General features: G+C 73.0%; 52 protein-coding genes and 3 pseudogenes (1 of these 55 only partly in view). 34 read left to right on the top strand and 21 right to left on the bottom strand.

Annotated features, from left to right (window positions below):
- Both ACH4FX_RS31290 and ACH4FX_RS31285 read left to right on the top strand, forming a co-directional pair.
- A protein-coding gene (locus tag ACH4FX_RS31290) for a DUF5994 family protein (RefSeq protein ID WP_398484627.1) crosses the window boundary here: on the top strand, positions 1-165 show its end. The gene continues 294 nt to the left of window position 1, outside the view; only the last 165 of its 459 coding nucleotides appear in the window; its start codon lies off the left edge, out of view; the stop codon is at positions 163-165.
- A 116-nt stretch (positions 166-281) separates the two neighbouring features.
- Entirely contained in the window at positions 282-1,280 is a 999-nt protein-coding gene (locus ACH4FX_RS31285; protein ID WP_398484625.1) for an acyl-CoA desaturase, read from the top strand.
- Between the two features lie 37 nt (positions 1,281-1,317).
- Here ACH4FX_RS31285 and ACH4FX_RS31280 read toward each other — a convergent pair whose 3' ends face one another.
- Complete coding sequence (locus ACH4FX_RS31280) at positions 1,318-1,575, bottom strand: hypothetical protein (protein ID WP_398484623.1); 258 nt, start codon at positions 1,573-1,575, stop codon at positions 1,318-1,320.
- Here ACH4FX_RS31280 and ACH4FX_RS31275 point away from each other — a divergent pair.
- The 3 genes from ACH4FX_RS31275 (at position 1,574) to ACH4FX_RS31265 (ending at position 4,909) form a co-directional block, all read left to right on the top strand.
- Complete coding sequence (locus ACH4FX_RS31275) at positions 1,574-1,783, top strand: hypothetical protein (protein WP_398484621.1); 210 nt, start codon at positions 1,574-1,576, stop codon at positions 1,781-1,783. The two genes, ACH4FX_RS31280 and ACH4FX_RS31275, sit on opposite strands and share 2 nt — an antisense overlap.
- A gap of 332 nt (positions 1,784-2,115) precedes the next feature.
- The gene (locus ACH4FX_RS31270; protein WP_398484619.1) at positions 2,116-2,904 is read left to right on the top strand and encodes a TetR/AcrR family transcriptional regulator; all 789 of its coding nucleotides are present in this window, start codon (positions 2,116-2,118) and stop codon (positions 2,902-2,904) included.
- Positions 2,905-3,433: 529 nt separating this feature from the next.
- Entirely contained in the window at positions 3,434-4,909 is a 1,476-nt protein-coding gene (locus ACH4FX_RS31265; RefSeq protein ID WP_398484618.1) for an FAD-dependent oxidoreductase, read from the top strand.
- 267 nt (positions 4,910-5,176) lie between these two features.
- Here ACH4FX_RS31265 and ACH4FX_RS31260 read toward each other — a convergent pair whose 3' ends face one another.
- Positions 5,177-5,545: an ArsR/SmtB family transcription factor gene (locus ACH4FX_RS31260; protein WP_398484616.1), complete on the bottom strand. Its 369-nt coding sequence runs from the start codon at positions 5,543-5,545 to the stop codon at positions 5,177-5,179.
- A 482-nt stretch (positions 5,546-6,027) separates the two neighbouring features.
- On the opposite strand from ACH4FX_RS31260, the gene ACH4FX_RS31255 reads away from it, so the two are divergent.
- Together ACH4FX_RS31255 and ACH4FX_RS31250 are read left to right on the top strand one after the other, a co-directional pair.
- Positions 6,028-6,759, top strand: a complete 732-nt coding sequence (locus tag ACH4FX_RS31255; protein WP_398484614.1) for a hypothetical protein — start codon at positions 6,028-6,030, stop codon at positions 6,757-6,759.
- Between the two features lie 58 nt (positions 6,760-6,817).
- Positions 6,818-7,147: a DUF6233 domain-containing protein gene (locus ACH4FX_RS31250; RefSeq protein ID WP_398484612.1), complete on the top strand. Its 330-nt coding sequence runs from the start codon at positions 6,818-6,820 to the stop codon at positions 7,145-7,147.
- A 33-nt stretch (positions 7,148-7,180) separates the two neighbouring features.
- On the opposite strand, the gene ACH4FX_RS31245 is transcribed toward ACH4FX_RS31250, so the two are convergent.
- Positions 7,181-8,566 carry a cytochrome P450 gene (locus ACH4FX_RS31245; RefSeq protein ID WP_398484781.1) on the bottom strand — a complete coding sequence of 462 codons (1,386 nt, stop codon included), beginning with the start codon at positions 8,564-8,566 and terminating at the stop codon, positions 7,181-7,183.
- A gap of 334 nt (positions 8,567-8,900) precedes the next feature.
- On the opposite strand from ACH4FX_RS31245, the gene ACH4FX_RS31240 reads away from it, so the two are divergent.
- The 4 genes from ACH4FX_RS31240 (at position 8,901) to ACH4FX_RS31225 (ending at position 12,080) form a co-directional block, all read left to right on the top strand.
- Entirely contained in the window at positions 8,901-9,263 is a 363-nt protein-coding gene (locus tag ACH4FX_RS31240) for a hypothetical protein (protein WP_398484610.1), read from the top strand.
- Positions 9,264-9,397: 134 nt separating this feature from the next.
- Complete coding sequence (locus ACH4FX_RS31235; RefSeq protein ID WP_398484608.1) at positions 9,398-9,721, top strand: hypothetical protein; 324 nt, start codon at positions 9,398-9,400, stop codon at positions 9,719-9,721.
- Positions 9,722-10,044: 323 nt separating this feature from the next.
- The gene (gene ctaD / locus ACH4FX_RS31230; RefSeq protein WP_398484779.1) at positions 10,045-11,697 is read left to right on the top strand and encodes a cytochrome c oxidase subunit I; all 1,653 of its coding nucleotides are present in this window, start codon (positions 10,045-10,047) and stop codon (positions 11,695-11,697) included.
- On the top strand, positions 11,694-12,080 hold the full coding sequence (locus tag ACH4FX_RS31225; RefSeq protein ID WP_398484606.1) for a cytochrome c oxidase subunit 4: 387 nt from the start codon (positions 11,694-11,696) through the stop codon (positions 12,078-12,080). The genes ctaD and ACH4FX_RS31225 overlap by 4 nt, the downstream gene beginning before the upstream one ends.
- Before the next feature lie 146 nt (positions 12,081-12,226).
- Here ACH4FX_RS31225 and ACH4FX_RS31220 read toward each other — a convergent pair whose 3' ends face one another.
- The 4 genes from ACH4FX_RS31220 to ACH4FX_RS31205 all read right to left on the bottom strand — a co-directional run bounded on the left by ACH4FX_RS31220 (position 12,227) and on the right by ACH4FX_RS31205 (position 15,543).
- Positions 12,227-13,876, bottom strand: a complete 1,650-nt coding sequence (locus tag ACH4FX_RS31220) for a cytochrome bc complex cytochrome b subunit (RefSeq protein WP_398484604.1) — start codon at positions 13,874-13,876, stop codon at positions 12,227-12,229.
- Between the two features lie 9 nt (positions 13,877-13,885).
- Positions 13,886-14,245 (bottom strand): DUF6479 family protein, encoded by a 360-nt coding sequence (locus ACH4FX_RS31215; RefSeq protein ID WP_398484602.1) that lies wholly within the window; start codon positions 14,243-14,245, stop codon positions 13,886-13,888.
- A gap of 205 nt (positions 14,246-14,450) precedes the next feature.
- A complete protein-coding gene (locus tag ACH4FX_RS31210; RefSeq protein ID WP_398484600.1) occupies positions 14,451-14,933 on the bottom strand; it encodes a VOC family protein in 483 nt (160 codons plus the stop codon).
- Positions 14,934-15,126: 193 nt separating this feature from the next.
- On the bottom strand, positions 15,127-15,543 hold the full coding sequence (locus ACH4FX_RS31205) for a CBS domain-containing protein (protein ID WP_398484598.1): 417 nt from the start codon (positions 15,541-15,543) through the stop codon (positions 15,127-15,129).
- Positions 15,544-15,823: 280 nt separating this feature from the next.
- On the opposite strand from ACH4FX_RS31205, the gene ACH4FX_RS31200 reads away from it, so the two are divergent.
- Positions 15,824-18,118: a GMC oxidoreductase gene (locus ACH4FX_RS31200; RefSeq protein ID WP_398484596.1), complete on the top strand. Its 2,295-nt coding sequence runs from the start codon at positions 15,824-15,826 to the stop codon at positions 18,116-18,118.
- A gap of 135 nt (positions 18,119-18,253) precedes the next feature.
- Complete coding sequence (locus ACH4FX_RS31195) at positions 18,254-18,757, top strand: MarR family winged helix-turn-helix transcriptional regulator (protein WP_398484594.1); 504 nt, start codon at positions 18,254-18,256, stop codon at positions 18,755-18,757.
- A gap of 37 nt (positions 18,758-18,794) precedes the next feature.
- On the opposite strand, the pseudogene ACH4FX_RS31190 reads toward ACH4FX_RS31195, so the two are convergent.
- From ACH4FX_RS31190 to ACH4FX_RS31180, 3 genes and pseudogenes are all read right to left on the bottom strand, one after another.
- Positions 18,795-19,160 (bottom strand): annotated as a pseudogene (locus tag ACH4FX_RS31190) (ArsR/SmtB family transcription factor); the annotation flags it as partial.
- A gap of 52 nt (positions 19,161-19,212) precedes the next feature.
- Positions 19,213-20,574 (bottom strand): MFS transporter, encoded by a 1,362-nt coding sequence (locus tag ACH4FX_RS31185; RefSeq protein WP_398484592.1) that lies wholly within the window; start codon positions 20,572-20,574, stop codon positions 19,213-19,215.
- A gap of 173 nt (positions 20,575-20,747) precedes the next feature.
- Positions 20,748-21,881 (bottom strand): alpha/beta fold hydrolase, encoded by a 1,134-nt coding sequence (locus ACH4FX_RS31180; RefSeq protein ID WP_398484590.1) that lies wholly within the window; start codon positions 21,879-21,881, stop codon positions 20,748-20,750.
- On the opposite strand from ACH4FX_RS31180, the gene ACH4FX_RS31175 reads away from it, so the two are divergent.
- Positions 21,819-24,992 (top strand): AAA family ATPase, encoded by a 3,174-nt coding sequence (locus tag ACH4FX_RS31175; protein WP_398484588.1) that lies wholly within the window; start codon positions 21,819-21,821, stop codon positions 24,990-24,992. The two genes, ACH4FX_RS31180 and ACH4FX_RS31175, sit on opposite strands and share 63 nt — an antisense overlap.
- 210 nt (positions 24,993-25,202) lie before the next feature.
- Here the strand turns inward: ACH4FX_RS31175 and ACH4FX_RS31170 are convergent, their stop codons facing one another.
- The 3 genes from ACH4FX_RS31170 to ACH4FX_RS31160 form a co-directional block, all read right to left on the bottom strand.
- Entirely contained in the window at positions 25,203-25,343 is a 141-nt protein-coding gene (locus ACH4FX_RS31170; RefSeq protein ID WP_398484586.1) for a hypothetical protein, read from the bottom strand.
- A gap of 3 nt (positions 25,344-25,346) precedes the next feature.
- Positions 25,347-25,493 (bottom strand): hypothetical protein, encoded by a 147-nt coding sequence (locus tag ACH4FX_RS31165; RefSeq protein ID WP_398484584.1) that lies wholly within the window; start codon positions 25,491-25,493, stop codon positions 25,347-25,349.
- A gap of 173 nt (positions 25,494-25,666) precedes the next feature.
- On the bottom strand, positions 25,667-26,404 hold the full coding sequence (locus ACH4FX_RS31160) for a FadR/GntR family transcriptional regulator (RefSeq protein ID WP_398484582.1): 738 nt from the start codon (positions 26,402-26,404) through the stop codon (positions 25,667-25,669).
- Positions 26,405-26,633: 229 nt separating this feature from the next.
- Between ACH4FX_RS31160 and ACH4FX_RS31155 the strand changes: the two genes are divergently transcribed.
- The 9 genes from ACH4FX_RS31155 (at position 26,634) to ACH4FX_RS31115 (ending at position 38,485) form a co-directional block, all read left to right on the top strand.
- Positions 26,634-28,634: a multicopper oxidase family protein gene (locus ACH4FX_RS31155; RefSeq protein ID WP_398484580.1), complete on the top strand. Its 2,001-nt coding sequence runs from the start codon at positions 26,634-26,636 to the stop codon at positions 28,632-28,634.
- Positions 28,635-28,687: 53 nt separating this feature from the next.
- Positions 28,688-29,872, top strand: a complete 1,185-nt coding sequence (locus ACH4FX_RS31150; protein ID WP_398484578.1) for a 3-deoxy-7-phosphoheptulonate synthase — start codon at positions 28,688-28,690, stop codon at positions 29,870-29,872.
- Positions 29,873-29,874: 2 nt separating this feature from the next.
- Positions 29,875-31,356, top strand: a complete 1,482-nt coding sequence (locus tag ACH4FX_RS31145; protein ID WP_398484577.1) for a 3-deoxy-7-phosphoheptulonate synthase — start codon at positions 29,875-29,877, stop codon at positions 31,354-31,356.
- A 102-nt stretch (positions 31,357-31,458) separates the two neighbouring features.
- A complete protein-coding gene (locus tag ACH4FX_RS31140; RefSeq protein WP_398484575.1) occupies positions 31,459-32,790 on the top strand; it encodes a class I adenylate-forming enzyme family protein in 1,332 nt (443 codons plus the stop codon).
- Positions 32,791-32,799: 9 nt separating this feature from the next.
- Entirely contained in the window at positions 32,800-33,969 is a 1,170-nt protein-coding gene (locus ACH4FX_RS31135; protein WP_398484573.1) for an FAD-dependent monooxygenase, read from the top strand.
- Positions 33,970-34,065: 96 nt separating this feature from the next.
- A complete protein-coding gene (locus ACH4FX_RS31130) occupies positions 34,066-34,563 on the top strand; it encodes a DUF2975 domain-containing protein (RefSeq protein WP_398484571.1) in 498 nt (165 codons plus the stop codon).
- Positions 34,563-34,799 (top strand): helix-turn-helix domain-containing protein, encoded by a 237-nt coding sequence (locus ACH4FX_RS31125; protein ID WP_398484570.1) that lies wholly within the window; start codon positions 34,563-34,565, stop codon positions 34,797-34,799. The genes ACH4FX_RS31130 and ACH4FX_RS31125 overlap by 1 nt, the downstream gene beginning before the upstream one ends.
- Positions 34,800-34,935: 136 nt before the next feature.
- Positions 34,936-36,969, top strand: coding sequence for an ATP-binding protein (locus tag ACH4FX_RS31120; RefSeq protein WP_398484568.1), 2,034 nt, complete (start codon positions 34,936-34,938; stop codon positions 36,967-36,969).
- A gap of 7 nt (positions 36,970-36,976) precedes the next feature.
- Positions 36,977-38,485, top strand: coding sequence for an ABC transporter substrate-binding protein (locus tag ACH4FX_RS31115; RefSeq protein WP_398484566.1), 1,509 nt, complete (start codon positions 36,977-36,979; stop codon positions 38,483-38,485).
- Positions 38,486-38,840: 355 nt separating this feature from the next.
- On the opposite strand, the gene ACH4FX_RS31110 is transcribed toward ACH4FX_RS31115, so the two are convergent.
- Positions 38,841-39,599, bottom strand: a complete 759-nt coding sequence (locus ACH4FX_RS31110; RefSeq protein ID WP_398484564.1) for a dienelactone hydrolase family protein — start codon at positions 39,597-39,599, stop codon at positions 38,841-38,843.
- Between the two features lie 219 nt (positions 39,600-39,818).
- Between ACH4FX_RS31110 and ACH4FX_RS31105 the strand changes: the two are divergent.
- Both ACH4FX_RS31105 and ACH4FX_RS31100 read left to right on the top strand, forming a co-directional pair.
- Positions 39,819-39,935 (top strand): annotated as a pseudogene (locus ACH4FX_RS31105) (transposase); the annotation flags it as partial.
- Positions 39,936-39,984: 49 nt separating this feature from the next.
- Complete coding sequence (locus tag ACH4FX_RS31100) at positions 39,985-40,254, top strand: DUF6193 family natural product biosynthesis protein (protein ID WP_398484562.1); 270 nt, start codon at positions 39,985-39,987, stop codon at positions 40,252-40,254.
- Between the two features lie 117 nt (positions 40,255-40,371).
- Here ACH4FX_RS31100 and ACH4FX_RS31095 read toward each other — a convergent pair whose 3' ends face one another.
- Positions 40,372-41,097: an SDR family oxidoreductase gene (locus tag ACH4FX_RS31095; RefSeq protein WP_398484558.1), complete on the bottom strand. Its 726-nt coding sequence runs from the start codon at positions 41,095-41,097 to the stop codon at positions 40,372-40,374.
- Positions 41,098-41,159: 62 nt separating this feature from the next.
- Between ACH4FX_RS31095 and ACH4FX_RS31090 the strand changes: the two genes are divergently transcribed.
- On the top strand, positions 41,160-41,555 hold the full coding sequence (locus ACH4FX_RS31090) for a MerR family transcriptional regulator (protein ID WP_398484556.1): 396 nt from the start codon (positions 41,160-41,162) through the stop codon (positions 41,553-41,555).
- A gap of 197 nt (positions 41,556-41,752) precedes the next feature.
- Here ACH4FX_RS31090 and ACH4FX_RS31085 read toward each other — a convergent pair whose 3' ends face one another.
- Positions 41,753-42,274, bottom strand: a complete 522-nt coding sequence (locus tag ACH4FX_RS31085; RefSeq protein WP_398484794.1) for a hypothetical protein — start codon at positions 42,272-42,274, stop codon at positions 41,753-41,755.
- Between ACH4FX_RS31085 and ACH4FX_RS31080 the strand changes: the two are divergent.
- From ACH4FX_RS31080 to ACH4FX_RS31070, 3 genes and pseudogenes are all read left to right on the top strand, one after another.
- A pseudogene (locus ACH4FX_RS31080) lies at positions 42,179-42,628 on the top strand (hypothetical protein); the annotation flags it as partial. The gene ACH4FX_RS31085 and the pseudogene ACH4FX_RS31080 overlap by 96 nt on opposite strands.
- A 39-nt stretch (positions 42,629-42,667) precedes the next feature.
- Positions 42,668-43,036 (top strand): hypothetical protein, encoded by a 369-nt coding sequence (locus ACH4FX_RS31075; RefSeq protein ID WP_398484793.1) that lies wholly within the window; start codon positions 42,668-42,670, stop codon positions 43,034-43,036.
- A gap of 5 nt (positions 43,037-43,041) precedes the next feature.
- Positions 43,042-43,488, top strand: a complete 447-nt coding sequence (locus ACH4FX_RS31070; protein WP_398484777.1) for a cyclic nucleotide-binding domain-containing protein — start codon at positions 43,042-43,044, stop codon at positions 43,486-43,488.
- Between the two features lie 94 nt (positions 43,489-43,582).
- Here the strand turns inward: ACH4FX_RS31070 and ACH4FX_RS31065 are convergent, their stop codons facing one another.
- Both ACH4FX_RS31065 and ACH4FX_RS31060 read right to left on the bottom strand, forming a co-directional pair.
- Positions 43,583-44,077, bottom strand: a complete 495-nt coding sequence (locus ACH4FX_RS31065) for an RICIN domain-containing protein (RefSeq protein ID WP_398484554.1) — start codon at positions 44,075-44,077, stop codon at positions 43,583-43,585.
- A 104-nt stretch (positions 44,078-44,181) separates the two neighbouring features.
- A complete protein-coding gene (locus ACH4FX_RS31060; RefSeq protein ID WP_398484552.1) occupies positions 44,182-44,691 on the bottom strand; it encodes an RICIN domain-containing protein in 510 nt (169 codons plus the stop codon).
- Between the two features lie 419 nt (positions 44,692-45,110).
- Between ACH4FX_RS31060 and ACH4FX_RS31055 the strand changes: the two genes are divergently transcribed.
- Together ACH4FX_RS31055 and ACH4FX_RS31050 are read left to right on the top strand one after the other, a co-directional pair.
- Complete coding sequence (locus tag ACH4FX_RS31055; RefSeq protein ID WP_398484550.1) at positions 45,111-45,788, top strand: CBS domain-containing protein; 678 nt, start codon at positions 45,111-45,113, stop codon at positions 45,786-45,788.
- A gap of 201 nt (positions 45,789-45,989) precedes the next feature.
- Entirely contained in the window at positions 45,990-47,546 is a 1,557-nt protein-coding gene (locus ACH4FX_RS31050) for an AMP-binding protein (protein WP_398484548.1), read from the top strand.
- A 16-nt stretch (positions 47,547-47,562) separates the two neighbouring features.
- Here ACH4FX_RS31050 and ACH4FX_RS31045 read toward each other — a convergent pair whose 3' ends face one another.
- Both ACH4FX_RS31045 and ACH4FX_RS31040 read right to left on the bottom strand, forming a co-directional pair.
- A complete protein-coding gene (locus tag ACH4FX_RS31045) occupies positions 47,563-48,393 on the bottom strand; it encodes an alpha/beta fold hydrolase (protein ID WP_398484546.1) in 831 nt (276 codons plus the stop codon).
- A gap of 121 nt (positions 48,394-48,514) precedes the next feature.
- Positions 48,515-49,138 (bottom strand): TetR/AcrR family transcriptional regulator, encoded by a 624-nt coding sequence (locus tag ACH4FX_RS31040; protein WP_398484545.1) that lies wholly within the window; start codon positions 49,136-49,138, stop codon positions 48,515-48,517.
- Between the two features lie 60 nt (positions 49,139-49,198).
- Here ACH4FX_RS31040 and ACH4FX_RS31035 point away from each other — a divergent pair, with 60 nt between their 5' ends.
- Both ACH4FX_RS31035 and ACH4FX_RS31030 read left to right on the top strand, forming a co-directional pair.
- Complete coding sequence (locus ACH4FX_RS31035; protein ID WP_398484543.1) at positions 49,199-50,278, top strand: hypothetical protein; 1,080 nt, start codon at positions 49,199-49,201, stop codon at positions 50,276-50,278.
- 161 nt (positions 50,279-50,439) lie between these two features.
- Positions 50,440-51,516 carry a glutamate--cysteine ligase gene (locus ACH4FX_RS31030; protein ID WP_398484541.1) on the top strand — a complete coding sequence of 359 codons (1,077 nt, stop codon included), beginning with the start codon at positions 50,440-50,442 and terminating at the stop codon, positions 51,514-51,516.
- 117 nt (positions 51,517-51,633) lie between these two features.
- Here the strand turns inward: ACH4FX_RS31030 and ACH4FX_RS31025 are convergent, their stop codons facing one another.
- Entirely contained in the window at positions 51,634-52,587 is a 954-nt protein-coding gene (locus ACH4FX_RS31025; RefSeq protein WP_398484539.1) for a helix-turn-helix transcriptional regulator, read from the bottom strand.
- Positions 52,588-52,743: 156 nt separating this feature from the next.
- Here ACH4FX_RS31025 and ACH4FX_RS31020 point away from each other — a divergent pair, with 156 nt between their 5' ends.
- Positions 52,744-54,324, top strand: a complete 1,581-nt coding sequence (locus ACH4FX_RS31020; RefSeq protein WP_398484537.1) for an MFS transporter — start codon at positions 52,744-52,746, stop codon at positions 54,322-54,324.
- Positions 54,325-54,543: the final 219 nt, after the last annotated feature.

Raw genomic sequence — 54,543 nt, 5'->3', positions numbered from 1 at the left:
TGCCTGCTCGCCCTGGGCACCGGCCGGTGCGACCTGCTCGTCGTGGCGCCCGACACCCCGGCGGACCAGGCCGGCCGCATCATGGCCAACGCCTCCCGCACAGGCAGCAGTACCGGAACGCAGACCAGCCCAGCAGGCTACGGCCCGCACCGTCTCCCCGCCTGACGGCCACTCGCGGCAGCCCACAGCGTGCCGCCTCCCGCCGTTTTGGGAACCCCCTACCTTGCAGGCCCAGGACCCCGGCCGGACCGAACCCCTCCAAACAGGCCGAGGAGCCACGCATGACCACGACCACCGCGCCCCAGGCACCACCTGAACGGCCCGGGAGCCGACGCGCTTATGACGGAACCTCCCCTTTCCTGGAGGGACGGCGCGGCCCCCGTACCGGCGCCCAGCGCCTCCAGATGGTCCTGACGGGGGTCATCGTGGCGTTTCCCCTGCTGGCCGTGGTCCTGGCCGGCTGGGTGCTGTGGGGACGCCTGTTCGGTCCGGCCGACCTCCTCATCGCCCTCGTCTTCTACGTCGTCACCGGCCTGGGCGTCACCGCAGGGTTCCACCGGGGCCTGACGCACCGCAGTTTCACCGCCATCCGGCCACTGCGCCTCGTCCTGGCGGTGGCCGGCTCGATGAGCTTCCAGGGCGATGTGATCGGCTGGGTCGCCACCCACCGGCGCCACCACGCCTTCACCGACCGCCCCGGCGACCCCCACTCGCCGTTCCGCTACGGCACCACCCTGCGCGGTCAGCTCCGCGGCCTGGCACACGCCCACGTCGGATGGCTGTTCCACCGCGAAACCAGCGCCACCGTCCCCGCCGGACGCTACGCCCCCGACCTGCTCGCCGACCGCGGGCTGCGCGCCGTCTCCCGTGCCTTCCCCGCATGGTGCGCCCTCAGCCTCGCGCTGCCGTTCGCCATCGGCTGGGGCGTCGGCGGCACGCTGCACGGCGCTCTCACGGCACTGCTGTGGGCCGGCCTCGTACGCGTTGCCCTGCTCCAGCACGTGACGTGGAGCGTGAACTCGCTGTGCCACATGGTCGGCACCCGCCCGTTCCGTACCCGCCGCCACGACCGCGCCACCAACCTGTGGCCGCTGGCCCTGCTCTCCTTCGGCGAAAGCTGGCACAACCTCCACCACGCCGACCCCACCTGCGCCCGCCACGGCGTCGACCGCGGCCAGCTCGACCCGACCGCCGCCGCCATCCGCCTCTTCGAACGCCTCGGCTGGGCCACCGACGTCCGCTGGCCCACCCCCGCCCGCCTGGACCACTGCCGCCGATGAACCGGCCGGGACCGCGCAGAGCGGGGCAGGGCTGCCGTCAGGACCTCGGGGTGGCATGCAGACCCCTGCTGATGACGTGGTGCATGCCTCCGGCCAGGAGCGCGTAGAGCATCTGTTTCTGGGACAGGTCAGGGAAACTGTCCAGGAAGCTCCTGACCACTTCGAGTGCCTCGAATTCGATGGTCCGCTCATGTGCGGGGCGGTACCGGGCGAAGGGTTGCGCGATCTCACGCACGGCGGTGTCGGGCAGCGGGTGCGCGCAGTCGATGTGGTCCTGCTCGAACCACGTGGTCATGCTCGATCCACTGCGTCAGGACCGCTGCGGGCTTGGCGAGTTCCCTGGCCAGCGCCTCCGTCTCCTGCCGTCGCAGGACGTCGGCAACCGTTTGTTTGCGCCGAGCCGTGCGCAGCGCCGCTACGGCGGCCTGGTCACCGGGCAGGAGTTCCAGCGTGAGGGCGGCTTCGAATGGGCCACTCCGAGGCAGAGCATCCAAGTCACCTAGCGTGCGCACCGGGGCCCGCCGGAAAGACTGTTCAGTCGCGCTCCACCATCGGCGCGAAAGAGGAAGTCCCTGGGGAGCGGTTGGGGAGGATCGACTGCATGACGCGGCACGGCCCTGGAAGACGCCACCCACCCCAACCCGCCGCACCGTCTGTGACCTGCAAAGACGCAGGCCACAGACGGTGCGATCGGCGTCACGCGGGCCTGAGTCGGGCGATCCCCCGCGTCGCCCGACTCAGGCAGCTCGACCGGAGTCCTGGCCGCGTCGGGGCGGACATCCGGAGACCTGCTGAGTATATTGGCTCCCAGCCAGTCAACGCAGGAGTTAACAGCATGTCCCCCCGCAGCCCCTCGGTCAATGAAGAGTTGCGGCGGCGTTCCCGGGAGCGCTTGTTGCAGGCGACCGTCGAGCTGGTGGACGAGCGCGGGTACGAGGCGACGACGCTCGGGGACATCGCCTCCCGTGCCGGTTCTGCGCGTGGGCTGATCTCGTACTACTTCCCGGGCAAGCGGCAGCTGCTGCAGTCCGCCGTGCACCGGCTGATGCACCGCTCGCTGCAAGCGGCTCTGGAGCGCGAACCCGCCCCGGTGGGCGCGGACGCGGGCCGGGAGCTGTTGGCGCGGGCGATCGACGCGATTCTCGGGCTGGCGCAGGAACGTCCGTTGCTGATGCGTACGCACATGGCCGGGATTCTGACGGCGGAAGGTTTCATCCAGTGCCCCGAGCAGCAGCGGCTGGCGTTCTTGCTGCGTGACACCGTCGAGCGGTACGGCTCGAAGGACGCGGACACGGATTACCGGCTGCTGCGGGCGTTGCTGATGGGGGCGGTGGTGGCGGTGCTGCTTCCAGGGGCGCCGATGCCGGCCGCACGACTGCGGGCCGAGCTGTTCCAGCGGTACGGGCTCGACTGGGAGCTGGGAGTGCCACCTAGCGAAGGGCCGGAACCGCCGCTCGAAGGTCCGCCCCCGCTCCTGGGGCCACCGCCGGATGTCACCACACCGCTGCACGAACAGCTGTCGAAGGACTCGCTTCCGCCGAGCGAGCACCAGGCGAAGAGCCCGCCCCCGCTGAGCGAACAGCCGCCCGTGTTGGGGCGGGAAGGTGCGGCGGCGGAAGGGTGAACGGGCGGAGAGGGTGGGGGGAGCGGGGAGGTTCGGGAGGAGCGGGGCGCGGGGAATCGGTGCTGGGTGGGGTGGGCGGGGGAGGCGGGGCGGTTCTGGCGCGCCGCCCTTGGGTAACCCCCGGCTGGGGGGGGATGATTCCGTTCGATTCGCCCTGGTGGATGCGCGGTGGGCGGCCCGGACGTACGGAGGCACGCCCCGGACGTACGGAGGCACGACGCGCGGGCCACGGCGCACGGCGGCGCCCCATGGCGGACGCACTCCGTGGCGGGCGCGGCCCATGGCAGACGCACCCCATGGCAGACGCACTCCACGGCTGACGCACCCCATGACGTACGGCTCGCCGGCCTGGCTCGGGCGGGTGGTGGGATTCGCTCCGGCGGGTGAAGGGTGTTGCCCGTACGGGATTCACTCCTCGTGACGCCACCGCGACGCCCCCTGTGCCCCTGCCGAGCAACCCCGGCCGCACACCTCCCGCGTACCCCACACCAGTGCGATTCTGGAAGTACTCCGCGGGAAGGGGCCTTCCGTGCTTCGTGTCGCAGTGATCGGGTCGGGACCCAGTGGCGTCTACACCGCTCAGGCGCTGGTCGGGCAGGAGGCCGTGCCGGACGTCGAGGTGTATGTGCTCGACCGGCTGCCGTGCCCGTACGGACTGGTCCGCTACGGGGTCGCGCCCGACCACGAGAAGATCAAATCGCTCCAGCACAACCTCCGTACAGTGCTGGAGCACCCGCGTGTGCACTTCCTGGGCAACGTCGACGTGGGAGCCGACGGCCTGGGGCCGCGGGAGCTGCGGCGCGTGTTCCACGCGGTGGTGTACTGCGTGGGGGCCGCCACCGACCGGCACCTGGGCATCCCGGGCGAGGACCTGCCCGGCAGCCACTCCGCCACCGGCTTCGTCTCCTGGTACAGCGCGCACCCGGACGCGGCGGACGGCCGCTTCCCGCTGGCCGCGCGGTCCGCGGTGGTGATCGGCGTGGGCAACGTCGCGGTGGACGTGGCGCGGATTCTCGCCCGCGGGGCGGACGAGCTGGCGAGCACGGACGTGCCGCAGGCCGCGCTCGGCGCGCTCGCGGAGAGCCGGATCGAGGACGTGTGGATGGTGGGGCGGCGGGGGCCGTCGCAGGCCAAGTTCACCACCAAGGAGCTGCGTGAACTGGGCACGCTGCCGGGTGCGGATGTGGTCGTACGGCCCGGTGAGCTGGCACTGGACCCGGCGTACGGCGATTCCACGGGGCTGCCCGCGGTGAACCGGCGCAATCTGGAGGTGCTGCGCAACTGGGCCGGGAAGACGAGGGAGGCAGGGGAGGCAGGAGGGAAAGAAGGGGCGGAGGTGGCAGAAGGGATGGGAGGGGGTGGAGGGGCAGAAGATGCGCCGGGGGTGGCTCGTGAGGCGCGGCGCCGGATTCATCTGCGGTTCTTCCTCCGGCCCGTCGAAGTCCTCGGTGATCCGGAGTCGGGCGTGCGCGCGGTGCGGTTCGAGCGGACGGTGCCGGACGGGCTGGGCGGCGTCACGGGCACCGGGCGGTACGAGGAGATCCCCGCGCAGCTGGTGCTGCGCTCGGTCGGCTACAAGGGGACGCCGCAACCGGGCCTGCCGTTCGACGCGACGACCGGGACGGTGCCGCACGCGGAGGGCCGGGTACTGCGGGACGGCGTGCCCTCCCCCGGCGAGTACGTGGCGGGTTGGATCAAACGCGGGCCGACCGGCGTGATCGGTACCAACCGGCCGTGTGCCAAGCAGACCGCTGCCGCGTTGCTGGCGGACGCGGAGGTACTGGCGCGCGAGCCCCTGCCGGACGACCCGCTGGCCGTGCTGCGACAGGCGGGGCAGCACCCCGTCCCCTGGCCGGGCTGGCTGCGTATCGAGGCCGCGGAGGCCGCACTCGGCCGCGAACTGGGACGGACGACCGTGAAGATCGCCGACTGGCCGGGGCTGCTGGTGGCCGCCGCGGACGGGAACGGGGATATGGAGAGGGACGGGAACGGGGACCGGGACTGAGGCGGAGACGGGAGCGCTGAGCGGGTGCCGGGCGAGTATGAGCGCGGGTACGTATTCGACTGCGGGTATGGCCTCGGGTACAGGTACTGCTCCGGGTCCGGGGACAGGTACTGCTTCGGGTACCGGCCCCGGTACAGGCACAGGCCCGCGTACGGCAACGGGCGCAGGTACAGATCCAGGTACACGTACGAGTTCCCGTCAGGTCTGGACGGACGCCTCGTCCCCCTCCTTCCCCGCCTCTTCGAGACCTCGCGCCCCCGCGCCCCTTCAGGCGCCCAGCCGCCTGTCCTGGAGTTCCGCCGCCTCCAGCACCCGTTCGAGCAGGCCGGGGAAGAGGGTGTCCAGGTCCGCCCGGCGCAGCACGTTCATCTTGGCCGTACCGCGGTAGATCTGGCTGATGACGCCGTGCTCGCGCAGCACCCGGAAGTGGTGCGTACAGGTGGACTTGCTGACCGGCAGGTCGATGACGGCGCAGGACAGTTCGCCCTCGGCCGCGGCGAGACGGCGGACGATGCGCAGCCGCATCGGGTCGGCCAGCGCGTGCAGGACGTCTTCGAGGCGGATCGCCGCGACGTCCGGGTGGTCCAGGGCACGGGCGCCCGGCCGGTCGGCGGATGTCGTCGTGGTGGTCGGCATGGCGGCTCCTGGAAGTCGGCTCCGGGCGGTCGGTTTTCAGCCGGGGAGCTTTATTGTACGAGGAACGTCGTATTTTGACATCTTCGCAGGACGGAGGCGTGGGACGGGTCGCGGCCGGGCGCATACCCGGAACCGGCGGGCTGACGCCTGTTCAGCTGCCGCCGGGTGGCCGACATGCACGCGGCACGGCGGGGCACCCGTGGCGAAGGGGTGAAGTGCCGGAGGCCGACGGGCCTCGGGAGCCGTACGGGGGAATGAGTGGGCAACCAGTGAGACACGACTGATCACGATCGCCGAACCGCGACGCAGTCGCCGGTTCCCGTCGGAGGCTCGATGACGAACAGGACCCGCCCGTGACCGGCGCGTGGTGGCCCCTTCCGCGCCGGGAACGGGCCCTGCCGGAACCGAAACGGCATCCCTCGCGCGCGCCGGGACGCCCGCCGCACCACCCGGCGGGCCCCGATCGGGCGGCCGGCGCACCGGTGGACCACAGGGCGCGCAAGCTCGCACCGGCCCTGACGGCGCGTACCGGGCGGGCCCTCCTCGCGCAGTGGCACCGTGTCGCCGGTCCGACCTGGGCCGCACTGTGCCGTCGACGTCTGGCCGCGGTACCGCTGACCACGGCGTCCGCGATCCTCGTGATCACCTGCCACGCCCTCGCCCTGACGGACGCCGGCTCCCGGCTGGTCTGGGCGCTCGGCGGGGTGCGGGCCGACGTCCCGCTCTGGCTGGTGCCGCTGCGGCTGCCGCTCTCGCTCTTCGCACCCGCGCCGGGACTGCCGTGGTGGGGCGCCCTCGCCCAGGTGATCGTGATCTTCGGGGTGGCCGAGTGTGTCCTCGGCACCCTGCGTACGGCGGCCGTCTCACTGGCGGTCACGGCCGCGGCGACGCTGTTCGCCCGCTTCCTGCTCACCCTCGGCCCCGGCCACCCGCTGGCGGTCCCCCCGGACGAGGCGATGCTGGCCGACACCGGGCCGTCCGCGGCCGTGGTGGGGCTGCTGATCTGCGTCGGATGGGCCTGCCGGGCCCCCGTCCTGATCTTCGGTACGGTGCTGACCTTCTCCCTGGAATGCGTACTGACCTCCACCCTCTCCAGCCGCGCCCACCTGGGCGGCATCGCCGCCGCCCTGGTGTGCGCCGCGGTGGTCTGCCGGACTCCGGCCCGCGCGGCCCCGTCGTCGGCCGAGCCCGCCCCCACCGGCAGCGACGCCTGACGGCCCGGCCGCCGTACGGACCGGTCCGCCCGGCAGGCCAGACGCTAGACTCGAACACGTGAGCGAACTGCCCCCTGACCTGCCGCGCCTCCGTACCTTGGAGACGTGGCTGCGCCTACAGCTCTCCGCGGTCCGGGCCCGCATCCAGTTCCTCGAACAGCAGGAGCGGAACCGGCCCGTACCGGTCCGGCCGCCGCGGCCCGACTGGCTGCTGGAGACCGAACGGCTCGGCGGGCGCAACGGGCGTCCCGTCCGCGTCCACGCCGGCGGGTGCAGCCAGGCCCGCGGCCGGGCCATCAGCCGCGAGCAGGCGGTCGACGCCCTCGGCCGGGGCGTGGAGGCGTGTTACGGCTGCCGCCCGGACACCGAGCTGGGGATTCTGGGCTGACGGCCGGACACCGGTGTCCTCCCGGTGGCTCGGTCACGGATACGGGCGTGCGCGCAAGGTGGCGATCAGCGGCACGGCGGGCTGGATGAGCAGGCCCGCCCGGTGGGGCACTTTCTCCGGGGTGACGTCCAGGTGGAAGCGCTGCGCCAGAGTGGCCAACAGCAGGGCCGCCTCCACCTGGGCGAACCGGGCGCCGATGCAACCACGAGGACCGCCGCCGAACGGGAACCAGGCGTGATCGGGGATGGCGTCCGGGGCGTGCGGGTCCCAGCGTTCGGGGCGGAACGCCGTGGGGTCGGGGAACCAGCGCGGGTCCCGGTGGGCCGTCCACTGGCTGCACCACACCGCCGTACCGGCGGGGATGAGGCGGCCGCCCAGGACGGCACCCTCCCTGGCCACGGCGGGGACGAGCCAGGCGGGCGGGTAGACCCGCAGGGCCTCCTTGACGATCTGCCGGGTCCAGGGCAGCCGTTCGTGATCCTCGACGGTGGGCGGCCGGCCGCCCAGGACGCGGTCGAGTTCGTCGTCCAGGCGGGCGCGCGCTTCGGGCGACCGGGACAGCAGGTGCCAGATCCACGTCAACGCGGTGGAGGTCGTCTCGTGGCCGGCCGCCCACAGCGTCACCGCCTCGTCGCGGACCTCCTTGGCGGACAGCGGGCGCCCCTCCTCGTCCCTCGCTTCGAGCAGCCGGGACAGCAGGTCGCCGCCCCGGTCGACCCGGCCGTTCGTACCGTCGCCGTCGCCCGCGCGCGCCCCGGTCGCCCGTGCGGCGATCAGCCGGTGCACCTCGGCGTCGATGGTGGCGATGGCGTCGAGCAGGCGCCGGCGGTAGGGAGTGCGCACCCGGTCGGGGAGGAAGAGGCCGAGGCTGCGGATCTCGGTGGCGATCGCCTGTTCGGCCACGGCCATCGCCGCGCCGAGGGCACGGGTCCGGTCTCCGAGGTCGTTGCCGAACAGGGTACGGAGCACGACGCGCTGGGTGATGAGCGTCATCTCCCGCTGTACGTCGACACGTTCGCCGTCGCGCCAGCGGCCGGCCGCCCCGAGGGCGCTGTCGACCATGGTCCGAGCGTAGCGGCGGACCTGGCGCGGACGGACGGCCGGCTGGACCAGGCCGCGCTTGCGGCGCCAGTCGGCGCCCGTACTGCGGATGACACTGTCACCGACGATCTGCCGGAAGGCCCAGCCGGCTTCCAGGAGGTCGTAGGAGTGGTCCCGGGAGCCGAGGAATTCGGCGATGTGCTGCGGGTGGGAGAGGAACAGGCTGCGCCGGGGGCCGAAGGACCACGTCACGGCGTCGCCGAACTCGTCCCGCAGGCGGGCCAGGAAGGCCAGCGGGTCCTTGCCGAAGGCGGGCAGGTTCCCGAGCCAGGGCAGACCGCGCGGGCCGGGGACGGGACGGAGCGGGACGGTTTGCACGGGCACGGCTACTCCAGGCGCGGTGAGGTGCGGTGACCCGGTGGCTCCCCGACGGCGGAGCCGGGCGGGAGCCTGCCTGCCGGCGACCACTGCCCGGGACGTGGTGCCGCGCGGCGGACGGGCCATTACCCGACCCTTTCCCCTGGGCGCGCCGCCGACACGCACGAGCCCGCACCTCACCCCTACCGGATGACGGCGCCCGCTCGGCCGACGGGGCCCCACCGGGGACGACGGCTTCCGAGCATGACTGCTTCCGTTACGACAGCCCCCACCGCGGGAAACTCACCCATTCGACGACATGCGCGAACAGTAATCGAATGACTACTCTTTGTGTATGAACCTTGGGGGACGTCGGAGGCGCCGGTCCGTGGCGCGGGCCGGTCTCCTGATGCTGATCGCGGTGCTGTTCGCCCTGTGCGGTGCGGCGCCCGCCGCCGTGGAAGCGGCCTCGGGGCAGTCCGAGGTCGCCGCTGCCGCTCCGGCCAAGACCGCCGCCGACGACAGCGTTGCCCAGGCCGGGCCCCGGTCGCCCCGCGCGGGCCGCCCGGACCGCTCCCCCACGGCGCAGCCCCTGGCCCCCTCGCTCCCGTGCCGCCCCGGCCGTACCGCCCGCCTGCTCACCCGCTGGGCCGATCTGCGGCCGGGCGTACGGAACGACGCCAACGCCCGCGCGCACCACACCGTCCTGCGCTGCTGACCGGGCCGCGTTCCCGCCGCGCTCCGGAGGTACCGGCCCGGACGGACCGGCCGGGCAGCCGTCCCCCGACGGCGCACCGGAGAGGCGCGAACGCTCCCGCACACCGCAGTTGCGACCAGCAGGAGAGGTGCGTCATGCCCATCGATCCCCAACGCGCGCTGGAAGGCTACCTGCGCGCCCTGAGTTACGCGCCGGACGACCCCGGGCCGGGCCCGGAGCGCGTCCGCCCCGCGGCCACCGCCGCGACCGGTCCTGGACACGGCCCCGCCGCGACCCCGGACCACGGCTCTTCGTCCGGTCCCGGGCGGCAAGCATCTGAAGCCGCCCAGGACAAGACCCCCGTGCCCGCCCCTGCCCGGGAGCGGGTGTCTGCCGCCGCGAGCGGAGCGGGACTGCTGCTCCGGCTGTTCTCCCTGCGCCGCGGCCCGGCGACCGCCGAGCGGACGCGCCGGGCCTGAGCCGCGCACGAACGGCCCGGCGCCCGGCCCACCGGCCTCCCACCGCCGTACGCTCCCGCACCGGTGCCCTCCCCGTGGGGGCACCGGTGCACCCTTCCGGGTGGCGGCGGCCCGCCCCGCCCCGTGGGCACCGGGAATCCGGCCGTGCCGGTGCCAGGCTGTCAGTGCCGGGCGGCGGTCGTGCGCCGGCCCGGCGCGCGCGTGCGGCGCGGTACGTGTCGGCGTCCCCGTGCCGGGTTGCGGCGCGGGCCGGGCGGAGGTTGCTGGTGGTCCAGGTCGAGCAGGGCACGCGTACGGAGGCGGCCGCGGCGCCCCGCAACACGGTGGGCCGTGCGGTGCGCCGCTGGCTGACCACCACCGACCACAAGGTGATCGGCAATCTCTACCTCGTCACCGCGTTCGGCTTCTTCCTGTTCGCGGGCGCACTGGCGATGCTGATGCGCGCCGAACTGGCCCGGCCCGGTCTGCAGATCGTCAGCAACGAGCAGTACAACCAGCTGTTCACCATCCACGGCACGATCATGATGCTGCTGTTCGCGACGCCCATGTTCGCCGGGTTCTCGAACGCGGTCATGCCGGTGCAGATCGGCGCCCCCGACGTGGCGTTCCCCCGGCTCAACGCCCTGACGTACTGGCTGTTCCTGTTCGGAGGCCTGATGGTGGTCTCGGGCTTCCTCACGCCGCAGGGTGCCGCGTCGTTCGGCTGGTTCGCCTACGCGCCGCTCAACAGCGCCCTGCGCACGCCGGGCGCCGGCGGCGACCTGTGGACCATGGGGCTCGTCGTGGCGGGCCTGAGCACCACGCTGGGCGCGGTCAACTTCATCGCCACCATCATGTGCCTGCGGGCCCCGGGCATGACCATGTTCCGGATGCCGATCTTCACCTGGAACGTGCTGTTCACCTCGATCCTGGCGCTGCTGGCGTTCCCGGTGCTGACCGCCGCGCTCCTCGCCCTGGAGGCGGACCGGAAGTTCGGCGCGCACGTCTACGACCCGGCCAACGGCGGGGCGGTCCTGTGGCAGCACCTGTTCTGGTTCTTCGGGCACCCGGAGGTCTACATCGTCGCCCTGCCGTTCTTCGGGGTGATCACGGAGATCGTCCCGGTGTTCAGCCGCAAGCCGGTGTTCGGGTACATCGGCATGGTGGGCGCGACCATCGCCATCACCATGCTCTCGGCGACCGTGTGGGCGCACCACATGTTCGCCACGGGCGCGGTACTGCTGCCGTTCTTCTCCCTGCTCTCCTTCCTGATCGCGGCGCCGACGGGGGTGAAGTTCTTCAACTGGATCGGCACCATGTGGCGGGGCAGCCTGTCGTTCGAGACGCCGATGCTGTGGGCCGGCGGATTCCTGGTCACCTTTCTGCTCGGCGGGCTGAGCGGGGTGCTGATCGCCTCGCCGCCGCTGGACTTCCACGTCACCGACTCGTACTTCATCGTCGCGCACCTGCATTACGTGCTCTTCGGCACGGTGGTCTTCGCCATGTTCGGCGGTTTCTACTTCTGGTGGCCGAAGCTGACGGGCCGTCTGCTCGACGAACGGCTGGGGAAAATCCATTTCTGGACGCTCTTCACCGGTTTCCAGCTGACCTTCCTGGTGCAGCACTGGCTGGGCTCCGAGGGAATGCCCCGGCGCTACGCGGACTATCTGGCGGCCGACGGATTCACCGTACTGAACTCGCTCTCCTCCATCGGTGCGTTCCTGCTCGGGCTCTCCACGCTGCCTTTCCTGTACAACGTGTGGCGTACGGCGCGCCATGCGCCGAAGGTGACGGTGGATGATCCATGGGGTTACGGCAGGTCGCTGGAGTGGGCCACGTCCTGCCCGCCGCCCCGGCACAATTTCCACGCGGTGCCCCGCGTACGGTCCGACTCTCCCGCTTTCGACCTGCACCACCCCGAGGTGCTGCGGCTGCCCGCCCCGCAGCGCGGTGCGGCCGAACCGACCCCCGACCCGCACAGAGAGCGGCACATGTGAAGACCGAGGCATTCCTGTTCGCCGGAGTGGCGGCATTCTTCTTCGTGGCGGGCCTCGGCTACGCCTTCTGGTCCGCGGAACCGGCCGGTACGGCGGCGCTGGCCGTGTCCTTCCTGATGTCCTCGCTCGTGAGCGGTTTCTGCACGCTCAACCATCACAAACGGGGAGAGCGGCCGGAGGACCACAAGGACGCGGAAATCCGCGAACGGTCCGGCGGCCTCGGGTTCTTCCCGCCCCGCAGCGGTTATCCCCCGCTGACCGGCCTGGCGGTGGCGCTGACCGCGCTGGGCGTCGTCTTCGGCCTGTGGCTGTTCGTCATCGGGGCCGGGCTGCTGGTGGCGGGTGTCATCGGCATAGTGCTGGAATTCTCCGGGCATCCGTGACGGATTCCGTACGGCGTCCGCAAGCGTTCCCGCGTGCGTTTCCGTACAGCACTCGTATGCATTCCCGTGCGGCATCACGTGGGTACTCCCGTACGGAATCACGTGGGTACTCCCGTACGGAATCACGTGGGTACTCCCGTACAGCATCACGTACGGTCGCCGTCCCGGTCCTGCGGTCCGCGGTCCGGCCCCGCCGTACGCTCGGCGATACGCTCCCGCTGCTCCGGGGTGACCGGCAGCTCGACCCGGTCGCGGTGGTACCAGTTGCTCAGCGCCAGTCGCGCCCGCTGCCGCCGGGCGAGGCGCGCCGGGTCCGCGGGCGGCGGCAGCGGCTCGGGGACGTCGCGGACGAGCAGCCGGTACCGGTGGTCGGCGGAGAGACCGCGCCGTCCCTCGTCGAGGCCGCCGCTCACGTCCTGCGCCACCGCGCCCGTCTCCTCCCCCGCCAGCAGCGCGTCGCGGTCCTCGCTCTGCAGGGCGAGGCAGATCCGCTTGGTGAGCAGGAACGCGAGCACCGGGCCCACCACCAGGGTGATGCGGAAGAACCAGGTCAGGGCGTTCACCGAGACGCCGAAGACGAAGGCGGTCACATCGTTGCCGCCGGCCGCGAGGAGCACCGCGTAGAAGACGATTCCGGCGACGCCCAGTCCGGTCCGCGTGGGCCGGTTCCGCGGCCGGTCGCACAGGTGGTGTTCCGTGCCGTCCCGGGTCACCCACTTCTCGCAGAACGGATAGAGATAGAGGACGAGGAAGAACAGCCCGGGCAGAATCACCGCCGGAATCAGCACGCTCCACAGGACGGTGTGGCCCCAGATGTCGGTTTCCCACGGCGGCATGAGGCGCAGCGCGCCTTCCAGGAATCCGACGTACCAGTCGGGCTGGGCGTCGGTGGCGACCTGGTCGGCCCGGTACGGTCCGTAGTCCCACACGGGGTTGATCTGGGCCAGTGCGCCGAGGAACGTCAGCACGCCGGCGGTCATGAAGAACAGTCCGGCGGATTTCGCGGTGAAGTGCGGATACATCGGCCGGCCGACGACGTTGCGGTTCGTTCGGCCGCGCTGGTTCCACTGCGTGTGCTTGAGGTGGACGACCAGGATCAGGTGTGCCGTGATCAGCGCGACCATGATTCCCGGGACGAGCAGGATGTGCAGCCCGTACAGGCGGTTGATGAGGTCCGTGCCCGGGAATTCGCCGCCCCACAGGAAGAAGCTCAGGTACGTCCCGACGAGCGGGATCGACAGCACGATGGTGTTCGCGGTGCGCAGGCCGGTCCCGGACAGCGAATCGTCGGGCAGCGAATAGCCGGCGAATCCCTCCAGGGTCGCCAGCACGAAGAGCGTCACGCCGATGACCCAGTTGAATTCCCGGGGCTTGCGGAACGCGCCGGTGAAGAAGATGCGGAGCAGGTGCACGCAGATCGCGGCGATGAAGACCAGGGCCGCCCAGTGGTGGATCTGCCGGATCAGCAGCCCGCCGCGGACGTCGAAGCTGATGTGCAGGGTGGAGGCGTACGCGTGGGACATGGGCAGGCCGGACAGCGGGGTGTGCCGTCCGTGGTAGACGGTCTGCGCGGTCACCGGATCGAAGAAGAGGGTCAGATACGTCCCGGTGAGGACCAGTACGAGGAAGGAGTAGAGCGCGAGTTCGCCGAGCAGGAACGACCAGTGGTCGGGGAACGCCTTGCGCAGCAGGGCCCTGGCCCCTTCGGCCACCGGCAGCCGCCGGTCCAGCGCCTCGAAACCGGTGCGGGCGAGGTACCCGGCGCGGGCCCGCGCCCTCCGCCGGCGGAACACCATCGGCGGTCCTCAGCCGTTGCCGAACGAGCCGCTCTTCCCCTCGTTCCACGGCGGCGGGTCGTCCGGGTTCCCCGGGCGGGTTCCGTACTCGCCCAGGTCCTCGACCCCGGTCGGTGTCTCCTGATGACGGTCCCGGGACACGCCGTCGGTCTCGCGCGCCGACGTTCCGTTCCGGGCCGCGGTGCCCCGGGGCCGCGCGTGGGCGCGCGGCGGGCGGTCCTTGTTGCGCGCGCGGCGCCGGTACCCGTACACCACGGCACCGATCAGCAGGAGCACGATGACGATGCCCGCGATGAGCGGGCCGATCCCGATGATCAGATGCGAGGCGGCGGTCGGCGGTTCGACCGGCAGGGGCGCAGCGAGGAACATGGAGGCTGACTACCCGATGCGCCCGGTTTGTCATCACCGGGGCGGCCAATCGGGTGGGCCGCCGAAAGCCGGCGCCGCACTGCCGTCCCCGCCCGTCGTCCGTCGGGGCGCGGTCGGCGGGCGCGGGCGGCAGCGGATACGAGCGGCGGCGGGCACGGGCGGCGGCCGGACCGCCCCGTCCGCCCGTGCCCGCCGCCCTGCGGACTTACTGCTCCCCGGCGTGCGCCTTGCGGATGGCGGCGAGGTCGATCTTCTTCATGCGGAGCATCGCCTCGGTGGCGCGCTTCGCCTTCTGCGGGTCGGAGTCGCCGACCAGGTCGAGGAGTTCGGCGGGGAAGACCTGCCAGGACACGCCGTACCTGTCCTTCAGCCAGCCGCAGGGGCCCTCTTCACCGCCGTCACTGAGCTTTCCCCAGTAGTAGTCGACTTCCTCCTGATCCGCGCAGCGGACCTGGAACGACACGGCCTCGTTGAACGTGAACTCCGGGCCGCCGTTGAGCCCCATGAACTTCTGGCCGTTGAGGACGAACTCGACGGCCATCACCTCACCGGGCGTCCCCGGACCGGCCTCGGTGTAGCGGGCGATCTTGCCCAGCTGGGAGTTCTTGAAGATGGAGAGGTAGTGGTGTGCCGCCTCCTCGGCCTGCCCGTCGAACCACAGGCAGGTCGTGAAACCGTCGATGGTCATGTGCGCCTCCCGTCGTGTGGGCCCGTGTATACCCGTACGGCGGGAGCCGCGCCATAACCGGACCGGTGTTCGAACCGGGGTTCACGGTGTTTTACGGAGGTACGCCCGCGCCGCGTACACCATCGTGCCTACGGTCCGGTATGGCCGCACCCCCGCACCGCCTGCGCGGCGCCCTCGGCCGGTGGCGGGTGCTTCAGTCGGTGGAGAGGGCTTCGAGGAGGTCTCCGGCCTTGGCGTCGGGCAGCGAGCGGGCGACGTCCGCCAGCGCGACCATGCCGACCAGGCGGTGCCCGTCGATCACCGGCAGGCGCCGGACCTTGTGCTGCGTCATGGTCGCGAGGATCTCCTCGGTGCCGTCGTCGGCGCCGATGGTGACCGCCTCGCCCTGCGCCAGCTCGCCGGCCTTGGTCTGCGCGGGGTCCTTGCCCCGGCCCAGCACCTTCACCACGATGTCGCGGTCCGTCAGGACGCCCTTGAGCTTGTCGTCCGTACCGCAGATGGGCACCGCCCCGACACCGAGGTCGGTGAGCTTGCGGGCCGCGTCGAGGACGCTGTCCTCGGCGCCGACGCACTCGGCTCCGGGGGACATGATGTCGCGTGCAGTGGGCATGGTTCCGCCTTTCTCCGTGTGACGTACTGGTCGGGCGACCGCGGCCGGAAGCCGTCGGCGGACGCCGAGGGACACCACGAGGGCCCCGGCACCGGCCGCCGGCACACGGGTTCCCGACTGTCCTGATCACTAACGTCGGATGTGCGGGATTGCGCCGGATGCCCGGGCGCCCGCCGCGCGCTCCGGATGTGGGCGCGGCGGACCGTTGCTCTACTGGGAGGTCCGGCCGCTGCGGTCCGCGCGGCCGTCGCCGAACCGGGCGGAACCGGGAGGACCAGTCGTGGCCGAGACGCCGGTGGGACACGGGACGGGGCGGCCCGAGCGGGTCGATGCCCTGGTAATCGGTTCCGGTTTCGGTGGCTCGGTGACGGCCTTCCGGCTGGCGGAAGCGGGCCTGTCCGTCGTCGTCCTGGAGCGCGGCCGGGCGTACGCGCCGGGGAGCTTCCCCCGGACCCCGGCAGAGCTGGGACGGGCCCTCTGGGACCCGAGCGAGGGGCTGTACGGGCTGTTCGACGTCTGGCGGTTCCGGGGCTGCGACTCCCTCGTCTCCAGCGGGCTGGGCGGCGGCTCGCTGATCTACGCCAATGTGCTGCTCCGCAAGGACCCGCGTTGGTTCGTGCAGCGGGAGGAACTGCCGGGCGGCGGACACGAGTCCTGGCCGCTGACCCGCGCGGACCTCGATCCGCACTACGCCGCGGTGGAGGCGGTGCTGCGCCCGGTCCCGTACCCGGCCGAGACCGGGCCCTACGCCCGCACGCCGAAGACGCGGGCACTGCGGAAGGCGGCCGAACAGGCGGGGCTGCCCTGGTCCCCGGCGCCGCTCGCGGTCAGCTTCGCCCCGCACCCCGGGGCGCCGCCCGGCCCCGGACAGCCGCTCGCGGACGCGCCGTACGGCAACCTGCACGGCGTGCCGCGCAGCACCTGCCGGCTCACCGGCGAATGCGACCTCGGCTGCAACAGCGGCGCGAAGAACACCCTCGACCACACCTATCTGTCCGCCGCGCGCCGGCACGGCGCCGATCTGCGGACCGGGCACCAGGCGGTGACGGTGGAGCCGCTGGGCAGTGGTTACCGCGTCGGTTACGTCGTGCACGACACGGACGGCGGGAGCCCGGCGCGCACCGCCGACCTGCCGCGGCACCACATCGACTGCGACCGCCTGGTGCTGGCGGCCGGGACCTACGGAACCGTCCACCTGCTGCTGACCAACCGCGCGCGACTGCCCGGTCTGGGACCGGCGCTGGGCACCCGGTTCTGCGGCAACGGCGATCTGCTGACGTTCCTGTACGGCCGCGGGGGCACCCCGGTGCCGCGCCCCGACGAGGGGCCGGTGATCACCGGAGTGGTCGGGGTGCCGGAGGGGGACACCGGGCGCGGGCACATCGTGCAGGACGGCGGCTACCCGGGCTTCCTGAACTGGCTCGCGGAGGGCGTACGGCTCGCCGGGGGCGCCGGACGGCTGGCCGCCCTCGCCGCCGGCCTCGCCGTGGAGCGGGTCCTCGGATCACCGGACAGCAACTTCTCCGGTGAGATCGCCGCCCTGCTCGGGCCCGGCAAGGGCTTCCCCGGCGTGCTGCCGCTGCTGGGCGTGGGCCGGGACGTGCCCGACGGGGTGATGGGACTGCGCGACGGCCGGCTGGACGTCCGGTGGACCACCGCCACCAGCCGGGCGTACTACGAGGGCGTCCGCGCCACGATGCGGCGGCTCGCCGACGGGATGGGGACGGGCTACCTGGACAACCCGATCTGGTGGTGGCGGCGGGTCGTCACCGTCCACCCGGTGGGCGGCGCGCCCATCGGCGACCGCCCGGAGGACGCCGTCTGCGACCCGTACGGCGAGGTGTTCGGACACCCGCGCCTGTACGTGGCGGACGCGGCGGCGCTGCCCGGGCCGGTCGGCGTCAATCCGTCGCTGACGATCGCGGCACTGGCGGACCGGATGTGCACCCGGCTGCTGGAGGACCGGCCGTCCCGGCGGGCGCACCGGCCGTCCCGGCGGGCGCACCGGCCGGCTCCGGTGCCCGCCACGGCCCTGACGTTCGCCGAGGTCATGCGCGGTGCGCTGACCGACGGGCCGGCGCTGACCCTGCGACTGACCATCACCGTCGACGACGTGGACGCGTTCATCGACTCGCCGGACCACCGGGCCGCCGCGCGCGGCGCGGTGGACTGCGAACCGCTGGGCGGCCGACTGCCCGTACGGCAGGGCTGGTTCAACCTCTTCGTGCCGAGCGGGCTGCCGGGGCGCCGGCGGATGCTCTACCACCTCCACCTGGACGGCCCCCGGGGCCACCTGCTGACCCTCACCGGCCGCAAGGAGGTGGGGGACGACCCGGGCTTCGACCTGTGGGCGGACACCACCACCCTGGCGGTCGAGATCCACCGGGGCCGGCACGAACCGGGCGACGAGCCCCGGTCGGCACCCCTCTGCTCCGGTGTGGTGCGGGTGGGACGCCTGGACTTCGTCCGGCAGCTGGCCACCATGCGCACGACGGGGGCCGCGCCGCTCGCCGGGCTGGTCCGCTTCGGGCGGTTCTTCGCCGGGGAGTTGTGGGATGCGTACGGGCCGGGGTGACAGGGGCCGCCCCGGGACCGGCCGGCCGGGGGCCGCGGCGGTCGGCGGTCGGCGGGCAGGACGGAAGCCCGAGCATTGACTGAGCGTTGAGGTAGGGCTTATCTCACCGCTAAAGCAACCGCTAGGGTGAGCCGCATGACCGACCACGTAGACCGCGTCCTGGCGGAGTGGGCCGAGCAGGCCCCCGGCCTCGACGCGTCGCCCATGGCCGTCGTCGGCCGGATCAAGCGGCTCGCGCAGATCATCGAGACGGAGCTGCGCGCCGTCCACAAGAGCCACGACCTCGACGCCGCGGCCTTCGACGTCCTCGCCACCCTGCGCCGCAGCCCTCCGCCGCACCGGCTGACCCCCGCCGCGCTCATGCACGCCTCGATGGTCACCTCGGGCGCCATCTCCCAGCGCCTGGACCGCCTCGAAGAACGCGGTCTGATCACCCGCACCCGCCGCGCCCACGACGCCCGCAGCTTCGACGTCACGCTCACCGCAGCGGGTCTGGAGCTCGTCGACAAGGCCCTGCTCGACAACGTCGCCGCCCAGGACCGCCTGCTCGCCGGTCTCACCCGTGCCCAGCGCGACCGCATGGCGAAGGATCTGCGCGGCCTGCTGGAGTCGTTGGGGGATGTCGACCGGTTGCGGTGAGGGGCGAAGGACCGGGGCCCGGCGCGGCGCGGGGCTCATCGTGCGGCGGCAGGTGGCCGATCTTGTGGTCGGCCACGTTCAGGGCTTCGGCCACCAGCCGTTTGAGGTGGCCGTGCCGGAGGCGGTAGACGACGCGGCGGCCGTCCTTGCGGGTGGTCACCAGGCCGGCCAGGCGGAGTTTGGCCAGGTGCTGGCTGACCGAGGGGCGGGCGGCGCCGGTGGCGGCGGTCAGGGTGGCGACGTCCGCCTCGCCTTCGGTGAGGTGCTGGAGCAGGGCCAGCCGGGTGCGGTCGGCGAGCAGCGCCAGGACGGCCGCGGCGGTCCGCAACCGCTCGTCGTCGCCCTGTTGTTGCGCGGGTTGTTGCGCGGGATGTGCAGTTGCGGTGTGCACGCGTGCGCTCATGCGCACATGGTAGGTGCCGCCTGTCCTCCGGCGCCCGGGACGGCACGGGCCGTCAGTCGGCGGCGGCCCGCGCGGGCCAGCGGTGGTGGAGGTCGTCGATGACGTAAACGTGGGCGTGCCGCCACCCGTTGCCCGCCCGGTGTGCGCCGGACAGGTGCGGGTGCCCGTGGGCCAGGGCGGTGTGGGTGTGGGTGAGGCGGCCCGGGTCCGGGGCGGGCCACAGGCGCCAGGCGGCCAGCGCGGCCCCGAGGGCCACCGCGCCGAGGGCCAGGGCAGCGGCGGACAGGCCTGCTCCGGCGCCGAGCCGGCCGGCGAGCAGGTACGTCAGCAGCCAGCAGCCGTGCGAGAGGGAGAACTGGGCGGCGAAGGCGGCGTTCAAGTCGCCGGGGGCGGCCGAGCGGCGCACCAGGCGGCCGGTGGGGGTCGTGATCAGGGACCCCGTGGCGCCGAAGGCGGCCCAGGTGATCAGCAGCGCCGGCCAGGCCCAGCCGCCGGGCGCGGCCCGGGTGGCGGCGGCCAGGGCGAGGAGCAGGCCCGCGGTGGCGCAGGCGGCGGGCAGCATCAGCGTGCGCTCGCCGGCGCGGCGCAGGAGACGGGGCAGCAGCAGCGCGGTGAGGATGGAGCCGGCACCGTAGGTGCCCAGGGCCAGCGGCAGGTCCGAGAGAGAGCGGCCCAGGTGGTCCCGTACGTAGACGATCGTGTTGACCATCACCGTCGCGCCGCCCGCGGCCACCGCAAGCGTCAGCGCCAGCAGGGCGCGCAGGCGCGGGGTGGCGAGAAACAGCCGGGTCCCCCGGGTGGCCCGGGCGGCGAAGCCGGGTTCGCCGTCCGCCGGTTTCCGGGAGGCCGTGGGGAGGGCGGCCGACAGGACCAGTGCGGCGGAGGCGAGGAATCCGGCCGCGGTGCCCGTGAACAGCCAGGTGTAGGTCACCCACGACAGCAGGGCGGCGGCCAGCGCCGGGGAGAAGAGCATCTCCAGGTCGTACGCCAGGCGCGAGAGCGACAGCGCCCGGGTGTAGTCCGCCTCGGCGGGCAGCACCTCGGGGACCAGGGCCTGGAAGGCCGGGGTGAAGGTGGCCGAGGCGGCCTGGAGCGCGAGGATCAGGGCGTAGACCTGCCAGGTCTCGGTGACGAACGGCAGGCCGCACGCCACCGACGCGCGGAGCAGGTCGGCGCCCACCAGCACCGGGCGGGGCGGCAGCCGGTGCGCGAGCGCGCTGACGACCGGTGCGAGCCCCACGTACGCCACCATCTTGATCGCGAGCGCCGTCCCCAGCACCGATCCGGCGTCCGGGCCGGCGATGTCGTGGGCGAGCAGGCTCAGGGCCACCGTGGCCAGCCCGGTCCCGACCAGCGCGATCACCTGCGCGGAGAACAGACGGCGGTAGGTGCGGTGACGGAGCACGGTCAGCATGCGTCCTCCCCGGCACGCGGAGCATCCGAAGTGCGCGAAGCAACCGAGGCACGCGGGCACCCGAGGCGTCGAGCCGCGACCGGGCAGCAGGAAGCGCCTGGAGCGTCGAGGAGCGAGCGTGCGGTCGCCCCGACGACAGTCAACACGTGCGCATGAAAGCACTTGTTGACGGATTATCGTCCGGGCGCGGGCGCTCGGCCCGCGTGCGCGTCCAGGAACGCGGTCAGGTGCGGGAAGACGTCGCGGGCACTGTCCTGGCCCATGAAGACGTCCTGATGGCCGTAGCCGGGGAAGAGCCGCAGCCGGGTCATCCCGGGCGCGCGGGCGGCCAGTTCGCGCTGGCAGGCGGGGTTGGAGTCGGCCATGACCCGGTTGCGGTCGCCGCTGGTCAGCAGGAGGGGGGTGGTCAGACCGGCCGCCGCCTCCAGGTAGTCGTCGGGCAGAGCGCGGTACGCCGGGTCGCCGGGCCGGTACTTGACGGCCCGGCCGGCCCGGACGATCGCCCGGACGTGCCGGTAGTAGTGCACGCCGGTGGCGCCGAACAGGTCCGGGATGCGCTCGTGGGTCACCGGCGACATGTGCGCGTGCTCGTACAGCGCGGGCCGCCCGGTGCCCCACATGGCGCTCACCATGTGGCAGGGGCCGACGCGGCATTCGGGGTGGAAGAGCGACACCAGCCGGGCGATCATGCGGCCGCGGGTGAACGGGGCGTCCTGCGGCCAGGCCGGGTTGAGGTAGGGCAGGCCCAGCACGTACTCGGTCAGGCCGGGGACGGCGTACAGCTTGCAGCGGGACCACCGGGGCACCCGCAGGACGAGGGCGGAGCTGTTGATGACCGCGCTGGTGACGCCGGTGACCAGGCCGGCGGTCAGGCTCATGGCGAAGGCCACGCCGCCCAGGCAGTGCGCGATCACATGCAGCCGGGCCGCCGGGCCGACGTGCGCGCGGATCTCGGCGAACGCGGCGGGGAAGTCGTGCAGGGCGACGTCGTCGAGCGTGAAGCGGTGGCACGCCATGTCGTACGGGAAGCGGTTGCTCATCCGGTTGTCGAGGGCCCAGACGTCGGGATACCCGTGGTCGAGCAGGTAGCTGGTGAGGTCCTCGTGCTCGGGCATGACGAACATGTCGCTCGACGTCGTCAGGCCGTGCACGAGCAGCACCACGTCGCCCGGCGCGGAGCCCGGGGCACGTGCCCGGCGGTAGCGGGTCAGGGTCAGGCCCAGCCCGTCGCCCGCCGTGAACGGATGCACGGTGACCTCGGCGTCCCGGACGCCTTCGCTGGTGAACAGGGGAATGCGGCGCTGCATACGGCACCCGCCTCCTCAGCCCCGCCGTCGCGAGAGATTGCCCGAAAAGTCGGTATATACCAAAATATTCCATTAGGGCGCCCTCCGCTGTTCACCCGTCCGCCCACCGACCGAAACCGGCTTGCCCTGATGCCCGACAGTTCCCCACCTCCTCCGCCTCCCGGACCTCCCGGGCCTCCCGACGGGAACCGCGCGCTCATCGGCCGTGCGGAGGTCGTGCGGCTCCTCGGCGCCGAGGCGGAACGGGCGGCCGGGGGCGAGTTCCGCCTCGTCGAGCTGACCGGCGACCCGGGGGCCGGCAAGACCCGGCTGCTCGGCGAGACCGCCGGGGCCGCGCTCCGGCACGGGCTGACCGTCCTGCGCGGCCGGGGCACCGAGTTCGAGAACGACGTACCGCTCTCGCTGGCCGTGGACGCCCTCGACGACCAGGTGGACAGCCGGGCCGAGCAGGTGCGCGCGGCCCTCGACCCGGAGAGCGCGCGGCTGCTCGCCGGCGTCTTCCCGTCCCTGTCGGCGGACCGACCGGCAGCGGATCCCGCGGCGGCCGGCGGCACCGGCCTCAACCGCTACCGCCTGCACCGGGCCGTACGCCTCCTGCTGGAGGCCCTCGCCGAGCCCGGCGGCCTCGCGGTCCTGCTGGACGACGTGCACTGGGCCGACGAGGGCTCGGTGGAACTGCTGTCCCACCTCGCCCGGCACGCGCCGCGCGGCCCGATCCTGCTCGCCGTCACCTACCGCACCCGCCAGGCGGGCCCCCGGCTCACCGCCGCCCTCGCCGACGCCGCGCCGGGCCTGCGCACCCGTATCCAGGTCGCGCCGCTCACCCTGGAGGAGGCCGGGGAGTTCCTCGGCCCGTCCGTCGGTGCCCGGCGCCGCCGCGCGCTGTACGAGGCCAGCGGCGGCAACCCGCTCTACCTGGAGGCGCTGGCCCGTTCCGCACCGGCCGAGGCGACGCCCGCCGGGAGCGCCGCCCCGGCCGATGCCGACGACGGCCTGCTGCCGGGCGCGGTACGCGAGGCCCTGGCCGCCGAACTGGCCGCGCTGCCCGACGGCGCACGGCTGGCCGCGCAGGCCGCCGCCACGCTCGGTGACGAGTTCGAGCCGGGCATGGTGGCGGTGGCCGCCCCGATGACCGAGGCCGAGGCCCTCGCGGCCCTCGACGAGCTGGTGGTGCGGGACGTGGTGCGCGTCGCGCCGGCGCCGGGACGGTTCCGCTTCCGCCACCCGGTCGTCCGGCACCTCGCGTACGCCTCCTCCGGCGCGGGCTGGCGGGTCGCGGCGCACGCGCGGGTGGCCGCCGCCCTGGACGAGCGCGACGCGCCCACCGTGACCCGCGCCCGGCACATCGCCCGCTCGGCGCGCTTCGGTGATCTGCTGGCCGTCGGTGTGCTCGTGGAGGCGGCCCGGGCGACCGCGTACCAGTCCCCCGCGACCGCCGCCCAGTGGCTACGGACCGCCCTGGACCTGCTGCCCGAGAAACCCGGCGGTACGGCGACCGGGCCCGCGCCCGACCGGCTCGCCCTCCTCGTCGAGCTGGCCCGCCTCCAGGGCGTCGGCGGACGGCTCGTCCAGGGCCGCGACACGGCGCTGGAGGTGCTGCGGCTGCTGCCGCCGGACGCCTGGGCGCAGCGGGCCCGCGCCGCCCGCTTCTGCGCCATCCTGGAGCGGCTGCTGAACCGGCAGGCGGAGGGCCGGGCGCTGCTGCGCGCCGAGCTGAGCCGGGTGCCGCCGGAGCACGCGGCGGACGCGGTCCCGCTGCACCTCCAGCTGATCGGCGACAGTCTGATCCGGGCCGACTTCCCGGCCGCCGCCGAGCAGCTGGACCGGCTCACCGCCGTGCTGTCCCGGGCCGGCGGCACCGCCGAGCAGGTCGGCGCGGCGCCCGACGACTGGGTGCCGCTGGTGGCGCTCCGCCTCGGCCACGCCTACGGCTCCGGCGACCTGGCCGCCGCACGCGACCTCGCCGGCCGGGCCGAGCGGCTGACGGAAGAGGCCACCGACGCGGAACTGGCCCCGTGGCTGGAGTCACTGTCCTTCCTGTGCTGGATCGACGCGATGATGGGCCGGCTGCCGCAGGCCGCCCGCATGGTCGAGCGGAGCCTGGCCATCGCCAACGCCACCGGGCAGAGCTATCTGTCGCCCTGGATCCTGGCCGCGCAGGCGTTCACGTACGGGCGGACGGGACGGCTCGCGGAGGCGGTGGACCGGGCCGAGGACGCGGTGGACGCCGCGCGGCTGCTCGGCTCCGACGAGTGCGTGGCCCTGGCGCTGGCCGTCAAGTCGCTCATGGTCCGCTGGACCGGCGACCACACGGCCGCGCTGGCGCTGGCCGACGAGGCGATCCGGCACGCGGACGGCCGCCGGGAGTGGTGGGCGCGGCTGGGCGTGCTCGGGCGCGGTCTGGCCCTGGTGGGGCTGGACGAGGTGGACGCGGGCGGGAGCGAGGTGCTGGCCGCGTGCGACGAGTTCGTCTCCCCCCTGCTGGAGCGGAGCTGCCTGCTGGTGGGCTGCGAGGCGATGGCCGACGCGGAAGCCGAGCGGGGCCGGCCCGAGGCGGCGGCGCGCTGGGCGGACCGGGCCGAAGCGGTGCCGGGCGGCGGTGCGGGGTCGGGGCACGGGGCGCTGGCGCGGGCCCACGCGGAGCAGGAGGAAGACCCGGCCTCGGCGGCGCGTGGCGCGGGCCGGGCCGCGGAGCTGTTCGAGACGGCGGGCGAGCGGCTGTTCGCCGCGCGGGCGTGGCTGCGGGCCGGTACCGCGCACGCCCGCAGCGGGCAGAAGGCCGCGGCCCGTACGGAGCTGGCGCGGGCGGCGGAAGTGTTCGGCGCGTGCGGGGCGCTGGGGCTGCACGCCCGGACCGTACGCGAGCAGCGACGGCTGGGCGTACGGACCGGGCGTACGGCGGCGCGGGCGGAGGGACGGCTGTCGCGGCGGGAGGCGGAGGTGGCCGAGCTGGTCCGGCAGGGCTTCAGCAACCAGCGGATCGCGGAGCGGCTGTTCCTGAGTCCACGAACGGTCGAGACGCATGTGGCGCACGTGTTCGCGAAGCTCGGGGTGTCGTCGCGGGCGGCGGTGGCGGGCAAGCTGGCGGGAGTCCGGGGGCCGGAGTCCTGACCGGAGCCGACGGCCGTGTCCTGCGCGAGGGGCACTCCTTCTGCCCCGGGCCGGGGCCGGTCACAGCAGGTACCGCGACCGGAGGTCCGCCACGTACTTGGTGATCAGGTCCTGCGACAGACGGGGGATGTCCTTCTCCTCGTTGAAGGCGGCGGCCCGTACTGCCGCGCGGAACCGGTGCGCCGGCAGGGCGGAACCGGGCAGGGGCTCCTACGGGATTGCGAAGGCGTGCAGCAGGGGAAGCAGCGAATGCTGCCGTTGGCGGTCGGGCAGGCCGCGCAGGACCGTCTCGAAGCGGTGGAGCCACTCGTCGTAGTCCTGGATGCGCGCCAGGGGGTGGCCTGCCGCCACCAGTCAGTCGACGAAGGCGTCGAGTGAGATTCCGTCCTCGTGCGGGTTCACGACGTTGAAGGTCCGGTACCCCTCCCGTGCGTGGTCGCCCAGTGAGGCAATGGCCTGCGCTGTGAAGTCCACGGGCAGCGTGTCGTAGGGGCGCGGCACCGCGGAACTGCGGATCGGTCGCGTAGAGGTGAGCGGTGCGTTGAGCGGTACGTGCGCTGAACTCGTCAGCGGGGAGCTGCGGGCCGGCCATGAGGCGACTCCTTCGCGGACTGAAGGCCCGTTCATCTGGGGTGTCTTCACTTGCCGAGCAGGGGCCGAAGAGAACCGCGGACTCACTGCCCTTCCGCCGCTCGTGGCGCCTCGGGGCCTTCCGCCGCTCGTGGCGCCTCGGCCTCGTGGTCGCGGGTGAGCTGGACGATCGCGGCCGCCGCGGCGCGGGCGCCGCCCTCGTCCCGGGCCTCGATCGCGTCGACGAGCCGCCGGTGCAGGCGGGCATGCTCCTCGGCGCCGGCGGTGTCCCAGGGCAGGCCGCCCAGGGAGGCGGAGAGAGCCGTGCCGAGGTAGTCGTACACCTCGATCAGGAGGTCGTTTCCGCCGGCCCGGACGACGGCCCGGTGGAACAGCGCGTCGACATCACCGGCTGCTGCCATGTCCGCGCCGGCGCAGGCCGCGTCGGCATCGGCCACCAGCTCTTTCAGCCAGCGCAGTTGGTCCTCGCTGCGGCGCAGGGCGGCGGCCCCTGAGGCGTACTCCTCAAGGACGGTACGCAGTTCGAGAACGTTGTTGCGCTGCGCGGAACTCGCCCGCCGCACCATGACGGACTGGAGCTCGCTCGACGCGCGGACGTAGGTGCCGTCCCCGACCCGGGCTTCCAGCAGGCCGAGGTGCACGAGCGCGCCGAGCGCCTCCCGCAGGGTGCTGCGTCCGACCCCGAGCTCCTCGATGAGGGTTTGCTCCGGCGGGATGCGCGTGCCCACCGGCCATCCCCCCGCTTCGATGTGCGAGCGGAGGCTGTCCACGAGCTGTGCGGACAGGCTTGCCGACCTGCGCGGTGCATTGATGCGTTTCATGGAGGCAGCCTACAGATAAAGGTCAGACGTTTGAACATCAGATGAGGAGGCGCGGACGGTTCCGGCCCCCGCCGAGTGCGTACGCCCTTCCGCCCGGACTCAGTGGTGCGGAGCCCGGTATCCGTACCGGTTCAGTAGTCGGGCACGTGTTTTCCCCGATGTGGCGGGGGGCCGCCGGGGCGCACGGTGAAGAAGTCACCTTCCCACCGAGCGGAAAAGAGTCCCCGAAATGCCCGAGCTCATCGAACCCCCCGCCGAAGCGGCCACCGTCACCGAGCCGACCGTGCTGACCGCGCCGGCTCCCCCGGCCGCCCCCGCGCCGGCCGAGGCCCCGCAGGTGCCGCAGACCCCGCCGGTGTCGCAGCCGGTGCCGCAGGCACCGGTGATCCCGCAGACCCCGGCCGCCCCCGCTCCCCCACCGCTGGAACCGTTCCTGGACCCGCTGCGGGTCCCGCCGGTCCTGCGGCCGGAGCCCGACCCGGAGACCGGGCGCGCCGAGCTGACCGTACGGACCCGCGCGGTCCGCGTCCCGTTGCACTCGCAACTCCCGCCGTCCCTGATGTGGGCCTACGAGGGGCAGGTCCCCGGGCCGACCATCGAGGTGCGGCGCGGCACCCGGCTGCGGGTGTCCTGGGCCAACGGGCTGAGCGGCCCGTACCCGCTGATCAAGGTGGAGACACGGGTGCCGGCGAACATCATGCGCCCCGGCTTCGACCACCAGGCGGACACCTTCGACCGCAAGGTGGCCGCGCTGCCGCCCTGGACGGTGGTGCACCTGCACGGTGCGCGGACCGGCGGCGGCAACGACGGCTGGACCGACAACGCGGTGCCGCCGGGCGAGACCCAGCTCTCCGAATACCTCAACGACCAGGCGTCCTGCACCCTCTGGTACCACGACCACGCCATGAACATCACCGCGCTGAACGTGATGACGGGCCTGGCCGGCATGTACTGGATACGGGACGACGAGGAGGCGGCGCTCGGCCTGCCGGACGGCGCCCACGAAATCCCGCTCGTGCTGTGCGACCGCAACGTGGACACCGACTGGGAGGGCCGCCCGACCGGCGTGCTCATGCACAAGGTCCTGCGGGACGACCAGGACGTGCCCCGGCCCTTCTTCGGGCCGTACAACGTCGTCAACGGCGTCGTCCAGCCGCACCTGGAGGTGGCCGCCCGCTGGTACCGCTTCCGGATGGTCAACGGCTCCAACGCACGCTTCTTCACGCTGCGTCTGTGCCACGAGGACGGGACACCGGTGGACCGGGAACTGGTCGACCGGGCGTTCCACCAGATCGGCACGGACAGCGGGCTGCTGCCCGAGCCGGAGCCGCTGCCGGAGCAGGGCCTGACCCTGGCGCCCGGCGAACGCGCCGACGTGCTGGCCGACTTCTCCGTCCTCAAGGGCATGCGCGTGCACTGGGCCGACACCGCCACCAACCCGCCCGGCCCGGCGCCCGCACCCGAGGTGCTCCAGTTCCGGGTCGCGGACGAGGCGGCGGACGACCCGTTCACGCTTCCGGCGCGGCTGAGCCCGTCCTACGTACGGCTGAGCCACGCCACCGCCCCGGACCACGAGCACCGGTGGATCGTGCTGACCCCGCCGGCCGCGACCGGGATGCCGATGATGTGGGAGATGGAGACCGTCGAGGACGCCTCCTCGGTGGAGATCCCCAGTGACGGCATCGTGCAGGTGCAGCGGCCGGGGCGGCCCCTGCTGACGCTGCGCCGGGTCGCCGAGACGTTCAACGACACCACGACGATCATGGCGCGCGAAGGCGGCTGGGAGCAGTGGAACGTCCTGAACCTGGGCGGGCCCGTGCACCCCTTCCACATCCACCTGATCCGCTTCCAGGAGACCCGGCGGCAGAACTACGACGCCCGCGGTTTCCAGCGCCTGTACCACGGCGACGGCACGATCCGCGGATACGGCACCGTCACGCCCGTCACCTTCACCGGGGAACTGCCCGTCACCGGCGCCGACCTCGGCTGGAAGGACACCGTACGGGTCGGCGACACCAGGCCCGCGCCCGCCGGGTCCGGCCAGCTGGTCTCCGTGCTGGGGCAGTTCGACGGCGGATCGGGCCGCTACATGTACCACTGCCACATCCTCGAACACGAGGACGAGGCGATGATGCGGCCGTTCACGGTCATGCCCGGACCGGTGATGGACATGCACCCCGGCATGCACGGCGGCGGCCACGGCTCCGGTCACGGAGGCCACACGTCATGACGCCCTTCGTCCAGTCCCCGCCGAACCGTTCCACCCCTGAGGAGCGAACCACCATGACCACCCCGACCCCTGCCCCGGAAACCCCGCGCATCCGCCACCGCGACGGGCGCCGGGTCCGCCCCACCGGCGGCCAGACCCGCGTCCTGGCGGCGGAGAGCCCGGCCCAGCTGGCCGAACGGCTGCCGCTGACCTACCACGCGGCGCACACCGCGATGACCGCCCGGCACGACATCGTGCGCATCCTCGACGGCCGGGACGACCGGCTGCTCGCCATCGTCGGGCCGTGCTCCGTGCACGACCGCACGGCCGCCCTGGACTACGCGTCCCGGCTGCGGGACGCGGCGGCGGCCCTGGCGGACGACCTGCTCGTCGTGATGCGGGTCTACGTCGAGAAGCCGCGCTCCTGCCTCGGCTGGCCCGGCCTGGTCGGCGACCCCGGCCTGGACGGCGGCGCCGACCTCGGCCGCGGCCTGGCCGAGGCCCGGTCCCTGATGCTCGACATCGCCGAGTCCGGACTGCCGGTGGGCTGCGAATGGGTCAACCCGGTGACCTCGGCGTACCTGTCCGACGTCGTCGCCTGGGGCTCCGTCGGGGCCCGTACGGCGGCGAGCCAGGTGCACCGGGACCTGGTCAGCGGCCTGCCGATGCCGGTCGGCATCAAGAACGGCATGGACGGCTCGGTCCAGGTCGCGGTCGACGCCGTACGGGCCGCCGCCGCGCCGCACACCTTCCTCGGCGCGTCCGGCGCCGGACCGGTGGCGCTGCTGCGCACCAGCGGCAACCCGGACTGCCACGTCGTCCTGCGCGGCGGCGCGGACGGCCCCAACTACGGCGCGGCGCACGTCCGCCGGGCCGCCGGGCTGCTGGCCGCCGCCGGACTGCCGGCCCGTGTGCTGGTGGACGCCAGCCACGGCAACAGCGGCAAGCAGCACGAGCGGCAGCACGCGGTCGCCGAGGACCTGGCGGTCCGCATCGCCGACGGCGAGACCGCCGTGCGCGGGGTGCTCCTGGAGAGCTTCCTCGTACCCGGCCGCCAGGACCCCGGCAGCCGGCCGCTGGTCTTCGGACAGAGCGTCACCGACGCGTGCATCGGCTGGAGCGGCACCGCCCAGCTGCTGCGGGAGCTGGCCGGCGCGGCACGCGCCCGCCGCCACGGCTCCTGCCCCCGGCCCCGCCGGGAGACGGCGGACGACGGTTTCGCCGTCCCCGGCGCCGTACCACTGATGGAAAGGACCTGACCGTGTTCACCCCGCTGCGCTACCCCAGTACCGACCGCCACCTGCCGGACGGCGGTGCGGGCACCGGCGTCCGGTCCCCGGACCGGCCGGCCCCGCGGCCCTTCGACCTCGGGGACGTCGCCCGGTTCGCCAGCCCGCTGACCCGGATGCTGCTCGCCAGCGACGGTCTGACCACCACCCTGCTGGAGTCCGCGCTCGCCACTCCCCTGCGGCTGCGCGTCCTGCACCAGGGCACCGCGCCCGCCGCCGAGCAGGACGCGCTGACCCGCCGCTGCCTGAGCCTGGGCCGGGACGAACAGGTCCTGGTACGGCGCTCCGCGCTGGCCGACGCCGCGCTGACGCCCGTCTCGCTCAACACCGTCGTCGGACTCGTCCCGGACGACCCGGCACTGACCGCGTGCCTCACCAGCCCCCGTACGCCCATCGGTTACGGGCTGCGGGCCAACGGCGCCATGCGCACCCGGCGGCTGGTGGAGGTGGGGGTGGCCGGGTGGGAGCAGGACGGCCGCATCCGGCCGGCCGTGTTCAAGTCGTATGTGGTGCTCGACGGTGAGCGGCCCTGGCTGTTCATCCGGGAGCTGTTCAACCCGCGGCTGGTGCCCGCCGAAGCGGCGGACGAGGCCGTGGCGGACGACGGACACGCCGTCCCGCAGCCGGGCGGGGAACCGGCCGCGGTGCGGCCCCAGCCGGTCGTCGTCCCGGCACCGCCGCCGCAGCAGCGGCTGCTGGGCCGCCCGCGTCCGCTGACCGAGGAGATCCAGGGTGCCGGGCCCACCGCGGCGGATCCGCACCCGGCGCTGGCCCCGACGGCGGACGGCACCGCGTTCCTGCTGCACCTCGGGCGCCACGCGACCGGAGCGCTGACGACGGTGGCCGCCGGGCTGGTCCACTACGCGGCCGGTGTGCCCGTCACCGTCGTCACCGGCGGGCACCCCCCGCCGGGCGTGCTGCCGCGGGAGGCCCGGTGGGTCGCCGAGGAGTACCGGACGGCGGTCCGCTCCCCCGCTTGGCTGGACGACCTCCCGCAGCTGATGACCTTCCTCGACGCCTGCCCGCCCACCGTCGCGGGCCAGGTCCACTGGACGGCCGACGGCGACCGGGTGCCGCCTCCCGGCACCGTGGCCGGGCTGCGTCCGCGGCCCGGCCACCACCCCCGTGAGATCGCCGCGCGCTGTGCGGCGCTCAACCCCGGGCGGGTGCCCGGACGGCTCGTGCTGGCCGTACGGCTGGCCCCGGACCGGATCGTGGCCGAACTGCCCGCGCTGATCGAGGCGGTGGCCTGCACCGGTACGCCGGTGACGTGGGTCTGCGCGCCCCGGCACGGCGTGGCCACGGCGGCGGCCGAGATCGGCGCGTTCTTCGACACCCACGCTTCGGTCGGCAGCCGGCCGGGTGGCCTGCTGCTCGACGAGCCCGGCCGTACCCCGGCCGAGGTGCTGCGGATCGTGCACGCCGCCGCGAACGCCTGGCAGCCCGCGCCCTGACCACCCTCCCCTCTCCAACTCCCGTACGCAGGAAGAACCGCCCACCCCCCGAACGCACGAAGAACTCTCCAGCTCTCGTAACACGAAGAAAGCGAGCCTCTCATGTCCCGCCACCACCACCCCGATGCCGCCCTGATCGACGAGCAGGGCCCCCTCACCCGCGGCGAGCTGCGCGCCGCAATCACCGGCCGGACCGCCGAGCTGGCCGCCGCGGGCCTGCGCCCCGGCGACCGGGCCGTGCTGTGCCGCCCCAACGGCCGTGCGTGGGTGATCGATTACCTCGCACTCGCGGAGCTGGGCGCCGTGAGCGTCCCGCTGAACGCCGCCTCCGCACCGGACGAGATCCATCACGCGGCCCGCGACAGCGGCTCCGTCCTCGTCCTCACCGCGGACGGGCCCAGCCCGCCGCCTCCCGCACCGCGCTCCCCCGCCACCGACTTCACCGGCATCGCGACGCTCGCCTACACCTCCGGCACCACGGGCCGCCCCAAAGGCGCGCTCCAGACCCGGCACGCGGTCCGGCTCGGCGGCGGGAACATCGCCCGGCGGCTCGCGCTCGGACCCGGCGACACGGTACTCAGCCCGCTGCCGCTGGCGCACACGTACGGCACCAACGTCCTGAACGCCGCACTGTCCGCAGGGGCCGCCCTGGTGCTGCTCACCCGCTTCACCGAAGACGCGGTCACCGAGGCGCTGCGCCGGCACCGCCCCACCGTGCTGGCGGGAGTGCCCACGATGTACCGCAGGCTGCTGGCCCGCACGGAGCTGCCGCTGGAGTCGGTGCGCTGTTCGCTCTCCGCGGGCCAGCCCGCCGGCGCACAGCTCGCCCGCGACTGGCAGGAGCGGTCCGGGGCCGTCTTCGCCGAGGGCTGGGGCATGACCGAACTGGCCGGTCTGGCCGCGCTCACCCCCGCCGACGACCCCGGCCACCCGGGCACGTCCGGCCCGCCCGTGCCGGACGCCGCGGTCCGTACCGGCGAGGACGGCGAGCTCCTGGTCCGCGCGCCCTTCGTCACCCCCGGCTACCTCGGCGCCCCGGAGGCCACCGCGATGGTCCTGACCCCGGACGGCGAACTGCGCACCGGGGACGTCGGCGAGGTGACGGCCGACGGCGGGGTCACCGTGCTGGACCGCCTCAAGGACGTGATCCTGTGCGGGGGTTACACGGTCTACCCGGCCGAGGTGGAGCGGGTGATCGCCGGCCATCCGTCCGTGGCCGCGGTCGCCGTCACCGCCATGCCGGACGCGGTGCGCGGCGAGTCGCCGCGCGCCTGGATCGCCACCGTCCCCGACGCGGCGGCCGACGAGGCCGCGATCCTCGCCCACTGCCGGGCGCACCTGGCCCCGTACAAGATCCCGCGCCGTACGACGTTCCTGCCCGAACTGCCCACCACCGCGGGCGGCAAGGTCGCCCGCGGCCGGCTGCCCCGCTAGGAGGCCGTCATGTACACCACCTCGACACCCGTCATCGTCGTGGGCGCCGGTCCGGTCGGGCTGGCCACCGCCCTGCTGCTGCGGGCCCGCGGCCTGGCCGCCACCGTCCTGGAGGCGGCGGCGGAGACCGCGCCCCGGCCCGGCAGCCGGGCGATCTTCCTGCACCGGCAGTCGCTGGCCACGCTCGCCGCCGCCGACCCGGTACTGGGCGCCGAACTGGTCGGCAACGGGCTGGTCTGGGGCGCGCGGCGCACGAGCTTCGCGGGCCGGGACGTGCACCACCGTGCGTACATCCCGCTGCCGGCCGACCGCGCGCCCTTCTCCAGCCTTCCGCAGCCGGTCATGGAGGAGCTGCTGCGGGCGGCCTGCCGCCGTGCCGGCGTGGAGCTGTGCTGGGAGACCCCGGTCACCGGCGTCACCACGTCACCCGACGGCGTGCAGGTGCGTACGCCGGACACCGTGTTCGGCGCCGCGTACGCCGTCGGCTGCGACGGCGCCCGGTCGGCCGTGCGCCGGGCCATCGGCGTACGGCTGCACGGGCCGCGCTCCCCGCACGCCTTCCTCGTGCTCGACCTCGCGGACGACGCCGCGCACCCCCTGCCGCGGGAGCGCGCCTTCCACTACCGCGACCCGCGGATGGCCGGACGGAACGTGCTGACCGTGCCGTTCCGCGGCGGGCTGCGGGTGGATGTGCAGTGCCGGCCGGACGACGATCCCGATGTGCTCGGCGGGGCCGCGGCGGACTGGCTGCCCGCTCTGCTGCCGGACGGCCACGCCTGCTCCGTGACGTGGTCCTCGCACTACCGCTTCCAGCAGGTGGTCGCCGACCGGCTCACCGACGCGTACGGCCGGGTGCTGCTCGCCGGGGAGGCGGGGCACCTCTTCGCCCCCTTCGGCGCGCGGGGCCTGAATTCGGGCATCGCCGACGCGGCGGCGGCCACGGCGGCGGTGGCCACCGGCGACGTGGCCGGTTACGCGCGCGCCCGCCACCGGGCCGCCGTCCTCAACCGCGGCGCCGCCGGCCGGGCCCTGACCCATCTCACCGCGCCCACCCCCTGGCACCGCGCCGCCCAGCGGCTGGCCGCCGCCGCTGCGCCCCGTTCGGGCCGGGCCGGGCGCTGGCTGGATTCCGCGCCGTACGGCCCGCGCGACGCCGGGATTCCGGGGAGCCGCTACTGAGGGGCGTGGCCGTTCGTGCGCGCCAGCGCCCGCACAGTCTTGGCCAACTCGCCAGAATCGATTGATTCTCGATAGAGAACGATCGAGAATCGATACATGCATCGATTCTTCATCGGCACGCTCCAGGCCGGTATCGCCGTGGCGTTCCTGCTGGGTCTCTTCGGTCAGCTCATGGTCGTACCGACGACGGCGGCCGACGAGGTCGACCGCTTCCCTCCGTACGCCCCGTTCGCCGTGCCCTACACGGCGGTGGCCATCGCGGTCATCGCCTGTGTCCAAGTCGGCCTGGTCGCCCTGGGGATGCTGCTCACCATGGTCGAACGCGACGCGATCTTCACTCCGCGGGCCTTCCGGTGGGTCGACATCATCATCGGGGCCGCGGTGGTGGCGACGCTGCTGGCGCTCGGTGTCACCGTGCACCTGGGCCTGGCCGAGATCCCCTCGCCCGACGACGGCATGGACGTGGTCGGCGCGCTGGGCGCCGCGACCGTCTGCACTGCCGTGGGAGCGGCGTTCGCGATGCTCGTCGTCGTGATGCGGAGCCTGCTGCGCAAGGCGACGGAGCTGCGCACCGAGATGGCCGAGGTCATTTGATGGCGATCGTCGTCGACCTCGACGTCCAGCTCGCCCGGCGCCGGATGTCGGTCGGCGAGTTCGCCGAGGCGGTCGGCATCACGCCCGCCAACATCGCCGTACTGAAGAACGGCCGGGCGAAGGCCGTACGGTTCACGACGCTCGACGCGATCTGCCGTACGCTCGGCTGCCAGCCCGGGGACGTGCTGCGCTGGGTGCCGGACGACGACGCGGACGGCGAGGCGGACGGCGGTTAGCCGGTGGCCGGACGCCGCGCACCGCGCCTCAGCAGCCCCATGCCGCTCACCGGTTTCGTCTGCTTCTGAAACCCCTTGCGCGGCACGGTATTTGCTGCATCCTGGTCCTTCACGACGGTGACCACGAGGGGGGACAGTGCAGTCCCGACGTGATCAGATGATCCGCGCGTTCGTCGGGCAGCGGCTCGTCCGGGGCCGCGGTGAGCACGCCCGCCACCCCGTTCTGCTGCTGCTCGGGCCCCGCGGCAGCGGCAAGACGGCGCTGACGGGCCGGCTGGAGAACTGGGGCCGCAGCGCGCCCATGGCCGCCCTGGACCTCGCGGCGCTCGACGACGGCGTGCACCACCCGGTGGACGTCCTGGCCCGCATCGCCTTCCAGCTCAACGCGCGCCGGCGCGACTTCCCGCCGCTGGCCCTGCCGTCCTTCGCGGTCCTGCTGATGGCACTGTCGGCCGAGGCCGACCCGGAGAGCCGGGACGCCGCACTGGGCCAGATGCGCGAGGCGCTGCGCACCGGCCGCGCGGAGGACCATTCGCTGGCGGTGCTGCGGGAACTGGTGACCTCGGTCGGCGTGCCGATGGGACTGCCCGGCTGGTCGGCGGCGGTCGTGCCGCTGATACAGGGCTGGCAGCGGGCCCGGGTGTGGTGGGGCGTGCACCGGCGACTGGGCCGGGTCCCGCGCGGTGGCGGCAACCGCCCCCAGGTGCCCGCGGATGCGCTCGTCGACCTCAACCACCACTTCCGGCACGGCACGGCGGCCCAGCGCGAGCGCGCCGAGTCGGTGCTGTTGCAGGCGTTCCTCGCCGACCTCCAGGGCGCGTACACCAAGCACGGCGGCGACCGCGCCCGTACGCTGCGCTGCCTGGTGCTGCTGGACAACGCCGACAGCGAGCTGGGGGACGCGTTCCTCCAGGCCCTGACCGAGGCGCGGGCCGCCGCTCCGGAACAGCCGGACCCCCTGGTGGTCGTGGCCTGCGCGCGCCGTCCCCCGGAAGTGCTGCGGCAGCTGGAGGTCGGACCACGGCAGCTCGGCAGCTATCTGTCGTGCTGGCAGCCGCCGGAACAGGAGGACGGTCCGGAACTGTTCGTGCCACGGGTGGTCACCCGGCCCGGCGGCGGCGCCCGGCTGGAGGTGGCGCAGCTGCGCCTGCTGGACCGGTCCGAGGTGCAGGAACAGGCCGGTCCGTACGTGAAGCGGATGCCGTCGGCCGCGCTGGCCGGCCTCACGCACCCGGTGGCGTGGCTCGGCCGTACGGTCCATGAGCTGACGCGCGGCCATCCGGCGGCCACCCGCGCCGTGCTGGAGGCGCTGGAGGACTTCGCGCCGGAGGTGCCCTGCGGGCGGCGGCTGCGCATGGTGATGGCGCCGGAAGGGCCGCACTCCGTCGCGGACGAGCTGCTGGCACTGCTGCTCCAGGACCTGCCGCAGGAGCTGGGTGACGCCCTGCCGCGCGCTGCCGCCGCCGTCACCCTCGGGCAGGCCGCGAGCGCCGGTGACCTGTGGCGGCGGGGTGACGCCCCGCCGCGGCTGCTGCGCGGCCTGGCCCACGACGATCAGTACGCCGAGCGGATCGCCTTCGACGGCCACCAGCACAGCGCTCTCCCGGTCATCGTCCGCAGACTGCTGCTGGGCAGGCTCGCGTTGGCCGCGGCAGCGCCGGACGGCACGTCACCGTGGGACGCCGCCCACGACATCCTGGGGGCCGCCGCCGAGTCGGGCCGTGTCGGCGCCTACCACCGGCTGGCGGGCGGTGATGTCGAGGGTGCCGCGGTCTATCTGTACGACCGCTTCCTCGGCGTGTGCGGGGGCGACGGCTCAGCACGGACGTGGTGCGAGGAGCTGTCCTGGATCCAGCGCGCGCCGCGGCGCTGGGACGCGGAGGCGCTGGGGCGTTCGGCGGGCGCGGAGTTCCGGCACCGGATCGCTCCGGCGCAGGGCCCGCCCGACCTGGTGATGGTCGGCCGCCTGCTGGTCGCCGGGTGGATCACCACCCATCCGGCGACCGACCCGTACGCGGCGCTGTGGTCCGACCCGCTGGGCGACCCGGCGGCCGAGCTGTATCCGAAGATTGTCGATGCACTGCAGACCCTGAGCGGCCGGCTGAGCGACGAGACGGACCACGACGTGCTGTGGCAGCGGGCGGCCGCCTACGAGAGGAAGCCCTGGTGAGCGTCGGATGAGTGACGACGACCGGCTCCAGGTCCCGCGGCCGCGGCCCCGTGTGTGGCTGCGGACCGCTGTCGCCCTGGCCGCCGCAGGCGCGCTGGGCGCCGGCGGGTACTGGGTGTACGACACGGCGTTCGTACGGTGTGCCGACGGGGTGCGCGAGCAGGGGCCGCACGGCGAGTGCGTGGGCGTGACCGACGGCTCGTATGTGTTCGACTCCGCGCTGCGGGACATCTCACGGCAGATCCTGGCCGAGAACCGGCGGGTGGCGAAGTCCGGCAAGCCCTGGGTCTCGGTGGCGTACCTCCAGCCGATGACACCCGGCCCCGGTGACAAGGGGCGCGACATCATCCGGCGGGAGCTGGAGGGCGCCTACCTGGCCCAGCGGGAGCTGAACGACCCGCAGCGCGGCGGGCGCGGCGACTCGCCCCAGATCAAGCTGCTGCTGGCGAACAGCGGTGCCGGGTCCGAGCAGTGGGAGCCGCTGGTCGACCAGCTCAAGGAGATGAAGGACGGCGACCAGCACCTGGTCGCGGTGGCGGGGCTCGGGCAGAGCCGCCGCACCACCCAGGAGGCGATCGACGCCCTGCGGGCCGCCGAGATACCGATGATGGGCTCCACCGTGACCGCCGACGCCATCAACCGGCCCGGCCAGACGGGGTTCTGGCGGGTGGCGCCGCCCAACGCCGACCAGGCGTCGGCGGTGGTACGCCATCTGCGTGCCCTGCAGAACCGGCCCGGCAAGCGGCCCTACCGGGTGACGACCATCAAGGACCGCAGCGAGCAGGACACCTACAGCACGTCCCTGAACCGGGGCTTCACCACGGCCGCCGCGCGCCAGGGGCTGAAGCTGACCGACCTCGGGCTGGCCTACAGTTCGGCCGATCCGGCCACCGCCAACGCCTTCTCCTCACTGGCCGACCGGGTGTGCGCCGACCCGCCGGACGCGGTGTACTTCGCGGGCCGCGGGCGCGCGCTGCGCGGCTTCATCGAGGCGATGGCCGCCGCCGGGCGACGCTGCGCCACCTCGGTGTTCACCGGTGACGACGTGGTGGGCGTCTTCGACGTGCCGGAGAGCTACGAGGCGCGCCAGGCCTTCCGGAAGGTCTGGGAGCGCAGCCGCCTGACCGTGCACCACACCGTACTGGCCCACCCGGACCAGTGGCTGAAGACCTATCCCGGCGACGGGAACCCGCTGCCGGAGTTCCGCGACGCCTACCGCAAGGAGATCCGCCGTACGGCCGGGGAACTGTCCGACGGACAGGCCATCATGGGCCACGACGCCCTGCTCACCCTCGGCGTGGCCATCCGCGACGGCGCCGGCCGGCAGGGCAGCGGCCCGGTGACCACCGGCAGCACCCGCCAGATGCTGTTGCAGATCAGCGGCAGCAAGCCGGTGTACGGGGTCAGCGGGCCGATCCGGTTCGACGACCACGGAGACCCCGAGGGCAAGCCGCTGGCACTGGTCGAACTGGAGCCGGACGGCTCGTACGCCTTCCGGCAGGTGGTGTGGCCGTGACCGCCGCCGGTCGCTCAGGCATCGTCTGTGGTTCCTGGTGAGCCCGTATCGCCTGTCTCACCCCGCAGGATCTGCCTCACTGCAAGAGACGCGGTTCACCCCGTTACGTACCGTTCCGTCGCACGCAGGTCCGGGAAACAAGCGGCACCTGCAAAGCACTGATACGCATGGTGGAGCACAGACCAGCAGGAAACGACCTCTTGATTGCCAAGGAACGGACCAGCGGGGACGCTCCCATGACGTCGGCCCACGCGCCGGGTACCTCCGGCCGCACGCCCAACGGCCGTGAGCGCGCGGTGCGGAGACGATCGGGCGAGGTCCGGCGGGCGGCGAGACCGGGTCCGCGGGAGCGGGCTCAGTTGAACGTCTCGTCGAACAGGTCGAGCATGGCCCGCCACGACCGCTCGTCGGACGCCCGGTCATAGGCGATGCCGGGCGTGACCGCCCGCTCGCCCTCGGCGGCGGGGCCCTCGATGACCCGGCCGTCCGGAGTGACGGGCGGGTGGGTGAAGCTGTGCTGCGCGCCGCCGTACAGGTTCAGTCGCCAGTCGACGCCGGCGGCCCGCATCTCCTCCTCGAACATGCGCCGGTGCTCCGGCGTGATGAACGGGTCCTCGGAGCCCACGCACACGAGTATCTTGCCGACGATACGGGCGGCGTCCTCGGGCCGCTTCGTGGTCAGCGAGGGGTGGAAGCCGACGACGGCCTTGATGTCCTCGCCCGCGCGGGCGAGTTCGAGGGCCATGGTGCCGCCCGCGCAGTAGCCGATCGCGGCGACCCGCGACGGGTCGGTCCGCGGCTCGTCGAGGAGCACGCCGAGCCCGGCGCGGCCGAGGGCCCGCATACGGTCGGGGTCGCCGAGCAGCACATCGAGGCGCGCGGACATCTCCTCCCGGTCCGCGATCCACTGGCCCCCGCCGTAGTAGTCCAGCGCGAACGCCACATAGCCCAACTCCGCCAGCCGCTCGGCCCGGTGGAGCTGATGGTCGTTGAGACCGGCCCCTTCGTGGGCGATGAGCACCGCGGGCCGCGGGCCCGTCCCTTCGGGCAGCGCCAGACGTCCCACCATGACCGTGTCGTCCACGCGGTACTCGATCGACCGAGTCGTGACCATAACCGTGAACTGCCTCTCTGAGCGCTGGATTCGGATACGGGCAAAACTAACGCCAGATCAGGCAGGGACAAGATCTTTTCGCTTCCGGTGATCCTCTGTTCGCCCTGGGCTTGTCCTGATTCCTTGGTAGCAGCGCATGCCGGTCATTCGTAGGATCGGTGAGCCCGAAGGCTCCGGGTATGGCAGTGAGCTTGTCGCCGTCTGACGGCTGAAAAAAACTTGGGGGCCGGGGTCGACATCGGCAAGGAGCATCACCACTGCGTGGCACTCGGCGCCCGGGGTGAACGGCGGCTGTCGCGCCGTGTCGGCAACGACGAGCCCGAGCTGCTGGAGCTGACTCACGTCCCTGGCCTTCGTCTTGATCGGTGCACCTTGGCCGGAGCACATGATCAGACGAAGACCGTCTCGACGTCCGGCGGTTTCCACGCCTGCCTACGCGGAACCCCGTCTGCGCCGGCTGTTCCCCTGGACCGGGATGAGGGAACTACACTTCAGCCGCTGCACCGAACAGCGGTGGGCCTGGGACGTCCCCTACGTCCAGCCCGCCACCGACAACGCCTACCAGGTCTCCGGCCCCCTCCGCGGCGAAACGACAGGCCCGGCGGCCACAGCACAGGAAGCCATCGCCATGTCCCGCAGGATCTGTCTCACTTGAAGAGACGCGGTTCCACCCTGTTATGTACCCCTCCGTCGCACGCAGATCCGGGAAACAAGCGGCACCTGCGAAGCACTGATACGCATGGTGGAGCACAGACCAGCAGAAAACGGCCTCTTACGGTTTGGCGGCGTCGTGTGCGGACAGCTGCGGATACAGAAGGGCCGGGTCCTCGCCGAGCCGGGACTTCCACTGGGCCGTCCGCCCGTCGGCCAGCACTTCGAGGGAACCGGCCTCCAGGCCGTCCAGCGCCGCCCTGGAGATCACAGCGGGGTCCGACTTCTCGTCCTCGATGCCGGCCATCATGTCGGTGTCGACGCTCGCCATGGCCAGCGCCGTGACCTGAGTGCCCTGATCGGCGAGTTCGTACCGGATGCCGTTGGTCAGCGCCCAGGCCGCGGCCTTGGACGCCCCATAGCTGTTGGAGTGCTCGTACGCCATCCACGCCATGACCGACAGCACATTCAGCACGGCACCGCCACCATTGGCGCTCAGGACCGGCGCGAAGGCACGCACCATGCGCAGGGGGCCGAAGAAGTTGGTCTCCATCTCCAGCCGGATGTCCTCCTCCGCGCCGTCGGTGAGCCGGGCGAAGGTCGACACCCCGGCGTTGTTGACGAGCAGTGTCGTGTCGCCGGCCAGGGCCGCGGCCCGGGCCACGGACGCGTCATCGGTGACGTCCAGCCTCAGCGGGACGACACCGGGCATCTCGGGAACGGACTCCGGCCGGCGAGCGGCCGCATAGATCTTTTTGACGCCCCTGCGCCGCAACTCGGTGACGAAGCTGTGCCCGATGCCCCGGTTCGCGCCTGTGACCAGCGCAATCTCGTTTCGCATGTCCATGCCCGCTACGCTAAAACCTCACGCCAACGTGAGAGTCAAGCGCGGGAAGGGGAAACGGGGCGATGAAGATCGGGGAGCTCGCTCAGCGGGCCGGCGTGAGCGTGCGCGCGTTGCGCTACTACGAGGAACAAGGCCTGCTCAGCCCGGAGCGCACTCCGTCGGGACAGCGCCGCTACACCGAGGACACCGTCGAGGTGGTCCGCCTGTTCCAGCAGTTCTACGCGGCCGGCCTCAGCAGCCGTGCCATCGCGGCCTTGCTGCCCTGCGTGAACAACGGGCGCACCACCGCCACCCAGCGCCGCATGCTGCGCGCCGAACGCGACCGCCTCGCGGACCGGGTCGAGGAAATGACCCACACACTGCGCCGACTCGACCAGCTCATCACAGCCGCCGACAACCACGGCGGGACGGCTCACAGCCACTCGTCGAGGACTGCGACCAGCACGGTCGCCTCGTAGCGGACGGCGAGCTTGTCGTACCTCGTGACCACCGCACGTGGCGCTTGAGGCGGTGGATGCCACACTCGACCGCATGGCGCTCTGTGCAGTCGGCCGGATCGAACTTCGGCGGCCGACCGCCGCGGGAGCCGCGCTTTGTGCGGTGGGCGACCTGGTCGCGCCGACCCCAGCCGGGGCACCCGGATGCCCTCCAGGACTCAGGCCGCCCGTACGGTCTGCGGTGCGCTCGTACGGACACCCAGGCTCGCGCTGTTGCGGCGCAGGAGCAGCACGGCGGTGGTGGCGAGGATGCGGAAGCCGCTCGCGGTGTCGTCGAGGCCGCGCAGGAGACCGACGCCGATGTTCTGGGCGCCGTCGAAGAACTGCGGGGCCATGACGACCAGCGGCAGGTGGGTGGCGATGGAAACGGCTTCGGCTCCCTGGGCCCGCCGGTGTCGAAGGAGAGGCGCAGGACCAGGCCGGGCACCGTGGCGTAGACCACGGCGACGACGGTCATGACGGCGCCGGCGCAGGGCGGTGTCGGTGCGGCCGAGGGCGAGTTCCCGGCTGACGTGGATGAACGCGGCGTGGGAGAGGCCGACGGCGACCTGGAAGACGATGCAGACGAACTGGTTGACGGCGGTGTGCGCAACCAGCGCGGCGCTGCCGAACGAGCCGGCCATCAGCGCGGTGACGGAGAAGAAGCCGGCCTCGGAACCGTAGGTAGCGGCGATGGGCACGCCGGGCCGGACAAGGCGGCGGACCGTGGCACAGTCGGCCCCGGCGATGTTCAGGCTGAGCCGGGGGCCGACTCGGTCGTCACCCTCGCCACCGGCTCCGCACCGTACGGACCGGCCGCCCGGGCACTCCCCGCCCGGGGCGCCCGCCCCACCGGGCCACTCACGCACCGGCCGAGACGTCCGCGGTCCCACCCGGAGGCTTGCCCGCTCCGGCTGCACCGCGCGTCGTCGGGGCGCGGGAGATACCCGCCCGGGTCGGCAGACTCCTCGATTCCGTCGGCCTGCCCGGCGACTTCGCCCAGCGCTACCCACGAACTCTCCGGCGGACAGCGCCAGCGCGCCTCCGTAGCACACGCCCTGGCCACCGAACCGGATCTCCTCCTGTGCGACGAGGTGACCTCCGCCCTCGGCCCCGCGTCCGCCGCCGCGATCCTTAGCCTCCTCGCCCGACTGCGCGCCACGCGCCGGCTGGCCCTCGTCCTCGTCAGTCACGAAACGGACCTGATCGCCGCCTACACGGGCACCGTCCACCTGCTGCGGGCCGGGCGCGTCGGCCGGCCTGCGACGCCCCGCGAAGGCGCCGCGCCGGCCTGTCCCGGCGGCCCGCGCAGGGCTGTTCGGCCGGGGGGCGGGGCTGTTCGGCCCCTGCCGGTGCGCCACCGCACGGCGGACGCTGAGGACATGGGAACCGCCGGTGCCCGACGGCCTGCCCGGGACGCCGCAGGCGCCGGCGCCGCGGAGGAAGCGGAGGTGGAGCGGTGAGGACGATGACCGGACGGCTCGGTGCGCTGCCCGTGGAACACCGCGAGCGGCTGATGGCGCTGGCCCGGGAGGTCTCCTTCCCGGCCGGTCTGCGGATCTTCGAGGAGGGCCGGCGGGCCGACCGCTTCTGGATCATCCGTACCGGGGCGGTCCAGCTCGACATCCGGGTGCCGGGGCGCCGGGCCGCGGTGGTCGAGACCCTGCACCCGGGCGATCCGCTGGGCTGGTCCTGGCTCTTCCCGCCGTACGGCTGGCAGTTGGGCGCGGAGACGCTGAGCCCGGTACGGGCCTGGGAGTTCGACGCGCAGGAGGTACGGGCGCTGTGCCACGAGGACCCCGTGCTCGGCCACGCGCTCGTGCTCATGTACGCCGAGGTGATCGGCGACCGGCTGCGGTGCGCACGCACCCGGCTGCTCGACCTCTACGGGCCGTACGGGAGCGGAGTGCGCTGACCGCCCGTGTCCGGGCCCCGGCCGGGCGCCCGGGGCCCGGACACGGGTTTTCGGCGGCGGCCGTCACCGGACGGTGGCGGCCGGGCCGTTGTGCTCACGACTTGCGCACGGTCCACCGCGTCGCCGGCAGCTTGTGCACACACGCCACCGGGCGGCCCGAACCCGCGTCACGCAGCCAGCAGAAGTCCGCCAGGTTCTGATAGCGCCTGCGCGCTCCCTCGTCGGGCGTGACTCTCCAGGTCTGGCTGTCTTCCGGGTCCTCGCGCTCGCATTCCTTGAGGACGATGTCGGCGGACTGCCTGCCGACGAGCGTGGCGCAGGTGTCCGTACGGGCGTGGACGATCCGCACGCCGCCGTGCAGCGACTCGAACCGCCATTTCTGGGCCCGGGTCCGGTTGCAGTCCCACCAGGTCTGCACCACCTCTCCCGAATTTCCCGCGGCGTCCAGACACGGCCCGTCCTCACTCCGGACCTGGTAAACCGTGGGGCGGGCGGGGGCCAGGGCGGACGGCTCCGCGGCCTGGGCGACACCCGTCGAGGCTCCGAACAAACCGATGCTTGTCAGCAGACTGAGGAATCGACCTTTCACTGGTTCACCTTCGCGGAATACGTCGAAAAGGCGCTGCGGCTCGCCCGGCGCCGGGGCTCCCCGCGCGACGGCGTCGCACGAAGAGCCCCGGCCGGGTTCACCCGTCAGGACCGGGACACGGTCCAGTACGACCCGCTGTCAGGAGTGGTGCTCGTTCCCGAACCGCTCCCGTTGTCGTACAGGTAGCCACCGTCCTCGGCATTCTGGAACTGCTTGGGATTGCCCTGCGCGGGAATACGCTGCCAGTCCTGTGAATCCTCCTGGTCACCGCAGACCCGGAGCCGCACCACCGTGTCTCCGTTGGAGTTCTCTTCCCGCGTGGCACACAGGCCGCTGCGGTGGTGCACAAGATTCACGCTCTCCGGACCGGAGGACTCGAAGCGCCACTTCTGATTGGCGGTCCGGTTGCAGTCGCTCCACGTCCGGACGAGCGTGCCGTCCTGCGGCTTGCCGGGGCCGACGTCCAGACAATTACCCTTGTCACTCTTCAACTGGTAAGTAAACACGGCACCGCCGCCCGGCGGTTCCTCTTCGGCAACTGCGGGCGATGCGGCCATCGGCAACAGTCCCGCGGCCACCGCGAGAACCGCGAACGCAAACTTCGCCTTTCCCATTTCCGTCCCTTTCAAAGAGTGTTACGGACGGCCTCTCCGCCGTCCGCTCCTTGCATGCCCTCGCCGCCGCCGGTCCAATCGGCGGACCGCGAAAAAAAGAAATCAAAAGACAGGGCGACTTTTGCTGTCCGATTCGATCAGAACCACGTCACTTCCGCCGACGAACGGATGACGTTATTTCGGCATCAGCGGATCACCGGATCAGCTGCATAATGGCCCGCTGAATGCAAGAAGGTTTTTGCGGCCCGTCGAAACCTTTTACCACGGACGCCCGGCAGGCCGTCGTCCGCCGGGCCGCGCGTGCGGGCACCTCCACGAGGGGGCGGCGGCGCGGCGGGGCCCGGCCGGGGACGGTGTGTGATGCACAGGTCCGCGAGGCACAACCCTGGGGGAAGGAGCCCGCGCTGAAGGAGTCCGTGATGCAGGAGCCCGTGACGCAAGGGAACAACAACCCCCGCACCGTCGGCGACGTGATGACCCGCACCGTGATCAGCATCGGCCGCGCCGCCCCGTTCAAGGAGATCGTCCGCACCATGGAGCAGTGGAAGGTCAGCGCCCTGCCGGTCGTGGAGGGCGAGGGGCGGGTGGTCGGCGTGGTATCCGAGGCCGATCTGCTGCCCAAGGAGGAGTTCCGCGACCACACGCCCTCGCGCATCGAGCAGATGCGCGTCCTGGACGCCCTGATCAAGTCCGGTGGCGTCACGGCCGAGGAGCTGATGACCGCGCCCGCCGTCACCGTCCACGCGGACGCCAGTCTGGCCCAGGCGGCGCGCACCATGGCCTGGTACCGCATCAAGCGGATGCCGGTGGTGGACGCCGTGGGCCGGCTCGAAGGCGTCGTCAGCCGCAGCGACCTGCTCAAGGTCTTCCTCCGCGAGGACGCGGAGATCGCCGAGGAGGTCCGGCGCACGGTCGTCGGCCAGCTCTTCGCGCACCGCAAGCACGAGTTGACCGTCCAGGTCTCCCAGGGCATCGTCACGCTCGCCGGCACCATCGCCGACACCTCGCTCATACCGGTGGCCGCGCGGCTGGCCCGCGCGGTCGAAGGCGTGGTCGACGTCGACATACGGCTCCGGGGTGGCCGCGGTCGCTCGTGAAGCGCGGGGGCGGGCCGCACCCGCCCGCCCCGTCCGTGCGGCGGGCACGGCCGACCGGCCCGTACCGCACAGGCAAGCGCGACGCGCCAGTCACTTTTCAGACATCATGTGCTGTTCATCGGCACGACACCTTCATACGGCAACCAGTTGTTAGCTTACCGAGAAGTAGTAATCGCCTACATCGGTAGGGAGACATACTTCATGAACGCCGACACTGCCGTAGAGGTGAATTCCCGCACGAGCGAATTCCGTACCTATGTCGAAGCCGTCCTCGATGTGCTGGCCGCCGCTCCGGACCGTCCGGTCATCACCACGGCGGACGGCCGGCGGATCACCGCCGGAGAATTCCGTGACGACGTGTACCGCATCGCGCGGGAATTGCGCGGCCTGGGTATCGGGCGCGGCAGCACCGTGTCCCTGCTCGCCGGCAACCGGCCGGAGGTCCTGACCGCCCGGTACGCGGCCAATCTGCTCGGGGCCCGCGCCGTCTTCCTGTACCAGGGCATGGCGCCCGGGACGCTGGCGCACATCGCGCGCAGCGTGGACACCGAGCTGCTGCTCGTCGACCCGGAGCTGCCGGAGGCCACCGGGAGCCTGCTGGCCCACGTGCGGCCCCCGAACGTCCTCTCCTTCGGCCCCGGTCCGCACGGGCCGGACCTGCGGGCCCGCGCCGCGCGGCACGCACCCCGTCCCGTACCGAGTGCGGCGCGCCCCGAGGACGACTGGTGCATCCGCCACACCGGCGGCACCACCGGCGTCCCCAAGGGCGTCCGGATGGCCCACGGCCCCTACACGGACATGCTCGCCTTCGGCTCCCTCGGCGCCGGCGAACCGCCCCGCTTCCTGGCCTGCACCACCCTCGCGCACGTGGCCGGCAACATCGCCGACGCCACCTTGCTGGCCGGCGGCTCCGTGGTCCTCCAGGACTCCTTCGACCCGGGCCGGGTGCTCGCCGCGATCGAGCGCGAGCGGATCACCCACCTGTGGCTGCTGCCCCCGCTGATCTACCGGCTGCTCGACCACCCCGCCCTGGCCGGCACCGATCTGTCCAGCGTCCACCGGATCTCGTACGGCGGGTGCGCCGCCTCACCGACGCGGCTGCGGCAGGCGCACGAGACCTTCGGCGCCGTCCTGTTCGGCGGCTACGGCCAGTCCGAGGCGGGCCACGTCACCGTCATCGGCCCCGACGAGCACGCCAGGCTGTCCGAGGACGGGCAGGCCACGGTCGGCCGTGTCGTCCCCGGCGTGGAGGTCGCGATCCACGACGAGCGCGGCGAGCCGGTGCCCGTCGGCGCGGTGGGCGAGATCCGGGTGCGCTCCGGCCAGGCCATGACCGGCTACTGGAAGCAGCCCGAACTGACCGCGCAGGTCCTGCGCGACGGGTGGGTGCACACCGGGGATCTCGGCTACCTCGACCACGAGGGCTACCTGTACATCGTCGACCGGCTCAAGGACATGATCATCGTGGTGGGCGGCCACGTCTACACCGGCGAGCTGGAGGACCTGCTGCTCACCCACCCGGACATCGCGCACTGCGCGGCGTTCGGCGTGCGCGGTGCGGACGCCGGTGAAGAGGTGCACGTCGCGGTCGTCCCCGTACCGGAACGCCCGCTCGACCTGGGGCGGGTGCGGGAGTTCGTGACCCGGCACAAGGGCGCGATGTACGCGCCCGCCGGGCTGCACCTGGTCCCGGAGATCCCGCTGACTCCCGTGGGCAAGCCCGACAAGAAGCGGATCCGGGCGACGCTGGGCGCGTGACGGGGCGGGCGGGGGCTCAGTTCTCCCCCGCCCGGTTCGGTTTCCGGCCCGCGAAGAATTCGATGATCGCGGAATTCACGGGTTCGGGTTTCTCCAGATATCCGTAATGGCCGCACCCGGCCAGCTCGGTGTACGTACTGCCGGGAATGCATTCGGCGACCTCGCGGACCAGCCTCGGGCGGACGATCCGGTCGTCTTCGAATGCGATGACCAGGCACGGGCACCGGATTGACCGGTACGCGGGCCGCCGGTCCGGAATGACCTGGAGGCGCAACTGCCCGCGGAGGCCGGCGAAATCCGCCGCGGCCGACATCTCGAAAACATCCAGCCAGCCCCGGAGCCGTTCCTCGTCGCCGAGCGTCTCCCCCGACAGGTACTGGAGGGCCTGGACGTAGGCCGCGTACCGGGGCGGGAGCACGGTGCCGCCGTCGCACAGGTCGAGTTCGGCCGCCGCCATGGCGCGGATCAGCGTGTCGGCCCGGCCGATGGTGGCCATCAGCACGGCCTGGCGGACGAGTTCGGGCCGGGCCACCAGCAGTTCCTGCACGATGACCGAGCCCAGCGAGAAACCCACCACGCGGCACGGTTCCGGGCTGACGTGCGCGATGAGGCCGGCCAGGTCCGCCGCCATGTCGTCGAGGGTGAAGTACCGGCCGGCGTGACCGTCCGGTGCGATGCCCCGGTTGTCGAAGGTGATCACCCGGTAGCCGGCCGCGGTCAGCGCGGGCACCTGGTGCGCGCGCCACACCCGTCCGGGCGCTCCGGTCCCGGTGACCATCACGACCGGCTCCCCGGCGCCGTACTCGTCGTACGCGAGACTGATTCCGTTGGTTCGCAGCACCGGCATGAGCCCGCCCCTCGTCCGCGGAACAACCCACGCACCATCACAGCAGATCCCGGCGGACGGGCGCCGAGGTGTCCAACCGCTCGCGCCCCGGCGCAGCGCTGCGGCGGCCCCGGCTCCGCCGCTACTCGCCCACCTGGGGCTCCCGTTGAGCATCGGGCCGGTGCCCGACCAGGGGCAGGAACAGCCGGTCCACGATCTCCTCCAGGTCGGCCTCGGCCGGCGTCCGGCGGGCCATGAAAAGCTCGTGGACCACCAGCACGACCGGCAGCGTGACCAGCCGGTCGGGCAGGGCCTCCACCGCGCCCCCGACCTCGCCGCGACGCGCCGCGCGCTCCAGGAGCGTCCGCATCCAGTCGCGGCCCGGCCCCTCGTTGCGCGCGGCCAGGTACGCCGACAGCTCCGTCTGTCCCTGTTCCGCGGCCAGCACCTCGCGGACCGGGCCCAGTTCCCGCATCCGCCGGATGACCAGGCGCAACAACGCCAGGACGTCGCCGCGCAGTGCACCGGTGTCGGGCGGCGCGTCCGGCAGGGGCGGCGCCTGATGGCGCAGTGCCGCGAGGACGAGTTCCCGCTTGGTGGGCCAGCGGCGGTAGAGCACCGGGCGGCTGGTGCCGGCCCGGTCGGCGACGGCCTCGTACGTCAGCCGCTCGTAGCCGACCGCGGCCAGCTCGGCCCAGGCCGCCGCCAGGAGCGCCGTCTCCAGCTCGGCTCCGCGGCGCCGTTTGCGCGTTGACTCTTGAGACACGCCGTGTATCTTACTGGCATCCTTAAGATACAGAATGACTCTTATCGGAGGCGGTCGGTCATGCGCGGCAAAGGCATCCACTACGACACCGGCACCTTCCCCAACGGGGACACCTCCCGCCCCGTGTTCGATCCCCGGGACGCCGAGCGGGAGATGCGGGTCATCGCCGAGGACCTGCACTGCACCGCGGTCCGCATCACGGGCGGCGACCTGGACCGGATCGAGACCGCGGCCCGGCCCGCGGCGGCGGCCGGGCTGGAGGTCTGGTTCTCGCCGTTCCCCTGCGAGATGACGGATGAGGAGATGCTGCCGTACTTCGTCGACAGCGCCGAGCGGGCCGAACGGCTGCGCCGGGACGGCGCCGAGGTGCGCCTGGTCACCGGCTGCGAATTCAGTGTGTTCGCCCGCGGCTACCTGCCCGGCGACACGCTCGACGACCGCACCGCGGTCCTCGCCGGTCCGGACCGCGAAGCCGCGGTCAAGGTCATCCCCGACAAGGTCAACGCCTTCCTCGGCGAGGTGGTCACCGCCGTCCGGCCCGTCTTCGGCGGCCCCCTCAGCTATGCCTCCAACCCCCTGGACGGCGTGGACTGGGGCCCGTTCGACATCGTCGGCCTGAACCACTTCCGCAGCCTGCGCAATGCTGCCACCTACCGCGACGACCTGCGCAAGGAGATGGCCCACGGAAAGCCGGTCGCGATCCTGGAGGCCGGCTGCTGCACCTACCGGGGAGCGGGCGACCACGGCGGCGCGGGCTGGTACCTCGCCCGGCAGCCGGACGGCACCGTGCCCCGGCCCGACCTGGTGCGCGACGAGGAGGAACAGGTCCGCTACCTCGACGCACTGCTGCCCGTCTTCGAGGAGGAGGGCGTCGACTCCCTCTTCTGGTTCAGCCTGGCGGGGTACAGCACCCCCTACCGCGCCACCGGCCCCGACCCGGACCTCGCCTCGTACGGCATCACCAAGGTGCTCGACGCGGACAGCGGTGTCCCCGCCTCCGAGCGCGCCTACCCGGACCTGCCCTGGGAACCGAAGGCGGCGTTCCACGCGCTCGCCGACCGCTACCGGGCCCTCGGACGGCAGGCCGCCATCACAGGCCGCGGAGGGCAGCGAACCGCCACTACGGGCGCCGGGCGGTGAACCGCCGCACAGGGTACGGAGGTTCGCTGCCTCCCCTCCCCCGTTCTCATCACGCCACTCGGTGGCCGTCGTCCCCCTTGTGCCGTGCCGCGCGAACGTTTCCCATGGCAGCAGGCCCGAAAATCCGTCCTGCTGAGCGTCGCCGGTAGAGAGGCTGTCGTATGCGGAGCGTGGGTGTGGAAGAAGAGCTTCTCCTGGTGGACCCGCACTCGGGTGAGCCGCGAGCGGTCGCCGGAACCGTACTGGCCTCGACGCCGGAGGACTCCACCCTGGACAAGGAGCTGCACCGCGAGCAGCTGGAGATCGCCACCCGCCCCAGGACGCTGATCGAGGACCTGGCCGCGGAGGTCGGGCGCTGGCGCGGCGAGGCGGCGCACCGGGCGCGCCGGGCCGGTACGGAACTGGTGGCCCTGGCCACCTCTCCCCTGCCCGTCACGCCGTCCCTCAGCGTGGACGAGCGGTACCAGCGGCTGGAGGCGGAGTTCGGCCGGACCGCGCAGGAGCAGCTGACCTGCGGCTGCCACATCCACGTCGCCGTGGAGTCCGACGACGAGGGCGTGGCCGTACTGGACCGGATCCGCCCATGGCTCCCGACGCTCCTGGCGCTCAGCGCCAACTCGCCCTTCTGGCAGGGCACGGACACCCGGTACAGCAGCTACCGGAGCCGGGTGTGGGGCCGTTGGCCGTCCTCCGGGCCCACGGAGCCCTTCGGGTCCGCGGAGAACTACCACCGGCGGGTGCAGGAGATGCTGGCGACCGGCACTCTGCTCGACGAGGGCATGATCTACTTCGACGCCCGGCTGTCGCGCCACTACCCCACCGTGGAGATCAGGGTCGCCGACGTCTGTCTGGAGGCGGACGACACGGTGCTGCTCGCCGCGCTGACGCGCGGGCTGGTCGAGACGGCCGCCCGCGCGTGGCGCGCCGGCGAGCCGCCGGACCCCGCCGGGATCGGCCTGCTGCGGCTGGCGTGCTGGCGGGCCGGCCGGTCGGGGCTGTCCGGCCGGCTCGTGCATCCGCTCACCTGGACGCCGGCGCCCGCCGAGGCCGTGGTCCGCGCCCTGCTCGACCACATCAGCGAGGCGCTGGAGGACATCGGCGACCTGGGACTCGCCAAGGAGGGCCTCGACACCCTCATGGGACGCGGCAACGGGGCGCACGTCCAGCGGGAGGTGCTGCACCGGGCGGGGGACCTGCGGTCGGTCGTCGCGGAGTGCGTACGGCGTACGACGTCTTGACGGAGGTACGGACGGGGCGGGCTCCGTGCTCGTAGCCCCCGGGACGGGTTTCCCGGTGGCCAACGGAGCGGGTTCTCCCGGACCGCGGGGAATCAGTGAGTGTCGTTGCCTTGAGACTCAGGACGTGTGCGCGGCGCGCTGGCCGGAGTGCGCCGTCGCTGTCCCGTCATCGCTCAACTGCCCCAGTTTCGCCGCCGTCCCGTCGTCCGACGGCAGGCACGAGACCAGCGTGACCCCGGGGGTCTCGACCGGTGTCAGTTTGACGTAGTCGAAGGTCAGGCGGCCCAGGCGGGGATGGTCGAAGACGCGGCGGGTGGGACGGAACTCGGCGATGTCGTGGGTGTCCCACCAGGTGCGGAATTCCTCGCTGCGGGCGCGCAGGTCGGCGGTCAGACGGGTGAACGCCGGGTCGCCCGGGTGCCGGTCGGCGTTGGCCCGGTACTGCTCCAGCAGCGTACGGGCCTGATCCGGCCAGTCCGCCAGGAGCGTACGGATGCGGGCGTCGGTGAACACCAGGCGCAGCAGATTGCGTTCGGGGGTGTCCCAGTGGTCCGGGTCGCCGATGAGGCCCGCTTCGGCGCGGTTCCACGCCAGCAGGTCCCAGTTGGCCGCGACCACGTACGCCGGGTGCGGGTCGAGCGCGTCCACCAGCCGCTGCAACGGCCGGCCGCCGGTCCGTACCCCGTCGGGGGCCGGCAGCGGCTGTCCGGCCAGCGCGAACAGGTGGCGGGTCTCGGCCGGGGACAGGTTCAGGACCCGGGCCAGGCTGTGCAGCACCTGGCGGCTCACGGTGATGTCCCTGGCCTGTTCGAGCCAGGTGTACCAGGTGACGCTGACCCCCGACAGCGTCGCGACCTCCTCGCGGCGCAGTCCGGGCGTACGGCGGCGGGGACCGGCCGGGAGGCCGGCGTCGCCGGGGGCGATGCGGGCCCGGCGGGAGCGGAGGAACGCGGCCAGGACCCGGCGCCGTTCCCGGCCGTCCGTGGCCGCTCCCCCGCCCGGCGCGGCATCGCGCCCTTCGCTCAGCGCGGCGTCGTCCTGTCCGCTCCGCCCGGCATCGCGCCCGCTCATTCCGGTCCGACTCCTGCCCGTTCCCCGTGCGTGTTCCGTGGGCACGCCCCACTGGACTCTCCTGTCTCCTGCGGAGCCGGAGGCGCACGGGGGTACCGCGACCACCAGCATAAGTTGCCTCTGTATCGCCGCCCGGGCCCGGCCGAGGGTCGGGGCATGACGTACACCAGGCATCCGGCCGACTCCGGCGACGGCGTCCGCGACTCCTCGGACGGCACCCGCACCATGAACGGCCCGCACGCCACGGCATCGAGCACCCGCACTGGGAAAGGCCCGCACGCCACGGCATCGAGCACCCGCGCCGTGGAAAGCCCGCACGCGACGCCGGGTGGGCCGCCGTCCCCGTGGCGTGCGCTGTCCGTCGTGCTGATCGGCATCTTCGTGGCCGTACTGGACACCTTCATCGTGCTCGTGGCGACCCCGGCGATCCAGCAGGACCTGCACGCCTCGGACGCGGACGTGCAGCTCGTGCTCGCCGGTTACCAGCTCGCCTACGCCGTCGCTCTGATCACCGGTGCCCGCCTCGGCGACCTCATCGGCCGCAAACGGTGCTTCCTGACCGGTATGGCGCTCTTCACGCTCGCTTCGGTGGCGTGTGCCGCCGCCCCCGGCGCCGGGGCGCTCATCGGCGCGCGGCTCGTCCAGGGGCTCGGCGCCGCCGTGATGTCCCCGCAGGTCTTCTCGACGATCCAGGTGCTGCTGCCGCCGGAGCGGCGGGCGCGGGCGTTCGGGGTGCTGGGCGCGGTCATCGGTACGGCAGGCGTCGCGGGGCAGCTGCTCGGCGGCGTCCTCGTCTCCGCCGACCTCTTCGGCACCTCCTGGCGTCCGATCTTCTGGGTGAACGTGCCCGTCGGCCTGCTCACGCTGGCGCTCGCGGCCGTCCTGGTCCCCGAGTCGCGGGCCCCCGGGGCGCGCCGCCTCGACCTGGCGGGCGCCGCCGTGCTGACGCCCGCGCTGTTCCTCCTCGTCGTGCCGCTGGTCGAAGGCCGGGAGGCCGGCTGGCCGTGGTGGACGTGGCTCAGCCTGGCCCTGGGCGTCCTCGCCCTCGGCGCCTTCGCCGCCGTGGAACGCCGGGTGGAGGCACGCGGCGGCTCCCCGCTCGTACGGCTGCGGCTGTTGCGGGAACGTGCCTTCGCCGTCGGGATGACGCTGGTCCTCCTCACGTACTTCGGGATCAACTCCTTCTTCCTGGTCCTGTCCGTCACCCTGCAGGACGGCCTCGGCCTGGGCACCCTCGCCGCCGGCCTGTTCTACCTCCCCTTCGCGACGGCGTTCTTCGCCGGCAGCCTCGTCGCCGGGCGCCTGGCCCGCCACGGGCGGCGCCTGTTGCAGGCCGGTGCGCTCGTCCTCGGCCTCGGGCACGCGGCGGCCATCGCGGTCGTCCTCCGCGCCGGTGCGGCGCTGACCGCCTGGTCCCTCGTCGTACCGCTGCTGGTGATCGGCGCGGGCACCGGCGTGCTGGTCACGCCCCTGCTCAACGCCGTGCTCGCGCGCGTACGGCCTGCGGAGATCGGCATGGCGTCGGGCGTCCTGTCCACCGGCCAGCAGGTGGGCGGGTCGGTCGGTGTGGCCGCCGTCGGCGTGATCTTCTACGGCACGCTGGGCGGCGCCGCACACCACGACCCGAGCGCCTACGGGCCTGCCCTGGCCGCCGCGCTGGGCTTCTGCCTGGCCCTGGCCGTCGTGGTGTCCGTCCTGCTGCGGGCGCTGCCGCAGCCGCCCCGGACACCTCGTTAGGCAGGCCGGGCTCCGTCCCTCCGTACCGCTGTGGTTCCTGGTGCCCCTGTGGAATGATCACGGCACCTAGGTGTCTTTCGGATCATCCTGGGCCCGCAGCGCCTGGCTGATCCGAAAGATACGACCTAGTAGTGCTTCGTTAGGTTCTGGTCTTGGTCAGTGGGCGGCCGCAGGTGGTGCAGGTTCCGGTCCAGCACCGCAGGAGGTCCTGCAGGGCGT

The sequence above is a fragment of the Streptomyces sp. NPDC018019 genome (assembly GCF_044327805.1).
Taxonomy (GTDB): Bacteria; Actinomycetota; Actinomycetes; order Streptomycetales; family Streptomycetaceae; genus Streptomyces.
This window is presented reverse-complemented; position numbering and strand designations above follow the sequence as displayed.

Excerpts from the sequence above, each read along its gene's own strand:
- ACH4FX_RS31285 (WP_398484625.1), top strand. The coding sequence starts at position 282 with ATGACCACGACCACCGCGCCCCAGGCACCACCTGAACGGCCCGGGAGC.
- ACH4FX_RS31275 (WP_398484621.1), top strand. The coding sequence starts at position 1,574 with ATGCTCGATCCACTGCGTCAGGACCGCTGCGGGCTTGGCGAGTTCCCT.
- ACH4FX_RS31280 (WP_398484623.1), bottom strand. The coding sequence starts at position 1,575 with ATGACCACGTGGTTCGAGCAGGACCACATCGACTGCGCGCACCCGCTG.
- ACH4FX_RS31270 (WP_398484619.1), top strand. The coding sequence starts at position 2,116 with ATGTCCCCCCGCAGCCCCTCGGTCAATGAAGAGTTGCGGCGGCGTTCC.
- ACH4FX_RS31260 (WP_398484616.1), bottom strand. The coding sequence starts at position 5,545 with ATGCCGACCACCACGACGACATCCGCCGACCGGCCGGGCGCCCGTGCC.
- ACH4FX_RS31240 (WP_398484610.1), top strand. The coding sequence starts at position 8,901 with ATGAACCTTGGGGGACGTCGGAGGCGCCGGTCCGTGGCGCGGGCCGGT.
- ACH4FX_RS31235 (WP_398484608.1), top strand. The coding sequence starts at position 9,398 with ATGCCCATCGATCCCCAACGCGCGCTGGAAGGCTACCTGCGCGCCCTG.
- ACH4FX_RS31220 (WP_398484604.1), bottom strand. The coding sequence starts at position 13,876 with ATGGTGTTCCGCCGGCGGAGGGCGCGGGCCCGCGCCGGGTACCTCGCC.
- ACH4FX_RS31215 (WP_398484602.1), bottom strand. The coding sequence starts at position 14,245 with ATGTTCCTCGCTGCGCCCCTGCCGGTCGAACCGCCGACCGCCGCCTCG.
- ACH4FX_RS31210 (WP_398484600.1), bottom strand. The coding sequence starts at position 14,933 with ATGACCATCGACGGTTTCACGACCTGCCTGTGGTTCGACGGGCAGGCC.
- ACH4FX_RS31205 (WP_398484598.1), bottom strand. The coding sequence starts at position 15,543 with ATGCCCACTGCACGCGACATCATGTCCCCCGGAGCCGAGTGCGTCGGC.
- ACH4FX_RS31195 (WP_398484594.1), top strand. The coding sequence starts at position 18,254 with ATGACCGACCACGTAGACCGCGTCCTGGCGGAGTGGGCCGAGCAGGCC.
- ACH4FX_RS31185 (WP_398484592.1), bottom strand. The coding sequence starts at position 20,574 with ATGCTGACCGTGCTCCGTCACCGCACCTACCGCCGTCTGTTCTCCGCG.
- ACH4FX_RS31175 (WP_398484588.1), top strand. The coding sequence starts at position 21,819 with ATGCACGGTGACCTCGGCGTCCCGGACGCCTTCGCTGGTGAACAGGGG.
- ACH4FX_RS31180 (WP_398484590.1), bottom strand. The coding sequence starts at position 21,881 with ATGCAGCGCCGCATTCCCCTGTTCACCAGCGAAGGCGTCCGGGACGCC.
- ACH4FX_RS31160 (WP_398484582.1), bottom strand. The coding sequence starts at position 26,404 with ATGAAACGCATCAATGCACCGCGCAGGTCGGCAAGCCTGTCCGCACAG.
- ACH4FX_RS31155 (WP_398484580.1), top strand. The coding sequence starts at position 26,634 with ATGCCCGAGCTCATCGAACCCCCCGCCGAAGCGGCCACCGTCACCGAG.
- ACH4FX_RS31150 (WP_398484578.1), top strand. The coding sequence starts at position 28,688 with ATGACCACCCCGACCCCTGCCCCGGAAACCCCGCGCATCCGCCACCGC.
- ACH4FX_RS31140 (WP_398484575.1), top strand. The coding sequence starts at position 31,459 with ATGTCCCGCCACCACCACCCCGATGCCGCCCTGATCGACGAGCAGGGC.
- ACH4FX_RS31135 (WP_398484573.1), top strand. The coding sequence starts at position 32,800 with ATGTACACCACCTCGACACCCGTCATCGTCGTGGGCGCCGGTCCGGTC.
- ACH4FX_RS31130 (WP_398484571.1), top strand. The coding sequence starts at position 34,066 with ATGCATCGATTCTTCATCGGCACGCTCCAGGCCGGTATCGCCGTGGCG.
- ACH4FX_RS31125 (WP_398484570.1), top strand. The coding sequence starts at position 34,563 with ATGGCGATCGTCGTCGACCTCGACGTCCAGCTCGCCCGGCGCCGGATG.
- ACH4FX_RS31115 (WP_398484566.1), top strand. The coding sequence starts at position 36,977 with ATGAGTGACGACGACCGGCTCCAGGTCCCGCGGCCGCGGCCCCGTGTG.
- ACH4FX_RS31110 (WP_398484564.1), bottom strand. The coding sequence starts at position 39,599 with ATGGTCACGACTCGGTCGATCGAGTACCGCGTGGACGACACGGTCATG.
- ACH4FX_RS31100 (WP_398484562.1), top strand. The coding sequence starts at position 39,985 with ATGATCAGACGAAGACCGTCTCGACGTCCGGCGGTTTCCACGCCTGCC.
- ACH4FX_RS31095 (WP_398484558.1), bottom strand. The coding sequence starts at position 41,097 with ATGGACATGCGAAACGAGATTGCGCTGGTCACAGGCGCGAACCGGGGC.
- ACH4FX_RS31090 (WP_398484556.1), top strand. The coding sequence starts at position 41,160 with ATGAAGATCGGGGAGCTCGCTCAGCGGGCCGGCGTGAGCGTGCGCGCG.
- ACH4FX_RS31070 (WP_398484777.1), top strand. The coding sequence starts at position 43,042 with ATGACCGGACGGCTCGGTGCGCTGCCCGTGGAACACCGCGAGCGGCTG.
- ACH4FX_RS31060 (WP_398484552.1), bottom strand. The coding sequence starts at position 44,691 with ATGGGAAAGGCGAAGTTTGCGTTCGCGGTTCTCGCGGTGGCCGCGGGA.
- ACH4FX_RS31055 (WP_398484550.1), top strand. The coding sequence starts at position 45,111 with ATGCAGGAGCCCGTGACGCAAGGGAACAACAACCCCCGCACCGTCGGC.
- ACH4FX_RS31050 (WP_398484548.1), top strand. The coding sequence starts at position 45,990 with ATGAACGCCGACACTGCCGTAGAGGTGAATTCCCGCACGAGCGAATTC.
- ACH4FX_RS31045 (WP_398484546.1), bottom strand. The coding sequence starts at position 48,393 with ATGCCGGTGCTGCGAACCAACGGAATCAGTCTCGCGTACGACGAGTAC.
- ACH4FX_RS31035 (WP_398484543.1), top strand. The coding sequence starts at position 49,199 with ATGCGCGGCAAAGGCATCCACTACGACACCGGCACCTTCCCCAACGGG.
- ACH4FX_RS31030 (WP_398484541.1), top strand. The coding sequence starts at position 50,440 with ATGCGGAGCGTGGGTGTGGAAGAAGAGCTTCTCCTGGTGGACCCGCAC.
- ACH4FX_RS31025 (WP_398484539.1), bottom strand. The coding sequence starts at position 52,587 with ATGAGCGGGCGCGATGCCGGGCGGAGCGGACAGGACGACGCCGCGCTG.
- ACH4FX_RS31020 (WP_398484537.1), top strand. The coding sequence starts at position 52,744 with ATGACGTACACCAGGCATCCGGCCGACTCCGGCGACGGCGTCCGCGAC.